The organism is Thermopolyspora sp. NPDC052614, assembly GCF_040678635.1.
GTDB lineage: Bacteria > Actinomycetota > Actinomycetes > Streptosporangiales > Streptosporangiaceae > Thermopolyspora.
Genome location: NZ_JBFATZ010000004.1, coordinates 452,470 through 510,140, shown reverse-complemented (window position 1 = coordinate 510,140; position 57,671 = coordinate 452,470). Strand labels below are relative to the sequence as shown.

The following is a 57,671-nucleotide window of genomic DNA, read 5'->3' as shown; positions in this document are numbered from 1 at the left end:
GCGCCAGGACCGTTTCCTCCGGCTATCGGCCCAGGAAGGTCGTCTTCGCGATCCACCTGACCACCGGCCGGACGCTCACATCCGGGACCCTCTTCCCCTTCTCTCAGGTCGTGCTCGTCAACATGGCCGCCACCCTGAAGTCGCACTATGACGTCGAGGTCGAGGTCATCGGCATTCCTCTGGCACCGGCGCGATAGCCGTACAGGCCGGGTCGTCGGCATCTTCGGTCGCGGCCGAAGAACCGCGATCCGGCTTGGCGTCGTGCCGAGGATCAGGTCGCGCGCGACCGTTATATGGGCGATGCGCTAATCGCTCCTCTCGTGGGCATTTGCTATACCTAGGCGTTACACGTCGATGACCTGGGTTTGGGGTGGGCATGCGCGGTTTACCTACGGTCGTGGCGATCACGGCGGCCATGACCGTACTGACCGGATGCGGTCCGGTAAGCGACCTGGGAGGGCTCGCCGATTCCGGACGGTCCGGGGCCTCCGGGGATTCGTCCAAGGCCACGGGCGTCAACCCCCTCGACAACCCCGACGGCACCAAGCCTGGGCTCGCGCCCATCACCTCGGCGAAGGACAAGGAGGATGCCCGCGCCCTCATCGAGAAGGTGGACACGAAGGGGCGCGGGCCTAAGACCGGGTACGACCGTGAGGAGTTCGGGTACGCCTGGGCGGACAACGCCGACGACATCCCACTGGCGCGCAACGGGTGCGACACGCGCAATGACATCCTGGCGCGGGACGGGAAGGACCTGAAGTACCGGTCCGGCTCGGACTGCGTGCTGGAGTCGATGACGGTGTACGACCCCTACACCGCGACCACCATCAAATGGCGCAAGTCGGACGCCTCTGAGGTGCAGATCGACCATGTGATGCCGTTGTCGTATGACTGGCAGATGGGGGCGTCCCGGTGGTCGAAGGCGAAGCGGGTGCGGATCGCCAACGATCCGCTCAATTTGCTGAGTGTGGACGGGTCCACCAACTCCTCCAAGGGGGATTCCAGCCCCGCTACCTGGCTGCCGCCGTCCCGCAAGATTCGCTGCGCCTATGTGGTGCGTTTCGCTCAGGTCGCGCTGAAGTACGACCTGCCGGTCACCCCTGCCGACAAGACCGCGATGCTGGAGCAGTGTGCCTAGCGCGTCCCGGGGACGACGTGCCGACACCGGCTCCTGAGCCGATCCTCGGCGATTCGGAACGCGGGCGGCGGGCCGACGTTCGCGGACTCTCGGCGAGGCGAGACGTCGTGGAATATGTCCGGCGAATGCCGGGTCGCCGCCTTGGGCCGATGCCGATCTTCTGAAGGAGAAGCGGCCGTGGGGCGCGGATCATCATGGGGCGCTCGTCGCATCGATGGCGCGGCCCGGCTCCTCGCCCGGGGTCCGCTGATCACCGGGCGAGGAGAGCGCTTGGTCAGGCGGTGAGATCCACGCGATCCGTGTTCGGGGCCGCGGTGGACAGGACCAGTTCGCGGGACGGGTACGGGATCTCGATGTTCTCGGCGCGGTAGCGCCGGTGCAGGCGCTTGATGAACTCGTGCACGATGACGAACTGGGCCGCCGGCTGGCTCGCTCGCAGGATCACCGAGAAGTTGATTCTGGAGTCGGCGAAGGTGTTGAAGCGGATCAGCGGTTCGTGGTCGGGCATGGCGCCCTCGACGGTTTGCATGACGTCGCGGGCCACTTCGAGCGTGACGCGTTCGACCTCGTCGAGGTCGCTGTCGTAGCTCACGCCGACCTGGACGGAGACGGACATCTCCTCGGCGGGCTGGTGGTAGTTCGTCATGACCGTGTCGGCGAGGTGCGCGTTGGGCACGATCACGATATTTCCGGACAACTGGCGGACTGTGGTGTTGCGCCAGTTGATGTCGTCGACGTACCCCTCCTCGCCGGTGTCCAGGCGGACGTAGTCGCCGGGCTGGACCTTCTTCGACGCCAGGATCTGGATGCCGGCGAACAGGTTGCGCAGCGTGTCCTGCAGGGCGAGGGCGACGGCGAGGCCACCCACGCCCAGAGCGGTCAGCAGCGGCGCGACCGAGATGCCGATGCTCTGCAGCAGCACCAGGACGCCGACGCCGACGATCGTGCCCCTGGTCAGCAGGACGAAGATGCTCGCCGAGTGCGCCACTCCCGATCGGGAGAGGGTCAGCGAGCGGACCATGTTCGCGGCCAGTCCGGCGATCGTCAGCGAGACCGTGAGAACGATCGCCGCCAGCAGGACCCGCTCGACGAACCCGCGGACCGGCTCCTGCGGTCGCAGCACGCCGACCGCCCACCATGCCCCGGTGATGCCGGCTGCGGGCAGCGCGATCTGCCTGAGCAGGCCCCACCACATGTCGTCCCATCGGCTGGCGGTGTCTCCGGCCCGTTGCGCGAGCCTGCCGAACAGGGTGCGCAGGACGATGCCGATCAGTACGCCGCCCACCAGGCAGGCGCTCGCGATCGCGAAGGACATGACGTCCATCGGTTGGGTCATGAGCGACTCCCGTCGCTCAGCGGCGACCTCTTCTCCGCCAAATCCGGGTCGCCTGGACGCCGAGGCGCCGCGGCGAGACCGCCCGCGGCCGTTGGCTCGACGTGTTGCTCATACGTGTTCACGTGACGATCATTCTACTGATCTCCGTTCACGTGAGGCTGCGGATCCCGGCGAAGCACGGTCGCCGCGCGATGAGGCGTGCCTCACATGCGATGAGGGCCTTTCCCTGCGTTGTCACCGCCGGGAAAGGCTCTCAAGGCTCTCAAGGCCCTCGGTCGCGGGCCGCCGGGCGAGGCTCCGGCGGCGTGTGCGAAACGCCCATCCGGTGCCCCGCCCATCGGCTGCGGAGGCTTGGCCGGCCTCAGTCGTCGTGCTTCTGCTTGAACTTGATGATCCTCCCGTTGCTGACGGCCACGTAGACGTCGTACTCCCATGCGCCCTTGTGCAGTTCGATCTTCCAGGTGTGGTACCCGTGCTCCCACTCGCGCTCGACCTCGGTGACCCGCGCTCCCGGCACCCTCTTCTTGGCGATCGCGATGGCCTGCTTGCGGGTGATCTTCGCCGTCGTGGTGCTGCTCGCGGTGGCCGTGGAGAGGTCCGCGGTCGCGCCCGTCGTGACGGACACCCCCGAGGGCGCGGCGGACGCCGCCGCGATCGCGCTCCCGCCGCCCAGCACCGCGACGACCCCGACACCTGCGATGACCAGCTTCATCGTGTTTCTCATGGCGGCAAGTCAACCGGCGGTCACGATAGGGGCGCGCTGCAGCAACCCTAAGATCGAGTTAATGCGTCGTTCGCGGCGTCAGTCAGTACGGCTCGGCGAACGCGGCCACGGGTCACGAGGTTGGCCCGGTGGACGGGGGAGCGGGCAGGAGGAGCGTGACCTGGGCGCCGCCACCTGGCGGTGCGCCGAGGTGGAGGGTGCCGCCTGCGGATTCGGCGGTGCGGCGGGCGATGTCGAGGCCGAGGCCGGTGGAGCCCGCCCCGCTGTGACCCCTGCGCAGGGGACCGGTCACCGTGCCTGTGGCGCTTTGGGGGAAGCCGGGCCCGGCGTCGGCGATGGTGAGCTCGACGCCCTCACGGGTGGGCGTCAGCCGTACCGCGAAGGGAATGCCCTCGTCGGTGTGGGCGAACACGTTGCCGAGCAGGGCGTCGACGCAGGCCGCGAGGTCCTCGGCGCTCACGGCGACCGGCTGGGGGGAGGGGGCCAGGTCCACGGTGACGGGACGGCCCTGGTCCTCGGCGAGTACCGACCAGAAGGCGACGCGTTCGGCGACGACCGAGGAGGCGTCGCAGGAACCGCGTTCCCGGGTACGGCGGCGGGCGTCGGTGATGACGGCGGTGACGGCGCGCTCCAAGGCGTCGACGCGGGACTCGACGCGGGCCGCCTCCTCGGGGTCGCGCAGCGACTCGGCCTCCAGGCGCAGGGCGGTCAGCGGCGTGCGCAGCCGATGGGAGACGTCGGCGACGGTCTCCCGCTCCTCGGCCAGCAGGTCCCCGATGCGGCCCGCCAGATGGTTGAGCGCCATCGCGACCGAGCGGACCTCCGGCGGCCCTCCCGGAGCGGCCCGCGCCGACAGGTCCCCGGTCGCCAGGCGGTGCGAGACGCGCGCCAGGGCCGTGATGGGCCGGGTCACGGCGCGGGCCAGGCGGTCGGCGACCAGGATGCCGAGGCCGATCAGGGCCAGGCCGAGGACGAGCATGCCGAGCCACGCCTCGGTGACGCCGCGGGAGAGCGCGGCGTCGCTCAGGAACACGCGGACGACGGCCGTGCCCTCGGGCAGCCCCTGGACGGCGACGAGGATCTCCCGGCCGCCCGGGGCCTCGGCGGTGACGCTGCGGCCGAGCGCGGCGAGCCGCACCGCCGCCGAGCGCGGGGCGGAAGAGCCGAGCGTGCGGCCCTGCGGCAGGAAGACCGTGACCGGGTTCCCGGCGGCGGACGCCCGCTGAACGGTCAGCTCCAGGGTCTGCGGGTCCTCGGCGGCCACGGCGACGGCCACCGACTCCGCCGTGCTCGTCGCCTCGCCGGTGGCGGCGCTCTCGGCGGCGGTGCGGACCAGGAGCGCGAGCGGGACCAGCAGGGCGATCAGCACGAGCGAGGTCGTCGCCGCCACCAGCAGCGCGAGCCAGCGCCTCATCGCGGCCCGGCCGCTGGACGGCCGCCCGACGACGTGGCGGCGTCGGGTGTACGGACAGGTGTGTGGTCGGGCGTGCGGTCGGGTGTGTGGGGAGACTCGGGGCAATGAGGCATCGTGCGCAAGCCGCCACCTTTGGGCGGGTGGCTGGTGGATGGGCGGGATTGCGGCGGGGAGGGGGTGGTGGGGTCGGTGGTGGGCAGGTCGCTCAGGGGCGGGTGGGCGGTGGACGGGCGGGATTGCGGCGGATATGCGGTGGAGGAAGCGATCACGGGCCGATGAGGGGCGGACGGGCGGAGCTTCCAGAGAAGGGCGCGGGGTCGGGCGGTCGCCAGAAGGGCGCGGCGTCGGGCGGTCGCCGGTGGGGTTGCCGGGCGGGTCATGATGGGGCGACCAGTTTTACGCCGACGCCGCGGACTGTCTGCAGGTAGCGGGGCTCTTGGGCGGTTTCGCCTAGTTTTCTGCGTAGCCAGGAGAGGTGGACATCGACGGTTTTGTCGGCACCGCCGTACGGGACCTGCCAGACCTCGACGAGGAGTTCGCGTTTGGTGACCACCTCGCCCTGCCGGGCGGCGAGGTAGTGCAGCAGGTCGAACTCGCGGGGGCTCAGGTCCAGCGGGACGCCCGCGAGGGTGGCTTCGCGGGCGCGCGGGTCCAGGCGCAGTTCGCCCACGACGACCGACTCGTCGGTACGGCTTTCGCCCAGGCGGCGCAGCACGGCCCGGATCCGCGCGTCGAGCTGGGCCGAGCTGAACGGTTTGACCAGGTAGTCGTCGGCCCCGGCGTCCAGCAGCCGTACGATGTCGGACTCCTGGTCGCGCGCCGTCGCGACGATCACCGGGACCCGGCTCACGGCGCGGAGCATGCGCAGCACTTCGCCGCCGTCCAGGTCGGGCAGGCCGAGGTCGAGTACGACGAGGTCGGGACGATCGGCGAGGGTCTGGCGGAGGCCGTCCATCCCCGTGCCGGAGGTGGAGACGGCGTGCCCGCGCTCGCGCAGGCCACGGGTGAGCGCGGTGCGGATCGCGGCGTCGTCTTCGATGAGCAGAACACTGGCCACCTTCGACACGGTAATGCCTCTTGAAACTGCGCGAATCGCCCATTAGCGGCGTCTTAACCTCGCCTTAGCGTTGACGCTGCGAAGGTGTTCGGACACGTGGAACGGCGATGCCGTGCGGAGAGGGACATGCGGCGGGTGATGCCGGGTGGAGGAGAGCGGAAGTGCCCATGAGAGCGCGGGCGGCGAGCGCGGGCGCGGCGAGGGTGGAAGCGGGCGTACGGTGAACCGGCGTCTGCTGCTGGTGGGGCTGAGCTGGCTGATCACCGCCGTGATCGCGACCGTCGCGGGGATCGCCGTCATCGGATTCCTGGGCCGGCCCCTCGCGGGCGGTCCCGGCGATGTCCTGTCGGCGAAGGAGGCCGGTGAGGCGCTCGCCCGCGCCACCGCCTCGCCTCGCCCCACGCCGCCGTCATCCTCGCCCTCGCCGCCCGCGGAGGCGACGCCGACCGATGAGCCGACCGACGAGCCGACCGCTCCGCCCGAGGCGACGCGGACGCCCCGGCCGACAAGCTCCCCCATGCGTACGGCGAGGCCGACGAGCAGGCTCATCACCACACGCGGCGGCAGCGTGGTCGCCCGCTGCGACGGCCGCCTGGTGACCTTGCGATCGTGGAGCCCGGCCCAGGGATACGTGATCGACGATGTCGATCCCGGACCGGACGACGACGCGAAGGTGAAGTTCGAGCGGGGCGACGACGAGGAGCGGGGCGACGACGAGGTGGAGATCGAGATCTACTGCTCCGCGTCAGGCCCTGTGGCCAATGTGAAGGAGTCCTAGTGTCCCGAACTTGGAATTCGTCCGATGAGTTCCGTGCGCCTGGAACCGAGCCTCGCTCTCTGACCCGAAACTCGTCCTGCCGGTCCCACAGAGAACTTACCTGGGAACTTAACCGACGGATTTTCGGCGCGGGACACTAGTGCGATGTCCGCAATCGTGCATGGAGGCGGGCACGTCCACCGGTGCCGGTGGACGGTGCCCGAAGAGCTGGACCCGGCGAAGCGACGTGGTCACCGCGCCTGCGCATCGTAAGCCCGGCGGCCCGGGCCGCGCCCTCGCCACCTCGTTCGGCGCCCCCGATGCCGGACGTGGAGTGGACGGTGAGTGTTCAAGGATGTGGCGGTTCGGGCCGGAGCCGGGGCCGGGTCAGCCGTTGACGAAGGCCAGCAAGGCCTCGTTGACCTCGGCGGCGTGGGTCCACAGCATGCCGTGCGGCGCGCCCTCGATCTCCACGTACGTGGCGTGCGGCACGGACGTGCGGAACTGGCGTGCGGTCGAGTCGATCGGCAGGACGCGGTCGGCCGTGCCGTGCAGGATCAGCGTGGGCAGGCCCAGCTCGGCGACCTTGGCGACGTCGGCGCGGAAGTCGGTGAGCCAGGTGGGTACGCAGGCGTAGGCGGCCTGCGGCGACGACTCCATGGCGACGTTCCAGCTTCCGCGCACCGTCGCCTCGCTCAGGCGGGGCGTGCCGAGGAACTCGTCGGTGTTGTAGAAGTCGGCGAGGAAGTCGTCGAACCACGCGTACCGGTCGGCGGTGGCCGCGGCGATGTTGTCGTCGAAGCCCTTTTTGTCCTGGCCGGTGGGGTTGTCGTCGGTCTTGAGCAGGAACGGCTCCAGCGAGGCGAGGAACGCGGCCTTCGCCACCCGGTCCGCGCCGTACCTGGACAGGTAGCGGCCGACCTCGCCGGTGCCCATGGAGAACCCGACGAGCACGACGTTGTTCAGGTCGAGGGTGCGGATCAGCACGTCGAAATCGGCGGCGAAGGTGTCGTAGTCGTAGCCGGTGGTCGGCTTGCTGGAGAGGCCGAAGCTGCGGCGGTCGTAGGTGATGACGCGGTAGCCGGCGGCCAGCAGCGCGGCGGTCTGCTTCTCCCATGAGCGTCCGTCGAGCGGGTAGCCGTGGATGAGCACGACCGGCTGACCGGATCCGTGGTCCTCGTAGTACAGCTCGATCGGCGCGTTCTCCTCACGGCCCACGGTGACGTATGGCATTGCCTGTCTCCTGATTGTTATTACATCGCACACGATTAAACCGAGATCGCTATTCGTTCGACGGGGTGGTCGGCCGCCGAGCCTCGCCCCCCGGGCGAGCGGGCGCGAGGTCGTGGACGTCGCCCCGGCGAAAACGTCCCCTGCCCACTCGGTCGCGCGTTAAGCCTTGACGAAGGCCGGCAGCGCCTCGTTGACCTCGGTGGCTTGGGTCCACGGCAGGCCGTACGGCACCCTCGATTTCACCGAGGAGGGCACGGCCCTGCGCGAACGCGCGAGCGGCATCGCCCCCTGCATCGGCGCGGCCGTGGGCTCGACGAGGCCGACTTCGCCCGCCTGCAGGAGCTGCCGCGCACCGTGACCGATTCCGCGACCGCCTACGCCACCGTCTACGCCGCCGCCTACTCGGCCACGAATACCGACCGCTGAGACGCATCACGCCCGAGCGGGCGGGCTTCCGCGCTCGGGCGTGGGACAGAATCGGGCAGAGCCGGGCGGGCCGGGCGGGCCACAGTGTCACCATGCGGCCCGCCCTGCGCCGGAACCGTCAGGAGGGGCAGGCAGACTCCTCGAAATCGCGGTCCACGTCCGGGGCCGAGTCGGCGACCGAGATCTTGAGCTGCGCCGTCGATGCGACCAGGCTCCCGACGGGGGCCTTGGCCGCCTCGGCGTCCACGACCACGCCGCGTTCCCCCAACAGCTCGTAGGTCTTCGAGTCGAAGATGAGATCGGTGCGGATGCCGAGCTCTCCCGGCCGCCCGGCGGCGATGCCCACCCGCCCGGCGGCGTCCTCGACGTTCTCCATGACGGTGACGCCCGGGATGCCCGCGGCGGCCTTGAACAACGCGGCGCGCTGCGCGGGCGGCATGTAGGTCTCCTCCAGCAGTTCGCCCACGAGCGACCAGGCTTCCTCGTCGGTCCGTCGCTGGTCGCCGGAGCCGTTGTACAGCCAGTCGCGCATCCGCTCCGGATCCGTCGGCAACCGCTTCAGCGCCGTGTAGTGGGTGGGCGTCGGCGTGCCGCAGGACGTCACCGGGAACACTTCCGTCTTGCCCCGGTCGCGGTACGCCTCCTGGGGGATCGGCCAGCCCGGGTAGGGCAGCGGGTCCAGATGCTCTTCCTTCACCACGACGTCCCGGCTGTTGTCCGCCGGCTGCCAGATGGTGCGCTTGCTCCGGTACAGCCAGTGGGTCTCCGGCTGCCGCTTGCCCTCCTGGTCGACGCCGCCCCCGCTCTCGACGCCGTTCATCGACTGCGTCTCGACCACGATGAACTGGTCGTCGCGCGGCCGCAGCTCATCGGTAGCCGCGTTCGCGGCCTTGTCGAGCACCTCTTCCGCCGACACCTTCGACAGCTTCAGGCTCACCACGCCGCGCGGCGAGGTCCCCGTCGGAGCGGCGACGACCCCGGCCGGGTCGTTCCGCTGGATTTGGGTGGTCGCCGCGGCGACGGCCAGCGCCAGGGCCCCCGCCATCGCGCCCGCCACCGCGACCGTGAAGAACCGCCGACGCGGCCGGCTCCCGTTGGCGGCCGCCTCGGACAGGTAGATCGTGCGGGTCAGGCGGCGCCTGGCGTCGGCGCGCGCCGTCGGGTCGTACGGCTCCGCCTCCGGCCGGATGTCGGCCACAAGCTGAATCTCGTCCTGCTTGATCATTTCTGCTCCAGAAAACGACGGATTTTGGCGCGGGTCCGGGACAGCCGGGAACGCACCGTGCCGATGGGGATGTCCAGGGCCGTGGCGGCGTCCTCGTAGGACAACTCCGCCCAGGCCACGAGCAGCAGCAGGTTGCGCTCGCCGGCGGACAGTGCCGCCAGCGCCGCCGCCAGCCGCGGGCGCAATCGCTGTGCCGAGACCCGCTCGGCGCAGCGCTCCTCGAACGTGTCGTCCGGCTCGGGCGCCTGCCTGGCCAGCGCCTGGAGCCGCCGCACCTCGGTACGCCGATGACCCGCGATCAGCTTGGACGCGATGCCGTACAGCCAGGGGCGTGCGTCCGCCTGGGTCAGGTCGTAGCGTTTGCGTTTCTTGAAGGCGATGAGGAACGTCTCGGCGGTGACGTCGTCCGCCGCCGCCACCCCGTCCGGCCCCAGCCGCCGCGCCGCGTACGCGTGGATCTCGTCCGCGTGCCGGTCGAACAGGCCGGCGAAGACGTCGGGGCTGGTCAGCGAGCGCTCGATGAGCTCCGCGTCGCTCTCCCCGCCCGCCGGGCCGAACTCGGCGGCGGAGGAGGATACGGGCGGGGGCCCGAGGCGTTCCGACCGTGCCAGCCTCACCACTGGCGTCGTCCGTCCATAAGGGGGATCCTTTCGTGGGCGCCCTCGCGCCCTCACCCCTTATCCGTCGCTTGCGCCCGTTGAGTTCCATCCTTTTTCGGAGAGGATTTCGGGGCGGAACCAAAGGGCGTCCCCGGACGGGTCGAGCACGGCCGGTCACCCGGCGGTGAGCAGGACCTCCAGCTCTCGTTCGAGCCCGGCGTCGCCGACCGGCCGGACCGACAGCGGCAGGCCGAGGATCCGGGCCGCCCGCTCGGCCTGGGCGCGCAGTTCCCCGGTGGGGGACTGGGCCAGCCAGACCACCCGGCGGTAGTGGGCGAAGTAGGCGTCCCGCAGCTCGGGATACCGGTCGAGGCCGAGTTCCGCGACGACCGAGCGGTCGAAGGTCCTCACCAGGTAGTCGGTGAGCAGGTAGGTGCCCGGCTCCTGTTCGACGAGGTCGTTCGCGAGCCGCCCGGCGAACACCTCGTAGCAGTGCGCCCCGCGCAGCCGGGCCAGGCCGTGCCGTACGCACACCTCGTCGAGCGCGCCGTACGTGCCGCAGTCGGCGTAGGCGACGGCGAGCCGGTCGTGGCGCGGGCGCAGCTCGGCGGCGAGCGCCTCGACGGCGGCGGCGATGCGCTCGGGGCGGTTGTGCAGCAGCGGCGGCAGCGGGTGCACGGTCACCGGCCACGCCCGCCGGTCGGCGATGTCGCGCACGTGCCGGGCGAGCGCCCCGCAGGCGATCACCCCGATCCCGCCCGTCTCACCCGGCGGGGAAGGCGAGCTGGTCCACGAAGCGGTCGTTGAAGTCGGAGCGGTCGGAGAGCTCGACATAGCGCACCTCCTCCAGCAGGGCGAGGGCCCCGGCGCGTTCCTGCACCGACAGCAGCGCCAGCTTGGCCCCCTCGCCCGCGACGTTGCCCGCGCTGACGATGCGCGGCAGCGCGAGCCTGGGCACCAGCCCGATGCGGACGGCCGAGGCCGGGGACAGGTACGAGCCGAACGACCCGGCCAGCAGCACCTGCTGGATGTCCGCCTCGGTGACGCCGTACTCCTCAAGCAGCAGCCGCCACCCGGTGGAGATCGCCCCCTTGGCGAACTGCAGCTCCCGCACGTCGCGCTGCGACAGGTACACGGTCTCGCCGCCCGCCTCGGCCAGCACGAACACCCGCTCGTCGCCGACCGTCGCGAGCCGCTCGGCGAGGGCGGGGGAGACCTTCGCGGCGGCCTCGGGGGACAGCAGCCGCCCGGACGCGTCCAGCAACCCGGTGCGGCACAGCTCCGCGACGGCGTCCACCAGCCCCGACCCGCACAGCCCGACCGGCTCCACGTCCCCGATGACGCCGAGCTCCACCCGGCCTGTGGCCGGATCGAGCCGCACCGTCTCGATCGCCCCCGGCGCGGCCCGCATGCCGCACCGGATCTGGGCCCCCTCGAACGCGGGCCCGGCCGGCGCGGCCGTGGCGAGCAGCCGGTCGGCGTTGCCGAGCACGATCTCGCAGTTGGTGCCGACGTCGATGAACAGCCGCACCCGCCGGTCCCGGTCCATGCCGGTGGCCAGCGCCCCCGCCACGATGTCGCCGCCGACGTACGCGCCGAGGGCGGGCAGCACCACGGCCCGCGCCCTGGGGTGCACGCGCAGCCCGAGGTCGGCCGCGAGCAGCGCCGGGAACGACCGCGCCGCCATGATGAACGGCGCCACCCCCAGCGGCTCGGGGTCGATGCCGAGGGCGATGTGCACCATCGTGGCGTTGCCCGCCAGCGCGATCTCGTACACCTCCTCCGGCGCGACCTCGCCCTGCTTGCACACCTCCTGGGTGAGCTGGTCGAGGGTGTCGCGGGCGGCCTCCCGCAGCCGGTCGAGCGCGGACGGGTCGAGCATGCCCGCGCTGATCCGGGAGATCACGTCCGCCCCGTACGGCTGCTGCAGGTTGAGCATCGAGCGTACGGCGGCGGGCGTGCCGGTGGACAGGTCGAGCAGGGTGGCCACGACCGTGGTGGTGCCGAGGTCGTAGGCGATGCCGTACCGGCGGGCGGTGGTGTCGCCGGGCTCGACGTCGATGAGCGCCTCGTCCACGACCACGGCCGTGACCTTGAAGTCGGCCTCCCGCAGGACGCGGCCCGCCCGCTGGTAGGCGTGCAGGTCGGGGGTGACCTCCAGGTCGTCGAGGGCGGCGAGCAGCCGCTCCACGTCCGGCGTCTGGTCGGCGAGCGACGGCTCGTCCAGCTCGACGTACCGCTTCTGCACGGCGGGCCGCAGGATCACCTGCCGGCCCACGCCGACGGTGGCGGCCTTCGGCCGGGTGGACAGCGGCGGCACCTCGACCGTCAGGTCCCCGGTGGCCTGCGCCAGGCAGGCGAGCCGCCACCCCTGGCGCAGCCGGTCGGGGTCGAAGGCGCGCGGGTCGAGCCGCGACACCGGCACCTCGCCGTCGACGATCCGCACCCGGCACTTGCGGCAGGTGCCGTGCCCGCCGCAGGTGGAGTCGATCGCGATGCCGTTCCAGCTCGCCGCCTCGAACACGCTCACGCCGGGGGGTACGCTGACCCGTTTGCCGGACGGCTCGAAGCTCAGCCGTACCCGGGCGGGGGCCTCCTGACCCGCCTCCGGAACGGGACTTGCCGGCTCAGGCACGGGAGCCTCCCGGCGCGCGGCCGGGCCGGAGCCGCCGGCCGCGCGGGGATGCGGGGGTCGGGCCCGCCGTCATCAGGCCGTCGCCCCGGCCGATCGGGCGCGGTAGGCGGCGATCCAGTTGCCGCCCCACGGGTCGTTGCCGAGCAGCAGGTCGGAGGCGCGTACGGCGGTGACGCACTCGGGGGCGAGCGCGTTCATGATGGCGCTGGTCAGGCCCGAGGCCATCGCCATGGCGAGGAAGGCGGCGTTGAGCGCGGGCCGGTCCGGCAGGCCGAAGGAGACGTTGGACGCGCCCAGGGACATGTTGAGCCCGTACCGCCGCCGGATCTCCCGGATCGTGTCGAGGGTGACGTTCACCGCGTCGGTGTCCGCGCCGACCGTCATCGCGAGCGGGTCGATGACGATGTCCTCGATCGGGATGCCGTACTCCTCGGTCGCCACCTTGACGATCTTGCCGGTGATCTCCAGCCGCTTCTCGGCCGTCTCCGGGATGCCGGTCTCGTCGTTGGCGAGCGCGATCACCGCCGCGCCGTGCCGCTTCACCAGCGGAAGGACCTCGGCGAGTCGGTCGTCCTCGCCGGTCACCGAGTTGACCAGCGCCTTGCCCCGGTAGACGGCGAGACCCGCCTCCAGCGCCTCCACCACCGAGGAGTCGATGCAGATCGGCAGGTCGGTGTGCTCCTGCACGAGCCGGATGACGCGGGCGAGCAGGTCGGCCTCGTCGGTGAGCGGCACGCCCGCGTTCACGTCGAGCACGTCGGCCCCGGCCGCGACCTGGCGTTCCACGTCGACGACGACCTGGGACAGGTCCCCGGCCCGCAGCGCCTCGGCGAACTTCTTGCGGCCGGTGGGGTTGATGCGCTCGCCGATCACGCAGAACGGGCGGTCGTGGCCGATGACCACTTCCTTGGAGTGCGATCTGAGAATGGTGTGCATCGACCGTCCTTACGAGACGAGTTCGGGTGACGAGGGCTTCACGGACGGCCGTTCAGGAGACGAGGGCACGGCGCTGTTCGAGCAGTTCCTTGGCGCGGCGCACCGCCGTGGAGGCGTCGGCCGCGTAGCCGTCGGCACCGACGGCGTCGGCGTACTCCTGAGTGACCGGCGCGCCGCCGACCATGACGAGCACCTGGTCGCGCAGCCCGGCCTTGACCAGCGCGTTGATGTTCGCCTTGAACATCGGCATCGTCGTCGTAAGAAAAGCGGAAAATCCGACGATGTCGGGCTTGTGCTCCTGGACGGCGGCGACGAACTTCTCCGGCGCCACCTGTACGCCGAGGTCGATCACGGTGAACCCCGCGCCCTCCAGCATGATGTTCACCAGGTTCTTGCCGATGTCGTGCACGTCGCCCTTGACCGTGCCCATGACGAACGTGCCGACCGACGCCGCGCCCGTCTGCGCCAGCAGCGGCCGCAGCACCTCCATCGCGCCCGCCATCGCGCGGCCCGCGATCAGCATCTCCGGCACGAAGAAGTCGCCCCGCTCGAACCGCGCGCCCACCTCCTCCAGCGAGGGGATCAGCGCGTCGAACAGCATCGTCTCGGGGGCCATGCCCAGGTCCAGGCCCTTGTGCGTCAGGTCGAGCACGGCCGGCGCGTTGCCCACCAGCGTCTCGTCGTACAGTCCGCGAAGAATGTCTTGCTCGTTCATTACCCGTCTCCAGGCTCGGCGGTGATGGGCGGGATCACTGGGAGGTACCCAGCGAAGCGGAGAATGCGTCGGCCTCCGAGACCAGCAGTTCGCCGATCTCGGCGATCTGGGCCTGGCCGAGCCGGATCGACGGTCCCGAGACCGAGAGGGCGGCGATCACCTGGCCGCCGCGGCCGCGCACCGGGGCCGCGACCGCGATCAGGCCGGGCTCCAGCTCCTCGACGGCGACGCCGTACCCGGTCTTCCTGATCTCGGCGAACTGCGCGGCGAGCCGGGCGCGGTCGGTGATGGTGTGCGCGGTGCGGCGCTCCAGCGGGCCGCGGGGCAGGTCGGTCGCGCCGAAGGCGACGAAGACCTTGCCGAGCGCGGAGCAGTGCAGCGGGACGCGCAGGCCCACCCAGTTCATCGCGCCGAGCAGGTAGCGGCTGTCCACCTGCGCCACCTGCTCGACCTCGCCGCGGGAGCCGCCCGACAGCACCGCGAGGTTGATGGTCTCGCCGGTCTTCTCGCCCAGCCGCTCCAGCACCGGCTGCGCCGCGGTGATCAGGTCGGCGGTGCCCGCGCGCCCGGCGTACCGGGTGAGCACCGGGCCGGGCAGGAAGGCGCCGGAGCCGTCGCGGCGCAGCAGGCCGTGCCGTTCCAGCGCCGACAGCAGGCGGGAGGCCGTGCTCTTGGGCAGGCCGGACTCGGCGAGCAGACGGCTGAACGTCTGCGGCGTGTCGGCCTCGACCACGCGCACCAGCAGGCTCGCGGCCCGGTCGATCGCCTGGGTCCCCGTCGAAGCCTTCCCGGCGTGGGCGGCCTTGGCGGCGGGGCGCCACGTCAGTTCCACATCATGGGACCCTGGTTCCATGCTTCGAGCGTAAGATCGGGCGTACATCCAGGTCAAGGGAGTGCGCGTGTTCGTCAACAAGATGCCCCGTTACGAGATCCTCTCCGCCGACGCCATGGCGACCCTGGACCGCGGCTGGCGGCGCATCGTCTCGGAGATCGGCGTGGAGTTCGCCTCCCCGCGCGCCGTGGACCTGTTCCGCGCCGCGGGCATGAAGGTCGAGGAGAGCAACGTCTTCTTCGACCCCGACTTCATCCTGGAACAGGTCGCCAAGGCCCCCCGCGAGTTCGACGTGCAGGCCCGCAACCCCGCCAACACCGTGCACATCGGCGGCGACCACATGGTCTTCGGCGCGGTGTACGGCTCGCCGTTCGTGCGCGAGGGCGAGGTGCGGCGCGACGCCACGCTCGACGACTACCACCGCTTCTGCAAGCTGTCGCAGGTCTTCCCCGAGATGGACTCGGCCGGCGGCGTGGTCTGCGAGCCCAACGACGCGCCGCTCGACTCCCGCCACCTGGACATGACGTACGCCCTGCAGACCCTCACCGACAAGATCTACATGGGCAACGTGGTGTCCGGCCCGAACGCCGCCGACACGATCGCGATGACCTCGATCCTGTTCGGCGGCCGGGAGAACATCGAGCGCACCCCCGCCACCATCTCCCTGATCAACTGCAACTCGCCGCTGCGCTGGGACGACCGCATGCTCGACGCGCAGTTCGAGTACTCGGCCGCCAACCAGGCGGTCGTGCTCACCCCGTTCCTGCTGATGGGCGCCATGTCCCCGGTGTCGATCCCGGCCACGCTCGCCCAGCAGATGGCCGAGGCGCTCACCGGCATCGCCCTGTCCCAGCTCATCCGCCCCGGCTGCCCGGTCATCTTCGGCTCGTTCCTGTCCAACATCGACATGCAGTCCGGCTCGCCGTGCTTCGGCACCCCCGAGTCCGCGATCGGCCTGCTGTGCACCGGGCAGATCGCCCGCCACTTCGGCCTGCCGTGGCGCTCCGGCGGCGGCCTCACCTCCTCCCAGGTGCCCGACGCCCAGGCCGGGTACGAGGCGCTGATGACCATGCTGCCGACGTTCCTCGCCGGGGCGAACTGGGTCATGCACGCCGCCGGCTGGCTGGAGGGCGGCCTGGTCAGCGGCTTCGAGAAGTTCATCGTGGACATCGAGATCCTGCGCATGCTGCAGGAGGAGTTCACCCCGCTGGAGATCGACGAGGAGTCCCTCGCCTTCGACGCCCACGTCGAGGTCGGCCACGGCGGCCACTTCCTCGGCGCGGCCCACACCATGGAACGCTTCCGCACCTGCTTCTACCGCCCGCTGCTGTCGTCGTCGGACAACTACGAGCGGTGGATGCGCCGCGGCGCCAAGGACACCGCCGCCCGCGCCGGTGAGATCTACCAGGCCAAGCTCGCCGAGTACGAGCAGCCGCCCCTCGACGACGCCATCCGGGAGGAGCTGGAGGAGTACGTGACCCGCCGCCGCGCCGAGCTGGGCGACTAGCCGTACAACGGTCCGCTCACAGGCCCCGCGCCCCGCACCGGGATCGTGTACGGTCAACGCGCACGAAAACCGTCAAGAGGGAGCAAAGGCCGAGATGAGCGCCAAGAAGTCACCCACGGCATCCAGTGGCGGCGCGGGTAAGTGGGTAAGGCGAGGACTGCTGCTCGCCGTCGTCGCGGTGGTGTTGCTGATCTTCGGCGCCTCGGGCTGCTCCAGGGTCAGCACCGCCCCCGACGAGATCATGCTGCACTACGCGGGCGGCGTCTTCGAGGCCAACAAGTTCGAGCGGTGCATCAACCCCTCCAGCGGCGCGACCCTGCTCGGCCCCGGCGACACCTACTTCAGCTACCCCTTCGGCCAGCGCACCTTCGACTTCACCGGCTCCGAGGACGCCGAGTCCAAGCCGATCTCGGTGGTGAGCAAGGACAACGTGCAGATGACCGTGGCCGGGTCGGCCACCCTGACGCTCAACACCGACTGCAAGGTGCTGCGCCAGTTTCACGAGCGCATCGGCCTGAAGTACGCCGCGTACCAGGATGAGGGCGCCACCTCCAGCGGCTGGCGCCGCATGCTGAACTTCTACCTCAAGCAGCCGCTCGACCGCGCCCTCGACGCGGCCAGCCAGGAGTTCGAGTGGCGCCAGCTCTTCAACGACCCGGACATCAAGCAGCAGTGGGAGGCCCGCGTCGGGCAGCTCGCCCGGCAGTTCATCAAGGAGACCGCCGGCGCCGAGTACTTCTGCCAGCCCAACTACGCCGGGACCGGCGACTGCGGCGACATCGTCCTGACCATCCAGAAGCCCGAGCCCCCGGAGAGCCTCGTCGAGGCCCTCGCCGCCGAGCAGGCCGCCAAGCAGCAGAACCTCGCCCAGCAGCAGATCAACACCAAGGTCAAGACCGAGCTGGAGTCGATCCGCGACCTCGTCAAGGTCCTCGGCCCGCAGGGCGCCGTGCTGTGGAAGGCCATTCAGGACGGCAAGGTCCAGGTCGTCCCCGTACCGCAGGGCAGCAACATCAACATCACCCCGCAGGGGCGCTGAGCATCAGCGGGCGGGCCGGTTCTCCCGGCCCGCCAGCCAGGCGGCCGCGCAGGTGGCCAGGACGATGACCAAAAACGGCAGATGATCTTTGACGTGGCGCATGCGGGCTACCTTCCGGCTTCGGCCCGGCTGAGCCGGGCCCGTTGCGGCTCGACGGTGTACCGGGGGTCGCGGGAGGAGGCCACCCCGGCGTGCCCGCCGGGGCGAACAGCCACCCCTTCCCATCGGCCTGCATGACGAACGGGTCGATGCCGGACAGCCCCGCGGGGCCGGTCGCGCCCTCGGGCGGGCGGTAGTCCGGCGGCTTGGCCGCCTCGAAGTCGGGCACGTCGTACCCGGTCCAGCGGCCCGCGTCCGCGTCCCACCACACGAGCTTCTTGCGCTCGCTCCACGGCCGCCCGTCCGGCCGGGCCGAGGCCCTGTTGTACAGCAGCCGCCGGTTGCCCGGCCAGGACCACGCCCACTCCGCCGCGATCCAGTTCTGCTCCTCGGCCGGTTTGCGGCGGGCGGCCTGGTTGACGCCGTCGGCGTACACGCCGCAGTAGATCCAGCACCCGCAGGCGGTGGAGCCGTCGCCCTTGAGCTCGTCGGGGGAGGAGAGCGGGCGGCCCTCGGCGTCCCAGCCGTTGATCTCGGCGAGAACGGCCTCCGCGACCGGCTCGCCCTGCGCGCCCTCGATGGGATAGTCCCAGGTGAGCTCCAGGATCGGGGCGTCCATCGGGTCCGTGGATCCGGCCGGTTTCTCCCGGATGATCCGCCCCAGGTGGTACATGAACCACAGCTCGCTGCGCGCGTCCCCGGCCGGTTCCACCGCCTGGTGGTGCCACTGCAGCATGCGGTTGGTGTTGGTGAAGCTGCCGCTCTTCTCGGTGTGCGCGGCGGCGGGCAGGAAGAACACCTCGGTGGCGATGTCCTCGGTACGCAGCTCCCCGGTGGCGATCTCCGGCCCGTCCTTCCTACCAGGTGGCGCTCTCGATCAAGAGGAAGTCGGCGAGCGACTCGTGCTGGTGGGCGTGCGGCATCGGGATGTAGCCGGGCAACAGGTTGAACAGCGTCGGGATGTCGCTGGAGCCCTGGATGTTGGCGTGCCCGCGCAGCGCCTGAGCACGTGGTTGATGAGCCCGCCGAGAAAGGCCACGTCGGTGCCGACGCGGATCGGCACGTGCAGGTCGGCGAGCGCGCTCGTGCGGGTGAACCGGGGATCGACGTGGATGACGACCGCGCCGCGCGCCTTCGCCTCCATCACCCACTGGAACCCCACCGGATGCGCCTCCGCGAAGTTGGAGCCCTCGATGATGATGCAGTCGGAGTGCTGCAGATCCTGCAGAAACGTGGTGGCCCCACCCCGCCCGAACGAGGTCCCAAGCCCCACGACCGTGGAACTGTGACAAACCCGCGCCTGATTCTCGATCTGCACCACGCCCAGCGCGGTCAGCAGCTTCTTGATCAGGTAGTTCTCCTCGTTGTCGAGCGTCGCCCCGCCCAGACTGGCGATCCCCATCGTCCGCGCCGTACGCCTGCCGTCGCACTCCTGCTCCCAGGTGGCGCGACGAGTGGCGATGATCCGATCGGCGATCATGTCCATCGCGGTGCCGAGGTCGATCCTCCGCCAGTCACGGCCGTACGGAGGTCGGTACAGCGCCTGATGACGACGGCTTGAACCGGTGGTGAGCTGAAGCGTGGCGGCACCCTTCGGGCACAGCCGCCCCCGGCTGACCGGAGAGTCGGGGTCGCCCTCGACGTGCACCACCTTCTCGTCGCGTACATAGACGTTCTGCGCACAGCCGACCGCGCAGTAGGGGCACACCGACTTCACCACCCGATCGGCGGAGGCGGTCCGGGCCCGCAGAGAGCCGGTGCGGGACGACTTCACCGCGGCGCCCGGGCCGAACCGATCCGGCCCGGTGAACTGCCGCAGAACCGGCCAGGAGGCGAGCCGCACGAACACGTTCATGACCGCCTCTTCCCCCCGCCCGCACCGCGAGATCGGTCCGGGCCCGCCTTCGCACCCACGCGTGCACGTCCCCGCGCACGACGGGGCTCACCTCACGCGGATTCACCAGCCGTTGCGAACGCGAGGGCAGCAGACCGGGACGCTCACGCTGGGCACGGGTCACGGTGCCGCCACCATCGGCCGGGATACCGGTCGCGATCAGATACGCCTGCCCCGCCGGGATGCCGAGGGCCGCCGCGACCTCCCGATAGGCGTCCCGGCGGACATCCTGTCGGGCGTCCCCATAGGCCGGGTCGCGCGACAGCAGCCGCAACACCTGCTCCTTGCTCGGCATCTTCCCTCCCCGTTCGGATGGTGTCCGGTTCTCTCCCCTCTGTCCGATCAGCCGAAAACCGCCACCGCCTCGGGAAGGGCGAAGACCCGGTAAAGCGGCGTCGGCGGACCTCTATGCCTCTCACTTAAAGTGACTATAATCATCCGTACAGTTATCGGTCTGTTGGGGGGCTGGGCGATGGCGACCTCTGTGCACGGCTGGGCCGCTGCGATGACGTCTGCGTATGCTGGCGACATGAGCGCGCGAACCGCAGAACCTCCGGCCGACGGGTTGCCGGAGAAGGATCTGCGCGCGATCAGGGATGCGCTGGTCGTCCCCCAGGACGTGTACGGGTTCGACGCGGGACTCGCTCAGGCGCTCGCGGAGGTGCGTGAGAGTCTCGACGTGACCAAACTCGACAAGTTCGTCCACACGTGGTGGCTGATCGCGTGCGACAACATCAGAGATCCCGAAGGCCGCGTGGAGATGTACGAGCGTGCCGATCGTGTCCAGCGGCTCGCGGCTCGCGGCGAACCCGTGCCTCACGGTGACAAGACCTGGAAGCAACTCTTCGCCGACCGTGGCATCGAGGTCGACCTGTAGGTGTACGCGATCTGCGAGCCGGATCCCATTGCTCAGGAACAGATCGCGGCTCTTCCCGCCGACGCCGTCCGAAGTCTGGCCGAGGTGGTGAAGGCCCTGTCGCTGTCTCCCTGGTCGGGGACTCCGGTGAAACGAGAGAACCCTGACTGCAACATGTTGACGTGGGCATTCGCCGGCAAGGGCCTGGTGACGTACCTGGTGCTGGAGCCGCAGCGAGAGGTGTACATTGTCCGCGTCCAGTGGATCTAGCGGCGCGAGGCCGATCCTCCTGCAACATTCCGTCCGCGCGGTAGACGCATTCCGTCTCACCATGGTCGTACGGATCAGGGCAGCCAGGACTCGTCGTCGGTCGCACCGGCCAGGGCCCGGCGTAGCAGGTCGCGGAGGGTCTCGATCTCGTGCGGGGCGAGGCCGGAGAGGAAGTCGGGCTCGGACTCCAGGAGGGTCGCCTGGGCGTAGAGGATGGCGCGTTCGGTGCGCGGGGTGAGTTCGAGGCGGCGGGTGCGGCCGGTCATGCCGGGGAGGCGGCGCAGGTGGCCGGTTCGTTCGAGTTCGGCGGTCATCTCGTGGAGGGACTGGCGGGTGACGCCGAGTTGGCGGGCGAGTTCGGACATGGTGAGGGCCGGTTCCAGGCGCAGTTGCATCAGGAGGCCGAACTGGCGCACGGTCAGGTCGTGGGGGCGGAGTTCCTCTTCGGCGTGTCTGGCCGCCAGCGTCGCGGCGTACGCCAGTAGGTAGGCGATCGGTGGTTTGAGCGGGGGGCGCACGCCGTCACGATAGTCAGGGTTCCTGACATTTAGCGTGTTTTTCTGCCTAAGCTTTTCGAGCTTCGAGCCGGGACATCTCCCCGGCGACTCCCAATCAGCGATCGGCGCGACTGTGAGGCGCTGATTTGGTGTGCCCGAATTATCCATATATGTCCAGTATTTGAAGCAAGGAGAGGCGATGATTCACGCTCGCGGGCTGGCCCGGAGCTTCCGGGTCAAGAAGGGCGAGACCGTCGAGGCCGTGCGCGACCTCGACATCGACGTCGAGAAGGGCGAGCTGGTCGCCTTTCTCGGGCCGAACGGCGCGGGGAAGTCCACCAGCCTGCGCATGCTCACCACGCTGCTGCCGCCGACCGCCGGGACGGCGACCGTCGCCGGATGCGACATCCGTACCGATCCGTTCGGCGCGCGGCGGCGCATCGGCTACATCGGCCAGGGGCACGGCTCGGGGGACAACTTCCGCGTCCGCGACGAACTCCTCGACCAGGGACGCTGCTACGGCATGAGCCGGGCCGACGCGCGGCGGCGCGCCGACGAGTTGCTGGCGGGGCTGGACCTGGAGTCCCTCGGCGGCCGTGCGGCGAGCACCCTGTCGGGCGGCCAGCGCAGGCGGCTCGACATCGCCCTGGGCCTGATGCACCGGCCCGAGCTGCTGTTCCTCGACGAGCCCTCCACCGGGCTCGACCCGCAGAACCGCGCCAACCTGTGGGAACACATCCTGCGGCTGCGCGAGGAACACGGCACCACGATCTTCCTCACCACCCACTATCTGGACGAGGCCGACTCCATGGCCGAGCGCGTGATGATCATCGATCACGGCCGGGTCATCGCCGACGACACCCCCGAGCGGCTCAAGGCCGATCTCGCCGGTGACCTGATCACCGTGACCGTCGGCAGCGGGGAGGCGGCGCGGGCCGCCGAGATCGCCGCACGCCTCCCCACCGCGCACGAGATCACCTCGGGTCGCGGCACGCCGCCAGACGGCCGGGCGAACGGAGCGCCGGGCGGTGTGGGGGGCGGCGGTCCGGTGGAGGTGAGGGACGGCGGGACGGACACGGTCACGTTTCGCGTGCAGCACGGCCCCGCCGTACTGCCCGAACTCGTGCGTGCCCTGGACGCCGCCGCGCTGTGGACCCTCACCGCCGAGGTTCGGCGGCCGACCCTCGACGACGTGTTCCTCGCCCTCACCGGCCGCAGCCTGCGCGAGAGCGACCAGTCCCAGGAAGGAGCCTGATCATGACCACCGTGAGCATCACCGCCCCCCGCCGGATCGGCGGCGTCGGAGGCGTCGTCCGCGACGCCGCCACGGTGTTCGTCCGGGAGATCCGCCCCGAACTCCGCGCCCCGATGGGCCTGATCTTCGGCATGCTGCAGCCGCTGGTCTTCCTCGCCCTGTTCGGCCCGCTCCTGTACGGCATGCCGGGGGTCGGCGACGGCCCGCCCTGGCAGTGGTTCGTGCCCGGCAACCTCGTCATGATCGGCATATTCGGCGCAGGCTCGGCCGGCTACTACGTCCTGGTGGAGTCCGGCGGCGGCTCCCTGGAGCGCATGCTGGTCACCCCGCTCAACCGGGCCGCGATGATGATCGGCCGCACGCTTAAGGAGGCGGTGACGCTGCTGGTCCAGGCCATCCTGATCATCCTGGCGGTGCTGCCGTTCGGATTCCGGCTGTACCCGGCCGGGGTGCTCGCCGGCCTGGCCCTGCTGGTGGTGACCGGCGTCGGAATCGGCTCGCTGTCGTTCGCGCTCGCGCTGGCCGCCAAGCGCGCCCCGTCGCTGTTCTGGGCGGTGCAGCAGACGGTGACGTTTCCGCTGCTCCTGCTGTCGGGCGTGCTGCTGCCGATGGAGAACGCCCCGTCGTGGCTCGCCGCGGCGTCGACGGCCAACCCGCTGACGTACATCGTGAGCGCCGAGCGAGCCCTGTTCAAGGGCGACCTGACCGATGCCGCGGTCGTGCCCGGCGCGATCGCCGGCCTGGTCATCGCGGCCGTCGGCCTGGCGATCGGTATCCGGGGCATGCGCCGCGCCGCCCTGTAGGCCGCACGTGCGTGACGCCCGGCCGCGTCATGACGCCGGTGGCAGGGAGGACAACGAGCGCTTGACCGGCCGGGGCGTGGCCTCCGCCCCCGTGCTCCGCTGACGCCGCGTAATACGGCGTCAGCGGCCCCGGACGGTCAGCGACGACAACAGTTCGTCCGTGGCCTTGGCCACCGCGTCCACGGCCCGCTCGAACGCCTCGGCGTTGTGCGCGGCCGGAGCCCGGAAGCCCGAGATCTTGCGGACGTACTGCAACGCGGCGGCCCGCACGTCCTCGTCGGTGACGTGCTCTTCGAACGGCGGACGGAGGGTCTTGATGCTCCTGCACATGCCCCCATTCAACCGGCCGCCACCGACGATCCGAACACCTCGGATCCGAAGTCGTCGGCGATCTTGCGCATGCCGCGGGCGAGCTCGGCCAGGTCCACCGCCCCGATGCGATCGGACGGCCCGGACACCGACATGCTCGCGACCACCCGGTCCCCGTCGTGCACCGGCACCGCCAGGCAGTGCACGCCCGTCTCCTCCTCGCCGAGGTCGAGCGCGTACCCCTGCTCGCGCACCGCCTCCAGCTCGGCGAGCATCCCCTCCACCGAGGTGATCGTCTGGTCGGTGCGGCGCGGCATCCCGGTCCGTTCCAGGATCGCCGCCGCGTCCGCCCGGTCGGCGAGCAGCACCTTGCCCACCGCCGTGCTGTGCGCCGGCACCCGCCGCCCCACCTCGGCGAACATGCGCAGCCGCCGCGGCGAGGGCACCTGGGCCACGTACACCACGAAGTCGCCCTCCAGCACCGCCAGGTTCGCCGTCTCGCCCGACAGTTCCACCATGCGCGCCAGGTACGGCCGCGCCCACACCCCGACCATGCCCTCGGCCGCGCCGCCGAGCCGTACCAGCGCCCCGCCGAGGGCGTAGCGCCGGTCCGATTCCTGCCGCACGTAGCCGCGCGCGAGCAGGGTGCGCAGCAACCGGTGGATCGTCCCGTACGGCAGGCCGGTCGTGGCCGCGATCTCCGACAGACCGGCCTCGCCGCCGTGCCCGGCCAGCGCCTCGAGCACGTCGAGGGCGCGGTCCACCGACTGGACGCCGCTCACCGCGCCGCCGTCAGGGCCGAGACCGGGAGGCCGCGCAGCGAGGCGTCGAGCACCTGCGCGGTGTGCGCGACCGGGATCGGCCGCGCGCCGCCGCGCCGCAGGGCGGCGGCGATCTGCATCGTGCAGCCGGGGTTCGCCGACACCAGCAGGTCCGCGCCGGTCGCGGCGACCTGCGCGGCCTTGCGGTCGCCGAGCTGCCGCGCCGCCTCCGGCTGGAACAGGTTGTAGGTGCCGGCCGACCCGCAGCAGATGTCGGACTGGGCGATCTCCACCAGGCGCACCCCCGGGATGCCGTTCAGCAGCGCCCGCGGCTGCGCCCGCACGCCCTGCGCGTGCGCCAGGTGGCAGGCGTCGTGGTAGGCGACCGTGACGTCGAGGGGGTGCCGCTCGGCCGCCGGGCCCAGCTCGGCCAGGTATTCGGCCAGGTCGGTGAACCGCAGCCCCTTCGCCCGCACCTGCCACGCCGGGTCGTCGGCGAGCAGCTCGGCGTACTCCTTGGTCGTGGAGCCGCACCCGGCCGCGTTCACCACGACGGTGTCCACCCCGGCCCGTTCGAACGTCTCGATCGTGCGCCGGGCGAACCGCGCCGCCTCCTCCGGCCGCCCCGAGTGCACCGACAGCGCCCCGCAGCAGCCCTGCCCCGGCGGGATCACCACGTCGCAGCCCTCCAGCGCGAGCACCCGGGCCGTCGCCGCGTTCACCTGCGGGAAGAACTCGCCCTGTACGCACCCGGTGAGCAGGCCGACCCGCGCCCGGCGTGGCCCGCGGGCGTCGACGAGGCGCGGCAGCCGTACGCGGGGGGTGATCGGCGGGGCGAGGTCGGCCATCGCCCCCAGCCGCGCGTCGATCCGCCCGAGCAGGGGCGCGAGGCGGCGCCGCAGGCCCTCGGTGAGCCGCAGCGGCAGCCGCAGCGCCCGCAGCCGGCGCGGATAGGGGAACAGGCGGAACACCAGCTCACGGAAGGCCCGGTCGGACGGCGGGCGCCGGTGCTCCCGCTCCACCTCGGCCCGCGCCTGCTCGATCAGCCGGTCGTAGCGCACCCCCGACGGGCACGCCGTCACGCACGCCATGCAGCCCAGGCAGGCGTCGAAGTGCCCGGCCATCTCGGGGGTGACCGGGGTGCCTTCGACGTGCTGCCCCATGAGGTGGATGCGCCCGCGCGGCGAGTCCATCTCCTCGCCCCACAACTGGTACGTCGGGCACGTGGGCAGGCAGAAGCCGCAGTGCACGCAGGTGTCGATCAGTTCGGGATCGATGCCCGGGGGTCCCTGCCCGATGTGTTCGGCCGTCATCAGATCCCTCCAACAAACCTGCCGGGCGCCATCACACGCTCGGGGTCGAACCGTTCCTTGACCCGCCGCATCAGCCCGAGCGCCCCGACGCGCCCCCACCGGTCGACCCGGCGGGCGATCTCCTCCGGCGCGGTCACCACGAACACCCGGCCGCCCACGGCCTCGACGCCGTCGCGCATGTCCGTGACGAAGCGCTCGGCGCGCTCGGGCGCGACGTCCGCGGGCAGCGCCACGTGCAGCACCGCCGTCGCCGCCGAGCCGCGCGCCCGGATGTCGGCCGTCGCGGCGGAGCCGATCTCGGCCATCGCGGTGCCGATCTCGCCGGGCGGCACCCGGACCTCCAGCAGGATCTCCTCACCCGGCGGCCGTCCCCACCAGGGCGGCGGCCCGGTGCTCACGCCCGCCTGCGCGCCGTGGGCGCTCAGCAGCTCCTGTACGGCTCGCGCCCGGTCCTCGGCCGCCGACCCCTCGACGAGCACGGCCACCGTGAACGGCCCGAACAGCACCTCCGGCCAGTCGATCTCGATCGCCGACGGCTCGGCCGCCGAGGTCGCGACCGGCCCGATGACCTGGAGCGGATCCACGGGGAAGTCGTTGACGAAGCGCCGCTCGCCGTGCTCGTCCACGTACTCGCGGGAGATCGGGTAGGTCGCGGTCACCCAGCGGCGGTCGGCGGGCAGCGGGTGCAGGCGGAACGTCGCCTCGGCGATCACGCCGAGCGTGCCGTACGAGCCGGTGAACAGCTTGCCGAGGTCGTAGCCGGCCACGTTCTTGACCACCTTGCCGCCGGATTTGGCGACGGTGCCGTCGGCGAGCACGATGGTCGCGCCGATGAGCAGGTCGCGGGCGGTGCCGTAGCGCAGCCGGCGCGGCCCGGCGATCGCGGTGGCGAGCGTGCCGCCGACGGTGGCGTCCGGGTCGGGCACGTCGAGGGCGAGTTCCTGGCCGCCGCGCGCCAGCGTCTGGGCGAGCGTGCCCATGGTCACGCCCGCCTGCACGCGTACCACCAGGTCGCCGGAGGCGTGTTCGAGCACCTCGTTGAGGCAGCAGGTGTCGATCAGCAGGTCGCAGCGCTCGGGCGGGCGGCCCCAGTGCAGCTTGGTGCCGCCGCCGACCGGCACCACGGCGAGCCCGTGCGCGCTCGCGACGCGCAGCACGGCGGCGATCTCCTCGGTGCTCTCCGGCAGCGCCACCCAGCGCGGCTTGACGCCCGCCACGTCGTCGTCGGGGCCCGCGTCCCGCAGGGTCACGCCGGTCGCGGCGAGCGCCTCGGCGGCGGTGGACTCCCGGGTGGGGTCGGCGGCGGTCATCAGAACAGCTCCGCCTGGCCGGAGGCGACGAGCGGGTGCACGCCCTTGCGCACCCCCGGCGCCTCGCCGCACAGCCGTGGGGTGGGGAAGACCTTGCCCGGATTGGAGAGATTGTCGGGGTCGAACGCGCACCGCACCAGTTGCATGGTGTCGAGGTCCTCGTCGCTGAACATTCTCGTCATATATCGGGATTTATCCACGCCGACGCCGTGCTCACCGGTGATCGAGCCGCCGTGCTCGATGCACAGGTCGAGGATCCGCCCGCTGACGAGCTCGGCCCGCTCCCCGGCGCCCTCCTCCTCGTCGTCGAACAGCACCAGCGGATGCAGGTTGCCGTCCCCGGCGTGAAACACGTTCGCCACGCGGATGCCGTACTCGCGCGACAGCTCGTCGATGCCCGCGAGCACCCGGGGCAGCGCGGTGCGCGGCACCACCCCATCCTGCACCAGGTACGCCGGGCTGATCCGGCCCACGGCGGCGAACGCGGACTTGCGGCCCTTCCAGATCGCGGCGCGCTCGGCCGCGTCCTGCGCCACGCGCAGCTCGAACGCGCCGCTGTCCAGGCACAGCCGCTCCACCTGGTAATACTGGCGCTCCACCTCCGCCAGCGGGCCGTCGAGCTCCACCACGAGCACCGCGCCCGCGCCCTCCGGATAGCCGCAGGCGACCGCCGCCTCGGCGGCCTCGATGGACAGCGCGTCCATCATCTCGATCGCGGCCGGGACGACCCCCGCGCCGATGATCGCCGACACCGCCCGGCCGCCCGACTCGATGTCCTCGAAGGCGGCAAGCAGCGTGGTGACGGCCTCGGGGGTGCAGGTCAGGCGGACGGTGATCTTGGTGGCGATGCCGAGCGTGCCCTCCGAGCCGACGAACGCGCCCAGCAGGTCGTACCCGGGATCCATGCGGCTGAGCTCGACGATGTCGCCGTCCGGGGTGACGATCTCGCACGCCTCGATGTGGTTGACGGTGAAGCCGTACTTCAGGCAGTGCGCGCCGCCGGAGTTCTCGGCGACGTTGCCGCCGATCGAGCAGATCTGCTGGCTGGAGGGGTCGGGGGCGTAGTAGAAGCCCTCGTCGCGCACGGCCTCGGTGATCGCCAGGTTGGTCACGCCGGGCTCGACGATCGCGCGGCGGCTCGGCAGGTCGATCGACAGGATCCGGCGCATGCGGGAGGTGACGATGAGCACGCCGTCGGTGCGGGGGAGCGCGCCGCCGGACAGGCCGGTGCCCGAGCCGCGGGCCACGAACGGCACGGCGTGCTCGTTGCACGCCCGCACGATCGCGGCGATCTGCTCGGCGGTCTCGGGCAGTACGACGACGCCGGGGGTGGCGCGGTGGTAGGTGAGGCCGTCGCACTCGTAGGTGCGCAGCCGTACCGGGTCGGTGATCACCGCCTCGCCGCCGAGGATCTCCCGGCAGCGGGACGCGACCCGGGCCAGCGCCTCGCCACCCGGTTCCGGATCGTAGGTCTCGCTCACGGCGGCCTCCTCCTCGCAGGATTCGCCATCAGCGAGACCTTACGTCGTACAAACGCACATGTCATGGCATGCGGGCGTAGGCGGGGAGGGTGAGGAACTCGGCGAAGTCGTCGTCCAGCGCGACCTCCTTGAACAGCTCGGCGGCCTTGCCGTACAGGTCGGCGTCGTAACCGGGCTCGGCGGCGATGCCGGCGAGCTCCTCCTCGATGATCCGCTCCACCAGCTCCTTGGTGACGGTCTCGCCGGTGTCGGCGAGCGCGATGTCGTTGTGGATCCACTGCCACACCTGCGAGCGGCTGATCTCGGCGGTCGCGGCGTCCTCCATCAGGTTGTGGATCGCCACCGCGCCGTTGCCGCCGATCCACGCCGCCAGGTACCGCAGCGCGACGTCCACGTTGTTGCGCAGCCCCGCCTCGGTGATCTCGCCGGGCGTCTCGGAGACGGCGAGCAGGTCGGCGGCCGACACCGAGACGTCCTCGCGCAGCCGGTCGAGCTGGTTGGGACGGTCCCCGAGCACGCCGTCGAAGACCTCCTTGCAGATCGGCACCAGGTCCGGGTGGGCGACCCAGGAGCCGTCGAAGCCGTCGCCGGACTCGCGGGTCTTGTCCGCGCGCACCTTCTCCAGCGCGACCTTGTTCACCTCCGGGTCGCGCCGCGAGGGGATGAACGCGGCCATGCCGCCGATCGCGTGCGCGCCGCGCTTGTGGCAGGTACGCACCAGCAGCTCGGTGTAGGCGCGCATGAACGGCGCGGTCATCGTCACCGCGTTGCGCTCGGGCAGCAGGAACTCCCGGCCCCGGGTGCGGAATTTCTTGATCACGCTGAACAGGTAGTCCCAGCGTCCGGCGTTGAGGCCCGCCGAGTGCTCGCGCAGCTCGTACAGGATCTCCTCCATCTCGAACGCCGCCGGATACGTCTCGATCAGCACGGTCGCCCGGATCGTGCCCCGGTCCAGCCCGAGCAGCTCCTGGGCGCGCACGAAGACGTCGTTCCAGAGCCGGGCCTCCAGGTGGCTCTCCAGCTTCGGCAGGTAGAAGTACGGCCCCTTGCCCTTGTCGAGCTGCCGCTTGGCGCAGTGGAACAGGTACAGGCCGAAGTCGACCAGCGAGCCCGACGCCGCCGCGCCGTCCACGGTGATGTGCTTCTCCTCCAGGTGCCAGCCGCGCGGGCGCACCACGATCGTGGCGAGCTCGTCGTCGCGGCGCAGCGCGTACGACTTGCCGCCGGTCTCGAAGTCGATCGTGCGGTCCAGCGCGTCGCGCAGGTTGAGCTGCCCGCCGATCACGTTCTCCCACAGCGGCGAGTTGGCGTCCTCGAAGTCGGCGAGCCACACCTTCGCGCCGGAGTTGAGCGCGTTGATCGTCATCTTCCGGTCGGTCGGGCCGGTGATCTCCACGCGGCGGTCGACCAGCCCGGGGGCGGGCTCGGCCACCCGCCAGGAGTCGTCCTCGCGGATGTGCTTGGTCTCGGCCAGGAAGTCGAGGCTCGCCCCGGCCGACAGCTCCTGCTGCCGGGCCTGCCGGGCGTCGAGGAGCTCCAGGCGACGCGCGTTGAACTCGCGCTGCAGCGCGGCCACGTAGGCCACCGCCTCCGGCGTGAGGATCTCATCGAATCGGGTAAGCAGCGGGCCGGTGATTTCAACGCCGTCCATGGGGCTTCCTTTCCAGGATGCGGAAAAGTGATTCTGGAATATGGAAATCACGCTACTTCATGCCATATTCCAGGGTCAACGAGGGCGGGCGCGGGCAGGGACGGCCTCGGAAGCCCGGCCCGCCCGCCGTCGCCGATCACACCCGCGAGGCGGCCGCTCCCGCTTGACCGGCCGCTACGGCGGGGCGGAGCAGCGTGCGGTGGCGGTGGATCCTCCGGGTGACGACCAGCACGCCGGCGATGATCAGTGCCCGGGCGGCGAGGGAGAGCGGGCCGGCCTCAGGACCGTAGGCGCCGCCGGTCAGCAGGTCCGGGCCGTGGTCACGCAAGGTCAGCAGGCCGCCGATCACATCATGCTCGGCCAGGAAGGGCACGCCCAGGCGATGCTCGCCGCTGACCGGGTACCCGAGCAGTGTTCCCTGAACGAAGTTCCACGCGAAGTGCATGGCGATCGGCATCCACAACCGCCCGGTCCGCAGCAGTGCGAGCCCGTACATCAGCCCGCCCACGGCGCTGCTGACCGCCCCCAGGACGCTGCCGTCCCCGTCGGCCAGGTGCACGGCTCCGAACAGCGCCGAACTGACGGCCAGCGCGACCCAGGGCCTGCCGGTGATGACGAGGAGCGCGATCAGCAGGCCCATGCGGCTGACGATCTCCTCCAGGGCCGCCCAGCTCAGGAACGCGGTGAAGCCGTGCCACAGCACCTCGCCGCGTACGCCGACGGAGACGACCTCGGTGCCGCCCGTGGCGACGAGCGTGGCGAACAGCAGGGACATCGCGACGGCGACGATCGACAATCCCGCACCGACCTCGAGCCCGAGCCCCGGTCGGCGGACGCCGAACCCGAGCGTGGTACGCCCGCGAAGACGGGCGACGACGGAAACGACCAGCGCGATCAGAAAGACGGCCCAGATGGCCGCGCCGATGAGGTCCATACGCGGGAGGCTATGAATCGGGCGTTCGGCCCGGAATCCGGCGGCCAACCGTATTCACGGTAGGGCAGGCCATACCGTTACGCGGGTCCCGTGCGACCGGCGTCAGGCGCGAGGTAGGGGCAACCTCAGGGCGGTTTCCGGGCGTTCCCTGATGGGTTCGCGGCCCGTCGGGCGGCAGGCTTGGCGTATGAAGACGTTAACGGGAGGGCGGACGGCCGGTACGGCGCGGAGGGCGGTGGCCGCCGCGGGGGCGATCACCGCTTCGGTGATCGTGCTGGGCGCCTGCGGGGTCGGCAACGTGATCGGCCCGGAGCACGAGGACAAGGTCGGCTACAACGTGACGGACGCGGTGACGAAAGTGCGGGTCGAGAGCGGGTCCGGCGGCATCACCGTCGTCGAGTCCGCCAGGTCCGGCATCGCCGTCACCGAGACGCTGCAATGGCGGGGCAACGAGGACAGCAGGCCGAAGACCAGCCATGAGGTGAACGGTGGCCTGCTCACGCTCACCTACGACTGCCCCGGCCTCGTGGGCAACTGCAGCGTGGAGTACCGGGTTGAGATCCCGCGCGGGCTCAGCGTCAAGGCGGACACCGGTTCCGGGGAGGTCGTGCTGCGCGGGCTCTCCGGGCAGGTCGAGGCGACCACGGGCTCGGGGGGCATCAACGGCGCCGACCTGACCGGCAAGCGGGTGGTCGGGGAGACCGGATCCGGCGACGTCGAGCTGCGCTTCGGCGCGACGCCCGACGACGTCAGGGTCGAGACCGGCTCGGGCAACGGCGTGGTGCGGGTGCCCGCGGGGTCCTACAACGTGATCACCGAAACCGGCTCGGGAGAGCAGCAGGTGGAGGTGGGCCGGGATTCCGCCGCCCCCAGGAAGATCGACGTCAGCACCGGCTCGGGCGATGTCAAGGTGCTGCCGAACTCTCCGGCGTAGGAACGTGCCCGCCCGGGCGTTTCGCCCCCAGGCGAAGCCCCAGCCGAAGCCCCCAGCCGAAGCCCCCAGACGAAGCCCCAGACGAAGCCCCAGACGAAGCATGGATAACCAGGTGATTCGGGGGGCGTGGGCGTGGCACGATCGGGGAAGACACCCGTTCATCGGGGTGTTGTACGAGAATGCATACGAAACGAGTGGGGCGCGCGACGACGCCGTCCCCGTGAGCGCTTAGGAGCGCGACTATAACCGCTGAGAACACCTACACCGACAGCCGGTTCGACGGCCGCCGCGCCCGCTTCACCAAGGACGGGCGCGACCGGGACGAGGCGCTTCGCCCGGCCTCGTCGGGCGACCTCGACGCCGACGACCGCTACGAGGCCGACCGTTACGAGGACCGTTACGAGGACGACCGTTACGAGGCCGACGTTCCCGAGACCGGCGAGCTCGACCTCGCCGACCGGCAGGCGCTGCGCCGGGTGGCCGGGTTCTCGACCGAGCTGGAGGACGTCACCGAGGTCGAGTACCGGCGGCTCCGGCTGGAGCGCGTGGTGCTCGTCGGCGTGTGGACCTCGGGCACCGCGACCGACGCCGAGAACTCGCTGCAGGAGCTCAAGCAGCTCGCCGAGACGGCGGGTTCGGTGGTGCTGGAGGGCCTGATCCAGCGTCGCCAGCGGCCCGACCCCGCCACCTACATCGGCTCGGGCAAGGCCGTCGAGCTGCGCGACATCGTGGCCGCCACCGGCGCGGACACGGTGATCTGCGACGGCGAGCTGACCCCCGGCCAGCTCCGCCAGCTTGAGGACGTCGTGAAGGTCAAGGTCATCGACCGTACCGCGCTGATCCTCGACATCTTCGCCCAGCACGCCAAGAGCCGCGAGGGCAAGGCGCAGGTCGAGCTGGCCCAGTTGCAGTACCTGCTGCCGCGTCTGCGCGGCTGGGGCGGCAACCTGTCCCGCCAGGTCGGCGGACGCGCCGCGGGCGGCGTCGGCATCGGCGGACGCGGCCCCGGTGAGACCAAGATCGAGCTGGACCGCCGCCGGATCCGCGAGCGCATGGCGAAGCTGCGCCGCCAGATCTCCGGCATGTCCGCGTCACGGGAGACCAAGCGGGCGAGCCGGCAGCGCCGCGAGGTGCCCGCCGTGGCGATCGCCGGCTACACCAACGCCGGCAAGTCCTCCCTGCTCAACCGCCTCACCGGGGCGGGCGTGCTGGTGGAGGACGCGCTGTTCGCCACGCTCGACCCGACCGTGCGCCGGGCGCGCACGCCGGACGGCCGGCTGTTCACCCTCGCCGACACCGTCGGGTTCGTACGGCACCTGCCGCACCAGCTGGTCGAGGCGTTCCGCTCCACGCTGGAGGAGGTCTCCGACGCGGACCTGATCCTGCACGTGGTCGACGGCTCGCACCCCGACCCGGAGTCGCAGCTTTCGGCCGTCCGCGAGGTGCTCGCCGAGCTGGACGCCCTCGACATCCCGGAGATCGTGGTCATCAACAAGGCCGACGCCGCCAACCCGGAGACGCTCAACCGGCTGACCCGGCGCGAGCGGCACAGCGTGGTCGTGTCCGCGAAGACCGGTGAGGGCGTCAAGGAGCTGCTCGCCGCCATCGAGCGCGATCTGCCGCGGATGGACCACGAGGTCCGGCTGCTGGTGCCGTACGAGCGGGGGGACCTGATCGCGCGGGTGCACGACGAGGGCGAGGTCCTCGGCGTGGATCACACCGCCGAGGGCACCCTGCTGCACGCCCGCGTACTGCCGGGTCTGTTCGCCGAGCTGGAAAAGTGCGCCGTTCGGGAGAAGGTCGGCGCGACGCCCGAGACGCTCGCATAGCGTGAGCATGTAGCACTATGGTTACACCGTTTCGGTCACGCTGCGTGATCGAAACGGTGTGACTCGTGGCGTCAGGAAACCTCGCAGTTCCGACGAAAAACGACAGTGGTCCCCGTGGCCGGAGATTGCTACGATTACGGGAACCTAACGAGAGATCCTGGCGCGGGTTCATCATGATGACGGCTGTGAGTGCTGTTGCGGGCGGGGGGCGTGCGTCGAGGTCGAGTCTGGCCTGTCTGAGCAGACTCGGATGTGACGGGGGAGATGTCCGGGAGCACCGGATGCGCGAGAGACGTTTCGGCGTTCTTCTCAATAACCCTGTACAGCGAGCCAATCTGTGAAATAACGTAACTGAACTGAAATCGCCGAATCATGATCTCGGCGATACGGTCTTCGCACAACGATGCGATGAGAGCAGGAGACCCCCCGATGACGTCCGGACACAAGGCGGACCTGGCGGGCCTGGAGCCCGGCATGGGCTGGGCCGTCCGACCGTGCCCGGATACGCCGGCGGTGATGCGATGACCGTTCGCCTGCTGACCAACATCGGCCGGTTGTGGACCGGCAACGATGTCTGCAGCAACGCCGCCATCCTCGTGCACAACGATCGCATCGCCTGGGTGGGGCGGGCGGCCGACCTTCCGCAGAGCGTTCCCGGCGTCGTGGACGACATCGTCGACGTCGACCACGTGGAGAACCTCGGCGGCGCGCTCGTCACCCCCGGCCTGATCGACGCCCACACCCACCCGGTCTACGCGGGCAACCGCTGGGCCGAGCTCGCCATGCGCTCCGGCGGCTCCTCGCCGAGCGCGATCAACGCCGCGGGCGGCGGCATCGGCTCCACCGTCACCGTGACCCGCGGAACCGACCCGTGGACGCTGTGCAACGGCGTCCGCGAGCGCCTGCGCGACTGGCTGCTGTCCGGCACCACGACCGTCGAGGCGAAGACCGGCTTCCACCTCACCCGCGACGGCGAGCTCGCCGACGTGCGGCTCCTGCGCGAGCTGGAGAAGGAGCCGATGATGCCGAGGGTGCACGTCACCTTCCTCGCGGCGCACGTCGTCCCGCCGGAGTACTTCGGCCGCCAGCGCGACTACGTCGAGGCCGTGGGCGCCTGGTGCGCCGACGCGGCGGCGGCCGGCGCCGACAGCGTGGACGTCTACTGCGACGACGGCCACTTCTCCACCGAGGAGGCCCGCTGGGTGCTGGCCTCCGGCCGAAACGTCGGCCTCCAGCCCCGCATCCACGCCGGCGTCCACAGCCGCCGCGGCGCCGTCCAACTCGCCGCCGAGATGGGCTGCGCCTCCGCCGACCTCCTCCACCACTGCTCCGACGAGGACATCGCCGCCCTGTCCCGCTACGGCGTCCCCGCCGTCGTCTGCCCCGGCAGCGCCCTCCAGCAGGGCCAGCCCCCGGTACGCCGCATGCTCGCCCAGGGCGTCACCATCGCCCTCGGCAGCGACCACAACCCCGGCCACTGCGGCATCACCTCGATGTCCCTGGTCATCAGCCTCGCCGTAGCCGCCTTCGGCATCAGCGTCGGCGACGCCCTCCGCGCAGCCACCCTCGGCGGCGCCCACGTCCTCGGCGCTCCCGACCGCGGCGTCCTCGCCCCCGGCCGTCTCGCCGACATCGTCCAGTGGGATGCCGACCACGAGGGCGCGTTCGCCTGGGCCTTCGGCCTCAAGCCCCGCCGCGTCTGGCGCGGCGGCACCCCGGTCCAGTAGGACCGCGCCTTCGACCGCGGTGGCGCGTCGCCGCCGATACTCGGTCTCGCCTCGTGAAAATTTCACCTCGTGTCCCGGACGGTCGTGATCGTCCTGTCGCGCCGCAGGAGCGGCTCGATCCGTTTCACGGGTACGTCATGGTGCCCAGACGCTGTTGGAGGGCGGGTCGGGGACCGTGACGGGCGGCGGTCGGGGCGCTTTCCGTGCTGGCGTGCTCGGGCACCCAGCGCGCGCCGGATCGGACGATTGTGCGACGAATTAGTGGTCTTCGGGCCGTCCACAACCGGTTGTGGCGGACTACTCTCTGGGCATGCCGCCTTCGGTCGCCATCGTCACCGACTCCACCGCCTGCCTTGATCCGGAAGAGACCGACCGGTATGGCATCGTCGTGATCCCGCTCCAAGTGCTGGCCGGTGGCCGCACCATGGACGATGTCGTACTCCGCGAGGGTGACCTGGCGGCGCGCCTGCGCGAGTGGTCTCCGATCACCACCTCGCGGCCGTCGCCCGAGGCGTTCCGACGGGCGTACGAGGAGGCGGCCGGGCGTGGCGCCTCCGGGGTGCTCTCCATCCACCTGTCCGCCGAATTGTCGGGCACCGTGGACTCCGCCCGCCTCGCCGCCGCCGACCCGCCCATCCCCGTCGAGGTCCTCGACAGCCGTTCGCTCGGCATGGGTCTGGGCTTCCCGGTCCTCGCCGCAGCCGCTGCCGCCGCCCACGGAGCCCCGCTCACCGAGACCGCCGAAGCCGCCCGCCGCTGCATGGGTTCCGTGCACTGCTACTTCTACCTCGACACCCTGGAGTACCTGCGACGCGGCGGCCGCATCGGCGCCGCCGCCAGCCTTGTGGGTTCCGCCCTGGCCATCAAACCCCTCCTGCACATCAGCAACGGTGCCATCGCCCCATTGGAGAAGGTCCGCACCGCCACCCGCGCCCTGGCCCGTCTGGAGGACCTCGCCGTTCAGGCCGCCGCGGAGGACCCTGTGGACGTCGCCATCCAGCACCTGGCCGCCCTGCCCCGAGCCGAGGATCTGGCCGAACGCCTGACCAAGCGCATCCCCCGCCTCAACCGACTCCGCCTCACCGAGACGGACCTGGTGATCGCCGCCCACACCGGCCCCGGCATGCTGGGCGTCACCATCGCGCCGCCTCACCCTTCGGCGGACTGAACGGCGATCATCCCGGCGGCCTGGCGTACGAGGCCCCTCCGCTCGGACCGCCGTCGCAGATGCAAAGTTGCCGTGAGGGCGTTTCCGGACGATGTGGAGCGGAACAACCGCTCCGTCAGTTTCTCCTCCACAGGGAACAAAACGCGCTTGCGCGACTTGTGCGTGAACTACGTCGGCAGTGGTCCGAACTTTGTGTTCGAGTCATATGGGATCACAACCCTCGTGAACGGGCAGGGCGGATGCACAGTGCGTGACCCCCACCGAAGCCCCGGAGATCTCGCCCCGGAGATCGCGGCCCGGAGATCGCGGCCCGGACCCGACGCGGACAGACGGTCGGCGCGATATCCCCAGAACGCCATTCTGCTGCCGTGACCCGCGCCTCGCCCGTCTACCGTCACCCAAATGCGAAAGACATCTCCGCCTCATGCGACCGCCGTCGCCGAAGCCCGCCTCCGGGCCCTGCTCACCCCTTCCGCGCCGGTTCAGCCGTCGCCTCAGGAGGAACCGTTCCCTGTCGCGTGGGAGTTCGGGCCGCGCGCCGGGCTCGTTGATGCGGTGACGCCCGCCGTCTTCACGACACCCACGCCACTCACGCTGCCCACGGCATCCAGGACACCCGGGACACCCGCGGCACCGTTGCATGACGATCGCCGAGATGACGACCTGGCCGGAAGCGACATCGACGCTCATGTGGAGTCTTGGGCCGCAGAGGCGGAATCCTTGGCGGCCGGGCCACCGCCGCCGTCCCCGAGCGGCGTCGTGGAGCGGGCGCGGAAATCGCTCGAAGACCGCGCGGCATCCTTCGATCCGGGACGCCCGGGGCTGCGAGTCCTTCTCCTGCTCGGTGCCCTGGCGACGATCGTGGCGGCCGTCTACGCATGGCGGTCACGCCCGGAGGCGGAACCGCTTCCTCCGCCGGCGCCGGTGGGAGCCGTGAGCGCCGTGGCGACCTCGCCGTCCCCGAGCCCGTCCGGCGTCACCGTGTACGTCACCGGCAAGGTACGCGAGCCCGGCGTCCTCGTGCTGCCAGGAGGCTCCCGGGTCACCGACGCCATAGAGAAGGCCGGTGGCCTGCGGCCCGGCGCCAAGGCGGGCGCTCTCAACCTGGCCCGCCGCCTCGTCGACGGCGAACACATCATCGTGGGCGCCCCCGTGAACAACGCCTCATCCGGACAGGCTCCGTCGAGCGTCGCCTCCGGCAGCGCGGCCGCGTACGACGCCGCGCCTGGAGGCGTGCCGGGCGACCCCCTCGACCTCAACCTGGCGACCGCCGAGCAACTCGACCAGCGGCTTCCGGGGGTGGGCGAAATCCTGGCGCGGCGCATCACCGAGTATCGGGACGCCCACGGCGGTTTCCGCAGCGTCGAGCAACTCCGCGACGTGACCGGCATCGGCGATCGGCGCTTCGCGGAGCTGAGGGACAAGGTCCGCGTATGAGGACCATGGTCGATCAGACGCCACGCCGGACCCACTCCCTGATCCTCGTCGCTCCGGCGCTGGCGGCATGGGCGACGGCGTTCACCCTGCTCGGCCATCCGGCGCCGATCGCCTGGACCGTCGCGGCCCTGGCCACGTCGAGCGCCATCGTCCTGGCCCTCGCGCCGACCCGCGAATCCGTCGCTGCCCGTGCCGCGCGTCTGATCAGGTCTTCCCGAAAGGGGCGTGACCGCCCGGCCGACCGGACCAGGCGAGGGGAGACGAGTGGGTGGCGGCGGGCAGGGATCGGAGTGCTGGGCTCTGTCGCCGCCGTGGGGGCGGGCATCGGGTGGTGGACGCACCTCGTCAGCTCAGGACCGGTGGCGGAGCTCGCGCGGGAACGGGCGGTGGCGATGGCCGAGGTGGTGCTGAGCGGGGACCCACGGGTGATCTCCGCGCGTAAGGGGGTGGTGCGGCGGGAGAGCGTGGTCGTCGAGGGACGGGCGGAGGTGATCGACGTGGAGGGGCGGCGGACCTCGGTGTGGGCGCCCGTGGTGCTGCTGGCGAGCGGACGGGAGTGGACGGGATTGCTGCCGAGCCAGCGGGTGCGGGTGCGCGGACGGCTCAGCCCGGCGGATCCGGCGGAGTTGCGAGTGGCGGTCATGCTGGTACGCGGCCCCCCACAGGTGCTGAGCGGGCCGTCGCTCGTGCAGCGGGTGGCGGGGCGGTTGCGCCAAGGGCTGCGCGACGCGGCGGATGCGTTGCCGCAGGACCAGCGGGGGCTGCTGCCCGCGTTGGTGGTGGGTGACCTGTCCCGGATGGACGAGCGGGTCAGAGGCGATCTGAACGCCGCCGGGCTGGGCCATCTGACGGCGGTGTCCGGGACCAACCTCATGATCGTGGGCGGTGCTGCGCTCGTGCTCGCCCGCGCGGTGGGAGCGCCGCTGGCCGCGCGCGCCGTCGTCGTCGCGGGGGCGATGGTGGCCTTCGCCATCGTGGCACGACCGTCGCCCAGCGTGCTGCGGGCGCTGTTCATGGGCGTCGTCGGCGCGATCGCCCTCGGCACCGGCCGGGCCCGCGACGGCGTCGCCGCCCTGTCGGCCACCGTGCTCGTGCTGATCCTCTTCGACCCGGAGCTGTCCCGCTCGTACGGCTTCGCCCTGTCCGTCGCCGCCACCGCTGGCATCCTTGTGCTCGCTCCGCGCTGGCGCGACCGACTGGCGGCCAGGCTGCCGCCCCGCGTGCCACGCTGGGTGGCCGAGGCCGTGGCCGTGCCCGCGGCGGCCCAGGCGGGGGTCACGCCCGTGCTGGTGCTGATCTCCGGCCAGATCGAGGCCGTTGCCGTACCGGCGAACCTGATCGCCGGCCCGGCCGTGGCGCCGGCCACCGTGCTCGGCTTCGTCACGGCACTGGTCGCCCCGGTGAGCATGGACGCCGCCCAGTGGATCGCCCGCCCGGCCGGGCTCGCCGTCGGCTGGATCATCCTGGTCGCGGAACGAGCGGCGGCCCTTCCGCTGGCGGTGCTGCCCTGGCCGGGCGGCCCGCTCGGACTGCTGCTCCTCGGCCTCTCCGCGACCGTCGGCCACCTGCTGCTGCGCCGCGTCGGCACCCGCCGCGTCGTGCTCGCGCTGGCGGCGGGCGTCACCATCGCGTTCGTGGCCGTGACCCCGGTCGTCGCCCCCTGGCCGCCGCCGGGCTGGCTGCTGGTCGCCTGCGACGTCGGACAGGGCGACGCACTGGTCGTGTCCGCCGGAGACGACCGCGCCGTGGTAGTGGACACCGGCCCCGACCCGACCCTCATCGACGCCTGCCTCCGCGACCTGGGCGTTCGCCGCGTCCCACTGCTGATCCTCACCCACCCGCACCTGGACCACGTCGGCGGCCTGGAAGGCGTGTTCCGCCACCGTACGGTCGGCGCGGCCCTCGTCAGCCCCGGTCGTCGGCCCGCCCCGGAGACCGCCCGCCTCTCGCTGGAACTCCGCCGCAGAAGAACCCCCGAATGGGTGGCCCCGCCCGGCACCCGCTGGCGCTTCGGCCCCGCCGAACTCACCGTCCTCGCCCCGGACCCCCGCCCCGGCGCGCCCCCCATCCCGGACGGCGCCGGTGAGGGCTCCGCCGTCAACAACGCGAGCGTGGTGATCCACCTACGCTGGCCGTCCGGCTCCGCCCTGCTCAGCGGCGACATCGAATCCGAGGCCCAGACGGCCCTGCTCCGCCAAGGCGTCCCGCCGGTCGACATCCTCAAGGTCCCCCACCACGGCTCCGCCAGAGGCGACCCCACCTTCCTCGCCGCCGCCCGCCCCAGCGCGGCACTCATCAGCGTCGGCGCCGACAACGACTACGGCCACCCCGCCCCCCAAACCCTCGCCCGCCTCGCCGCCCTGTCCGTCCGCGTCTACCGCACCGACCGCCAAGGCGACCTCGCCGTGGTCACCGAAGGAGGCCGTCTCGCCGTATCCCCTCGTGGCAACACCCGCTCCGGGCTCTCCCGCGACCGGCCCGCGCCCTGACCCCGTGGAGGCGAAGGGCGTGTCCAGCCAACCGAACAGTCCCCCACCCCGCAATGAGGTTCGGGGCCAGGGCCGGACTGTAACTCTGTCGACTGCCCCCGAATTCCGGCCGATAATCTTTCCGCCGCAGCAAGGGGACCAAGACGGGAAGGGCCCGCCAAGACTCGTCCCGCGCCTAACGTCGATGACCTTGCCCCGCAGGACGCGAGGTCGCCCGGAAGCTTGCCGCCGAAGGCCGTCCCCTCACTCGGGACAACCTGCTGAACGAGGTTCGTAAGATCAGCCAGCGGGTTTCCACTAACCGCGCTACGGCTCTGCTGAGGAAGCCTCGCCAACCACGCCGGTCCTGATAGCCGGGCGCATTCCCCTCCGTGGCTCGCCTGGTCTCCTACACATCGACTGAGCGAGCGGACCATACGAGAACAGTTCGACGTCTTGGAGGCCGCCGAAATCACCTTCGCCGGTTCTCCGACGTGCTTCGCAAGTTGGCTGCCGACGTAGCCGAGGGCACTGCCTGTCCCGACTGCGGGCGCGACCCGTCCCATGCCTCCTGCTCTGCCCACACGAACCGCGACCGATGAGCGAGCCGCGCCCACCCGAGGTGGAGATCGTCCGTACGGGCACCACGGACGCCAAGACGCTGAGGCGGACATGGAGGCGGTCAAAACTGACCGTTCCGCTGACCTTTTGGCTCAAGGCTGCGCACGGCTCTAGCCGGCCCTCCGGCAGCGCATCGACCAAGCGTGACCGCCGCCGGTAGGGCAGGCCCACGTCGCAAGCCCGATCTACTCAAGAAGCTATCCGACCATAAAGGTCATGATGTTTAATAGGTTTTATTCTGCCGAAACCTGTATAGCGTGGCCTGAAAAAATATGGACATTTGAGGGCTTTAAGGATCGACTGGAACGTGTGAAACTCGCAGGGACCGGTTACCTCAGACACACGAGTAACCAGTTCAGCGAAGACTCCACATCGAACAGGTGCCCATGGCTGCAGCGATCCCCCCTAAGCCGCTGCTCGATAAGGCCACTGCGGCAGTGGCGCGCTTCGGTAAGGCCGCCGCTGCCAAGTTGAACGGTGGCGGTCAGCCTGAAGATCAGCTTCGTGCGCCGTTGGAGCAGTTGTTCCATGACATGTCCGAAGCCTTGGGTGTCTCCCTGGTGATGATCGGCGAGACCTCTCTGGCCTCGCTCGGCGTGCGCCCGGACTATGCCGTGGACGTGGCTGGTGCGCGGGTGGGTTACGTCGAACTGAAGGCCCCGGGTCGGGGTGTACCGACCGTCTGGACCCCCAACAAGCACGAGAAAACGCAGTGGGAGAAGCTGCGGTTGCTGCCGAACGTGCTCTACACCGATGGTGCTCTGTGGGCGCTGTTCCGAAATGGGGAGCTGGTCGGGCAGATTGCCCGGCTCAACGGCGACGTATACAAGGCCGGTAACAAGCTCGCCCCCCTTGACGGCGAGTTCGCCCGCATCGTCACCGAATTCCTGCTCTGGAAACCGGACCCGCCGCGCAACGTCCGCCAGCTCGTTCGAGCGGTAGCCGGTCTATGCAAGCTGCTGCGCACTGAGGTCAACGAAGCCATCGACCGCGAACGCCGTGGCGAGGAGGAACAGAAGGTCTTCACCGAGCTGAGCCGGGACTGGCGTAGGCTCCTGTTCCCTGGCCTGACGCATGAAGAGTTCGCCGACGCATACGCCCAGACGATCACCTTCGCTCTGTTGCTCGCCCGAGTTGACGGCATCGTATTCGAGGGCCGGACCCTGGGGCAGATCGCCGCCCAGCTCGGCAAGAACCACTCGCTGATGGGTAAGGCGCTCGCAGTACTGACGCATGACGCCGTGGAGGGCCGCAGCGTCGTCGTGGAGACGCTCAAGCGTGTCATTGGCGCTGTGGACTGGGACCGGATCAGCGGCGGCTTGGCGGACTCCTACCTGCACCTGTACGAGCACTTCCTTGAGGTTTACGACTCTGATCTTCGCAGGCAGAGCGGGTCGTACTACACGCCCAACCAGGTGGTTTCGTTCATGGTCCGGTTCGTTGACGACATCTTGCATGACAAATTCGGGCGGGAGGGGGGCTTTGCCGCCGGGGACGTCGTGGTCGTGGACCCCGCCATGGGCACCGGAACCTACTTGCTCAACATCGTCGAGACGGTGGCTCGGACGGTGGAGGAAGAGGAGGGCAAGGGTGCGATTCCTGGCCGCCTGAAGAACCTGTTCGGCCGTCTGGTCGGGATGGAGCGGCAGGCCGGGCCGTATGCGGTAGCCGAGCTACGGCTGAACCAGGCACTCAAATCCGAGTACGGCGCCGAAATTTCCGAGAAGGATCAGAAGCTATACGTCGCCGACACTCTTGACAGCCCGTTTGAGAACACGCAGCTCGATCTCGGCTCGATGTACGAACCGATCGTCCGCTCTCGGCGGGAGGCAAATCGGGTCAAGCGAGAGACGCCGGTTCAGGTGGTGATCGGTAATCCCCCTTACCGAGAGCGGGCCAAAGGTCTGGGTGGCTGGATTGAACAAGGCGCGAAAAACTCTGGGCACGGTATCCCACTACACGCCTTCAAAGCCCCGGGGCTCGGCAAGTACGAGTACGTGCTGTCGAATCTCTACGTGTACTTCTGGCGGTGGGCGACATGGAAAGTCTTCGACGCCCACCCCGAGCATCCTGCTGGCATCGTCGCGTTCATCACCACGTCGGGCTACACAACCGGCCCCGGTTTCGCTGGCATGCGGGAGTACCTGCGCCGGACGGCCGATGAGGGCTGGATCATCGATCTCTCGCCCGAAGGGCATCAACCCGACGTGCCGACGAGGGTCTTCGCCGGCGTTCAGCAACCACTATGTATCGGAGTCTTCGTCCGGTATGGCACCGGTAACCGCGAGACAGCAGCGCGGATTCACCATGTCAGCCTGTCCGGACATAGATCGGAGAAGTTCGCCCATCTGACGGGCCTGACCCTCGATAGCCCGGAGTGGACCGACTGCGCGACCGGTTGGCAGGACCGACTTCAGCCCGCAGGCGCAGACGACTGGGTGAGCTATCCCGCGCTCGGGGATCTGATGCCCTGGCAGGCTCCCGGCGTCAAGCCCAACCGGACCTGGGTGTATGGCCCCAACCCTGACATTTTACGGGCACGTTGGAATCGGCTTGTGGCAGCACTCGACGATCGTAAATCGACCCTATTCAGGGAGTCTCGGGACGCCAATCTCACGAAAATTCGTCAACCACTCCACGGCCAACCGGCCCGGAACTATCCCTTCAAAGAGGAACGTGGAAGCTGTCCGTCACCTATTCGTGTGGCGTACCGCTCGTTCGATCGCCAATGGTTGATACCTGACTCGCGTCTTCACCATGCGCCGAGCCCAGACCTCTGGCGAGTGTTTAGTGATTCACAAGTCTTTGTTACTGAGCAGCATGCTCACCCGCTCGAAATGGGCCCCGGCTTGGCCTTCACTGCGCATGTTCCTGATATGGATCACACCAACGGACGGGGTGGGCGAGTGCTGCCGCTCTACCGGGACCGCGCTGCCGGATCTGCCAACCTCGCCCCAGGCCTTGCCCGTCTGCTGTCGCAGCGCCTCGGCCTGTCCGTGACGGCTCCCGACGTGCTGGCCTACATCGCGGCGGTGACTGCGCATAGCGGCTATACAGCCCGCTTCGCGGAAAACCTGCGAACCCCAGGCGTACGCGTGCCACTCACCGCCGACCCGGAACTGTGGGCACAAGCCGTACAACTCGGCAAACGGGTCATCTGGCTGCATACCTACGGCGAACGCTTCGCAGATCCCGCTGAAGGCCGTCCTGCCGGTCCGCCCAAGCCGGCTCCTAGTCAGCGCGCCAAGGTCCAGGTGGCGATTCCGGGGACCGCCGAGGAGATGCCTGATGACATCTCCTATGACGCCGAGACAGCCACTCTCCATGTCGGCCTCGGCCAAATCTCGCCCGTGCGCCCCGAGGTGTGGGCATACGAAGTTTCCGGAATGAAGATCGTCAAGAAGTGGTTCGGCTACCGGAAGAAGAACCCGACAGGTCGCAAGTCCTCACCCCTCGACGACATCCACACAGAGGAGTGGCCCGCGGAGTTCACCACCGAACTCCTCCAACTCCTCCACGTGCTCACACTCTGCGTGGAGCTGGAACCTGACCAGGCCGACCTACTGGAGCGGATCTGCAACGGCCAACTCGTCACCGTAGCCGACCTGGAGGAGTCAAACGTCTTCCCGGTTCCTGCTGGCGCGCGGAAGGCCCCTCCCGCCGAATCCTCGGAGGCCCCTACCCTGCTGTGACCGTGGGGCCTCACAGGCGGGATCCCGTCGGCCTCGCTCAGGCCGCTGCACTGGACCATCACCAGAAGATCTCAAGGTCCCCCACCTTCAACAGCGCCGACGGCGAATGGGGCAACGTCTACGTTCTCCCCGAGGGCACGACCGTCAAGCCGGGCGGAGCCGTCGTGGTCACCTCGGACGTCGGCGTCGACAAGACCGACCCGGACGAGCCGCAGGGCTACCACATGGACTTCCGCTGCGGCTACAACGGCTACTGGCTGAACGACAGCGGTGACATCGTCTACCTGGATAAGGCGGAAGGCAGGAACGTCGACTCCTACGCCTACGACTTCAATAGCGGCTACTACGTCTAATCAGGCACCACCCGTAAAAACGCCCCCGTCTTCCCATTGCGTCCCATTGCGGGAGGGCGGGGGCGTTTTCGTCGTTCTCATATCGCGCCCGCGCGAAAGCGTGGCGTGATTAGGCCCTGCGCGCCTAGCCTGAAAGAGTTCCAGGGCTTCCAGGAGAAACGGCAGGGCCATGTACGACGGTAGCACTTTGGAAGAACCGGGCGCACGGCTGAGGGATCTGCGACGGCGACGCGGGCTCACGCAGGAGGCGCTCGCCGAGGCCGCCGGCCTCAGCGTCCAATGCATCAAGAAGATCGAGGGCGGCGGAAGCGCTCGCATGGAGACCTACCGCCAGATAGCCAAGGTCCTCGGCGTCACCACCGTGTGGTTCGTGGCCCCCGGTCCGCCCCCGCCCGTCGCCGAGTCCGGGACCACCACGCTGCTCGCCGACATGCGCGCGGCGATCACACCTGCCATCGGCATTCACGGGACGCCCCTGTACGGCACGGCCGACGGGGACGAGGTGAACCTGCCTCGCTTGCGGGACGCCGTCGACGCCGTCGCGCTCGCCTACCACGCCGACCGGTACGACGGCATTGCCCCGCTTCTCCCCTCGTTGATCCGCAGTGCGCAGTTCCATGTGAGCCGCCTCGACGACGGTAACGACGGAAGCGAGGCACTACGCCTGCGCGCCGACGCATTCAGCGTGGCCGGGCGCTGGCTCATCCAAGTCGGCGCTCACGATCTCGCCCTGACCGCCCTTCAGCAGTCGCTGAGAGACGCGCTGCGAATCGATAACGTGCCACTGGCGGCGGCGGCGATCGCCCTGCAGGGGTGGGCGATGATCCGGCAGGGCCGGTTCGGCGAGGTCGAGCAGTTGTGTGTGAACGCCGCGCAGGAGATCGAGCCGCGGATGTCGCAGGCGAGCGCGGAGGAACTCGCCGCGTGGGGGTGGCTGCTCATACGCGCGGCCGGGGCGGCGGCACGGAACAACCGCACACCGGACGCGGAGGAGTACCTGTCGCTGGCCCAGACGGCCGCCGCCCGCCTCGGCGTCGAGCACATGAACCTCTCCGGCTACCGGGCGTTCGGCCCTGTCTCCGTAGGCCTGATGCGTGTGGAGGTCGCGATGGTCTCCGGCGAGCCGGGGCAGGCGCTCGCCGCAATGGATGACATCGACCCGGCCGCCGGCCGTCCGCACTCCTCCACCTGGAACAGGGGGCAGATCGAGCGGGCCCGCGCCCTGGTCGACGTGGGCGACGCCGACCAGGCCACCGAGGTCCTGCAGGGGCTCAAGGCGAAAAGCCCCGAGTGGCTGCGCTACCAGCAGCGTGCACGGGATGTCGCCGAGCGCATCCTGCAGGCGCGCACCCGCGTGCCGAGCGCGCAGCAGCGCGAGATCGCCGACTTCCTGGGGGTCGGGTAGAGGGCCTACGGAACGTAGACGTTCGCGGCGGGGCGTGGCGATGAAGCCACGCCCCGTTGCTGTTACGGGTCGCGCTCGCTGCCTACCGTCTCGTGTCGGAGGTGGGAGATGCATCCTGGTCCATCAGCCGAGCGGCGCGGGCCGTGGCCGAGCCCTGCCGAGGTGCTGCAGGCCGCCTACGCCGACTGGCTGATCGTCCGCGATGTGACGCCCGAGGGCCGCCACGGCGACTGGATCGCCCGCCACCGCGACGACGAGGAACGGACCGTCCGGGCGGCGGACATCGACACCCTGGGGCGGCTGCTGAAGGACGCCGAGGCGACATGAAAAACCGGAACCCGCCGAGCCTTGCACCGACTCGACGGGCCCCTTGATCAGGAAGGTAGGTCCTGACCCATGCAGCAGATTACCGGCCCGATCCTTTCCCCCGGAACCGGGAGAAAGTGACCGTGGGCATCCTCAAGAAGATCCTCGGCGGCGGGGAGAAGGACGCGGACACGGGGTGGACGGGCAAGTCCCGCTCGCCACTGCGCAAGGCGCGCATCGAGCGCGAGAACGACTACGAGCGGCAGATCATTTGCAACAACGGCGCGTGCCCCGCGGTGAGCTTCTTCGTGAAGAAGACGCAGACCAGCGGGCGATGCGAGCGGTGCGGAACGAGGTGGCGGGTGTGACCGCCGGGGGGAGGCACCGCCTCGGCGCGCCGCGCCAGACGGTACGGCGGCGCCTTTGGGATCGGCACCGCAGGGCGGAGGCGGACGCGCTGAACGACCAGGAACCCGCGTGGACGGTCCTGTACGGCCCCTGGTCGCGTGCCTTCTGGGCGTTCGCGGCCCTGCCCGTGCCGCGCCCCCTGGTCGTCGATGCCCACACGGCCGAGGAACTGTGGGAACAGATGAGGGCCGCGGAGATGTCCCTCGCCTTGGCCGGAGACCGGTCGTGAGCGGGCAGGACGGGCCCGCGGGCGGCCAGGAGACCGGCGAGGGCGCGGCTGCGCTGGAGGCGCTGCTGTCGTGGCTGGAGGCGCATTACCCGTCCTTTCTGGATCCGTGCGGGAGGCAGGCGTGATCGGCGGACCCCAGTTCCTCTCGCACATGGCCTACATCGCCTCGCCCGACCGCTTCCGGGACGACGACCCACCGCCCGTAAACGACGACCAGGCCGTGGACGACGACCCGCCCGCCGTGGACGGGCCCTGCCGCGAGCGGACACGGGAAGGAGGGCAGACGCCGTGAGCAGCGACGACGACGAGGGCATCGAACTGGTGCGGAGGGCCTACCCCGGCTGGAAGATCTGGAAGTCCAGGTCGGCGGCCGGGGAGGTCCCCCATTACTACGCGACCCGTCGCGGTGAGACCCGCGACGGCAAGACGCCGGCCGAGCTGTGGGACAAGCTGACGCCCGGAAAGGACGACTGAGCTGGGCGCGGCGGCATGCGAACCCCGGTGACTCTGTGGAGCGAGGGATGCAACCCCGGGGTGAACCGTGCCGTCGCGCCCGACCATCCGTGGCCCCGCCACCCCCACGGCGGGCGGCCACACCCAGGCCCGGCATCCACCGCCACAACCCTGTCCACGGTGGATGCCGGGCCTTTCCCGTGCCGGTACGTAGGCTTGATGCATCCGACCTACGTCTGAGTCCGGGCGATGACCGCTTCGAGGTCGGCCAGGTTGGCTCCTTTGAGCACAACACCCGCGCTTCCCGTTTACCGAGGTCGGCCGTCGCCTACTCCTCGCGCTAAAACCGGGGCCTTTCCTCAAACTCAGAACGGCCCGACGCGGGTCGGGCCGTTCTGAGTGTCCAGTGCCTATGCGGCACTGATGTGTTATGTGTTCTCCGCGTCCTCCACGTGCTGAAGGGGGCGCGGGGCTTGTCGTGTCGTGGACCGGTGGCCCGGTCAGACGGCGGTCTTCACGTAGTGGCGGAACTCGGTGTCGAGGTCGGCGGCGTAGACCGACTTGCGGCAGCGCGCGCAACGGTAGAGCACGGGGCCGTCGTCGAGGGTGGTCCCGCAGCGCGGACAGTCGTGGTGTCGCATCACGGTGTTCATCGCGTTTTTCGCTTTCTTTCTTCGGTGTGTCTCAAGAATGGCCCGCGACGCCTGCAGGCGAGTTGAGGAGGACTTGCACTCCTCTAGTGACCGGCTGTGCGGTGGCGGCCCGTGCCGGTCGGTTGGCGCGGGGGCGGTGCGGGTCGTGGCATGCTGCTGGCATGGCGACGACTCCCGCACCCGTGACCTTGGTGGTCGGCGATGAGGAACTGCTGGTGGACCGGGCGGTGGCGGCGGTCGTGAACGCCGTGCGGTCGGCGGAGCCCGATGCCGAGACGCACGAGCTGGTCGGTGGCAAGGTCGAGCCGGGGGAGATGACGCAGCTGTCGTCGCCGTCGCTGTTCGGCGGTCGGTCGGTCATCGTGGTGCGGTCGGCGCACGATCTGGCGAAGGACGTGATCGCGGAGATCGTCAAGTACGCGGCGCATCCGGACGACGACACCGTGCTGGTGCTCGCGCATCCGGGCGGGGCCAAGGGCAAGGCGCTGGTGGACGGGCTCAAGAAGGCCGGGGCGGCGGTCGTCACGATCTCGAAGGTGACCAAGCCCGCCGAGCGGCTGGAGTTCATCAGGTCGGAGATCAAGCGGGCGGGCCGTACTATCGCGCCCGACGCCGCGCAGGCGCTGCTGGACGCGGTGGGGAACGACCTGCGCGAGCTGGCGTCGGCGTGCAGTCAACTGGCGTTCGACACCCCGGCCGAGCAGAAGACGATCGACGCGGCGGCCGTCGCCCGCTACCACCGGGGGCAGGCGGCGGTGAGCGGCTTCTCGGTCGCCGAGAGCGCGGCCGAGGGCAGGACGGCCGAGGCCCTGGAACAGCTCCGCTGGTCCCTCGCGACCGGCACGGCCCCGGTCCTGATCGTCAGCGCCCTCGCCAAGGAGCTGCGCACCCTGGCCAAGGTCGCGGGCGCCCGTAACCTGCGCGGTGCCAAACTCGCCCAGACCCTCGGAATGCCGCCCTGGCTCGCCGACCGCTACCAGGCCCGCCTGCGCGCCTGGGGACCGGAGGGCCTCAGCGCCGCCATCCAGGCCGTCGCCGTGGCCGACGAACAGGTCAAGGGCGGCGGCACCGATCCCGCCTACGCACTCGAACGCGCCGTTCAGACCATCTGCGCCAGCCGCAACGGCCGCTAGCCGCGTTCAGGCAGCCGGTGCCGTAGCCCCCCATGACGCGGTCGGTGTCGGGGGTCGCGGGCTCAGCCCTGGGCCGCCGGTACCTGCTGGGCGGTGCGGATGGCGCCGTCGTGGAGTTCGAGTACGCGGTCGGTGCCGGGGGTCGCGGCCTTAGCCCTGGATCGCCGGTACCTGCTGGGCGGTGCGGATGGCGCCGTCGTGGAGTTCGAGTACGCGGTCGGTGCCGGGGGTCGCGGGCTCAGCCTTGGACCGCCGGAATTTGCTGGGCGGTGCGGAAGGCGCCGTCGTGGAGTTCGAGGACGCGGTCGGCGAGGGTGATGAGGGCGGGGTCGTGGGTGGTGACCAGGGCGGTGACGCCCTCGGTGTGGACGAGGGTGCGGATGAGCTCCATGATCTGGCGGCCGGTCTGCGAGTCGAGTTGGCCGGTGGGCTCGTCGGCGATGAGCAGGCGGGGGCGGTTCGCCAGGGCGCGGGCGATGGCGACGCGCTGGCGCTGGCCGCCGGAGAGCTCGTACGGGCGCTGGTTGGCGTGGGCGGACAGGCCGACGAGGGTGAGGAGCTCCTCGACGCGTTTGTCGCGTTCGGCGGAGGGGGTGTTGGTCAGGCGCATGGGCACGCCGACGTTCTCGGCCGCCGACAGGACGGGGATGAGGCCGAACGACTGGAAGACGAAGCCCACCACCTCCCGCCGCAGGTGCAGCAGCTCGCTCTCCGGCAGGCCGGTGATTCGGCGCCCGGCGACCGTCACCTCTCCGGCGTCGGGGCGGTCGAGGCCCCCGATCTGGTTGAGCAGGGTCGTCTTGCCCGAGCCCGAGCGGCCGGTGATCGCCACCAGCTCGCCGGGGTGGGCCTCGAAGGAGACGTCACGGAGCGCGACGACCTCTCGCGCCCCCTGCCGGTACACCTTGCGCAGGTGCTCGGCGATGACCAGCGGATCACTCATCACGGCCTTCCTGAGGTCGGTCGGGCCACACCCCGATGTGGTCGTGCTCCAGTTCCAGACGTACGCGGCGTCGCAGGTCGAGGGCGTTCATGAAGTCGCGGGGGAGTTGCAGCCGCCCGGCCCGGTCGAGCACCGCGTACTCCTCGGCGATGATCCGGCCGTCGGACGCCTCCCGGCGCAGCGTCTCGCTGCTCGTACGGCCGTCGCGGATGCCGACGGTGCGGTCCACCTGCCCGGACACCGCCGGGTCGTGGGTGACGATCACCGCGGTGACGCCGAGCTCCCGGTTGACGCCGCGCAGCGCCTCGAAGACCTGCTCGGAGCCCTCGCTGTCGAGCTCGCCGGTGGGCTCGTCGGCGAGGATCACCTCGGGCCGGTTGGCGAGCGCGACCGCGATGGCCACGCGCTGCTGCTCGCCGCCGGACATCTCGGCCGGGCGGCGGTCGGCGCAGTCGCCCACGTCGAGCAGGTCCAGCAGCTCGTCCGCGCGGGCCGCGCGGGCGCGCCTGCCGCCGATCCGGGCCGCGGCCCGGCCGCCCGCCACCCGCATCGGCAGCAGCACGTTCTCCTTCGCCGTCAGGTACGGCAGCAGGTTGCGGCCGGTCTGCTGCCAGACGAACCCGACGACCTCGCGCCGGTAGCGCAGCCGGTCCCGGTGGGTCATCGACAGCAGGTCGGTGCCCGCCACCCGGGCCACGCCCGCCGTCGGCACGTCCAGGCCCGACAGCACGTTCAGCAGGGTCGACTTGCCCGAGCCGGAGGCGCCCACGAGGGCGATCAGTTCGCCCTTGCCGACCAGCAGGTCCAGCCCCTGCAGGGCGACCACCTCGACGCCCTCGGTCTTGTAGATGCGCACCAAGTTGTCGCACACGATGTGCGCTTCGGGGTGGGCGTGATCGGGGTAGGCATGCTCGGGGTGGGCGTGCTCGCCCGACCCGGGTTGGGACGGCGGCGCGGGAGCCGACGGATTGGACGGAGTCACGTGGCGTCTCCTGCTCGAAGGACGGATCCGGGGGACCGGCGGCGGCCGGCGGCGGCGTGCGCGAACCCGCCGAGCACCGCCAACGCCGCCAGACCGGCGGTCAGCAGGACCGGCACGGTCAGGGCGAGCGGACGGTCGTGTACGCCCGGCGACCCGGCGTACACCGAGAAGTCGATGCCCGGGCCGAGCGCGGCGGGCAGGGCCAGCCCGAGCAGCAGCCCGGCGACGGCCGCGCACACCACGACGGGGGCGACCTCCAGCACGGTCACGTTCCGCGCCTGGCCCTCCGACAGCCCGAGCGCGCGAAGGTAGGACAGGCTCACGGCCCGGCCGTCCGCCCCCGCGACCAGCGCGATGACCACCGACAGGACGGCGTACGCGGCCAATGCCACGGTCACCACCCGCAGCACGGTCCGGATCGCGGCGGTGAGCGGCGCGTTGGCGAGCCGGTCCGCCTCGGCGCGCACGGTGACGACCGAGACGCCGGTCCCTCCGGCCGCCTCGCGCAGCAGATCCGGATCGGGATCGTCGCCTCCCACCAGGAGCACGTTCGCCAGGTCGCCCAGCCCGGCCCGGGGCAGCTCCTGGTACGGCACGACGACGAGGCCGCCCCGGTCGGGTGCCAGTCCGGGCAGCCCGCCGTCGATGACGCCCTTGGGCACCACCCGTATCCGCTTATGCCAGCCGAGCTCGAAGCTGGAGAACATGGTGAGGTCGGCCGTCACGAGCGCCGGCACGGCCGGAGCGCTCGCGTCGCCCACGGTGCCGGTCGGCGTGTCGGCCGATGTGACGGGCGGCGGGGACGGCACGGTGAGCGGGCCGTCGGCGAGCAGCGTCCGGTACGCGGCGAGGTCCACGCCCACCACGCTGACGCTCTGCCCGCGCACGCCGAGGGACGCCTCGCCGGTGAGGGCGGGCAGGACGGCGCTCACCCCTGGCACGCTCCGGATCCGCTCGACGGCGGGGCCGGGCGGGCCCGCCGGGCGTTCGATCCGGGCGGTCGCGCCGACCGTCCGCCAGGCGGCGAGGTTCTGGGCCGAGTCCAGCGCGTCGGCGACCACGACCCCGTACACCGACACGGCGAGGGCGGGAAGCAGGATCAGCACCGGCAGGGCCCCCGCGGCCCCGGTCCGCGCCGCCAGCGTCAGCCCCAGGAAGGGCACGGCGGAACGGCGGCGGGCGGCGAGCCGCGCCAGCAGCCGCAGCGGATACGGGTACAGGCGGAGGGTGACCAGCGCGGCGGCCAGGGCGAGCGCGGCGGGCACCACCAGCAGGAACGGGTCGGCGCCCGCCGGGCTCGCCGGGGCCCCCGCGGTCCCGGCGGTCCCGGCGGCCGTCAGCCCGCGGGTGCGCAGCAGGTAGGCGCCGACGAGGGCGAGCACGACGACCAGCGCCTCGGCGACGAGGCGGCGCGGAGACGGACGGCGGGCGGCGACGTCCTCCCGCCGCTCCCGCGACGTCACCCGGTGGTCCGCCGCCGCGAACACGGCGGCGAGCGCGACGGCCGCCAGGGCGATCAGCGGCGGTCCCGCGTGCACCGCCGCCGTCGCCGTGCCCGGCACAAGGAACGCCAGGCCGTACCCGGCCAGCGCGGCGGGGACGCACACCGCCGCGACCGTTCCCGCGGCGACCCCGGCGACGCCCGCGAGCGAGCCGCCCCGGGCACGCGCCAGGGCCAGCGACGGGCGCATGCGACCGACGAGCAACCGCACCGCGAGCGCGACGACGCCGAACGCGACCACGGCGAGGCCGCCGATGACCAGCCACATCAGGGCGTCGGCCGTGCGTCGGCGGTCGAGGAACCGGGTCAGCGCGCTGCCCAGGCCCGTCTCCAGCTCGAACCGCGCCCTGCCGTCCGGGCGGGCGGTCCGTTCCCCCAGCAGATCGTGGAAGCGGTCGAGCGCGTCGACGAGGGCGGGAGCCGTACGGGCGGTGATCGCGCGGCCGTCGACGGGCAGGACCCACTGGTAGCGCAGGTCGCCGTTGTATCCCCGGAGCCGCTGCAGGCCGGAGCCGTCGATGAGGCCGGTGAGGTGCTGCTCGTCCTCGTCGGCCTGGGACTTGCGGATGGACACGCGCAGCAGGCTCCGGTTGCGCCGCCAGAACGCGTCGGCCGGGTTCACCGGCTCGAACAGGCCGGTGACGTGGGCGAGCACCGGTTCGGCGCCGCCGAGCAGCAGCAGCGAGCCCACGGACAGACTCATCGCCTCGGCCCCGGCCCGGGACAGGGCGACGTCGAAGACCGGCACGGCGCCCAGACTGGGATAGCCGGGTACGTCCTTCATCGTTTTCGGCGGCCCCGGCGGCGAACCGGCGACGTAACGCACCCGCTGATCCGCCCCCGCCGACCAGCCCAGGGTGAGGAACTGCAGCGCGTAATCCTGTTCGGCGATCCGGTCGGCCAGCGGCATCGCGTTGGTCACGGCGCCGTAGAACGCCCCCGCCTTGGCCGCCTTCGCGCCGTCCAGGACCACGCCACGCAATGCGGCGGGGAGCGCCCCGCGCCACAGCGTGTCCTTCTCGGCGAGTTCGCCGGTGCTCGTCAGCAGGTCACCGGCCCACTCCGGCCGCAACGAGACGACCAGGTCGGTCGTCTCCGGCGGCTCTTCGCTCAGCGCCTGCCGTACGGCCCGGTCATAGGACCCGTCGAGAACCTGCGGCAGCCCCGCCACCAGCAGCGAGGCGCTCAGCGTCAGCAGCGCGAGCAGGGCGGCCACCCCCCGGTGAACGCCGAGTATCCGCAGCGGGCTCATCGTTGCCTCACCCCGATCGGGTGGGTGCGGCGGCCGTGGTTCGCGCCGCTGCGGCGTGTGCCGGGCGGAGGGGACTGGGTGGGGGTGCCTCGGCGCAGTCGCGCCCGGAGTGTGCCGGGGACGGGCGTGGCCGCGTGTCGGCGGGCGGTGAGGCGCGGGAGTCTCATCGTTCCTCCGACGGGGGTGGGGTGGTGCGGTGCACCGAGCGGGCCAGGATGGCGACGATCGCGGACAGGGCGGCGGCCACGGCGACGGGGAGGGCGAGCGTGGCCGCCCACGGGATGGTCAGCAGCACGTCGGGGGTGACCGCGGCGGCCTGGCCGGTCAGCACGATGTGCGGGACGACCAGGGCGGCGACGCCGAGAGCGAGCAGGGTGCCGACGATCGGCGCCAGGACCGCCAGGAAGGCCTGCTCGACGGCGAGCAGGGCGAAGGTCTGGCGGAGGCTCGCCCCGAGGGCGCGCAGGACGGCGAACTCGGCGGCCCGTTCGCGGGCGGCGACGGCGGCGTTGACGACGAAGGCGAGTACGGCGAACAGCAGGGCGGCGGCGAAGCCGAGGATCAGGGCACCCTGCAGCCCGGCCGCGAGGGGGTCGCCGAGGAGGCGGCGCTGGAGGGCGGCGCGGTCCACGGCGCTCTGGCCCCATTCGGGGTGCCGGACCACGATGGCGGCGGCCTCGCCGGTCTCGTCGCGCAGGGAGAGCCACCATTCGGTGACGGTGCTCGGCGGGACCGCGTCGGCCAGGTCGCGGGCGAGCAGCGACCGCAGGTCGGCCAGGACCGCCGGACCGGTCTGGGCGGTCGCCGAGGAGGGCGACGCGGCGCCCGCGGCGACCGGGCCGCTCGTGGGATCGACGGCGGGCATCGCCGTGACGATTCCCGCCACCCTGACCGGCACGGGCCGGCCGTCGAGCAGCAGGCTGGTCGTGCCGCCGGGGGAGAGGCGCTTGCGCGCGGCGACGTCGGCGGTGATCACGACGGGCAGCGGTCCCGCAGGACGATCTCCGGCCGGCATGACCGCGACGCTCTCGTCGGCCCTTCGCGCGCTGGACTCGGGGGGAGCGGGGGCGGGCACGTGCAGCGTCAGCACCCCGTCATCGGTCGCCGCCCGCGCCGAGCCGATCGCACCCCCGCCGTGCACCGAAGCGGTCCACGAGCCGCCCGTCGGCACGCTCGCCGCCTCGCCCGCGTCGGTACGGATCTCCGCCAGGGTGAGCGTGAGCGCGCTGCCGGTCGCCGGGGCGGGCACGTCGAGACGCAGGCCGCGGATCGCGAGGGGATAGGCGAGCCGCCCCGACCTTCCCGCGAGCGCCGCCAAGTCGACGGTGATCCGGCGGGCGCGCCCGTCGGGCGTGAGCGCGCCGAGCGCGATCTCGTGCCGGACCCCGAGCGCGTCCTCGGCGACGAGTCGCGGGGCCAGCCCGGCATAGGCGTCGGCGTGATCCGGGGAGTCGAGGGAGAGCCGCACGAGGACCGTGATCGTCTTCGGCGTGCCCGGCAGCACGAGCGGGGCACCTTCCGGACGTCCGGCGGACAGTACGGACGCCACGGCGGTCGCGGCCCCCCGCGCCTCATCGGCCGACGCTTGGTCGTCGGCGTTTCGCGGTGGCTGGGGATGCTGCAGCAGGTCGGCCCGGAGCAGCATCAGGCGGCCGAGTCGGGTGCTGTCGGCGGCGAGCAGGGTGACCTCGTCGCCGTTCAGGGAGGCGGGGCTCCGTACGACGGGGGAGACGCCGGTCACGCCGGGCAGCGCGGCGAAGACGGATCCCCGGCCCAGCGGCCCCAGCTCGGGCACGTCGGCCGAGCCGGAGATCCGCAGATCGGCCCCGGCCTGGTGGCGTGCCTGGTCCTGCTGGGAGGTCCGCCAGGTGGCCGCCGTGGCCATCGACAGGACGCCGATCGCCACCGCCATCGTCAGCAGCAGCGCCGGTCCGGCGTACTTGAGCGGGCGGCGGCTCACCTGCCAGGAGCCGAGCGCGGCGGCCAGGCCCCGGCGGGGCGTGGCGACCCGCGCGGCGAGCCCGGACACGCCCGGCACCAGGCGCAGGCCGAGCATGCCGCCGCACAGCAGGGCGAGCGCGGGGCCGGTCACAATCAGCGGGTCCACGCCGAGGCCGCCGCCGGTCGTGCCGGTCACCGGGCCGCCGTACCGGCGAAGCTGCCACAGGGCGAGCGCGGCGAGCACGAGCAGCGCCGCGTCCACGCCCGCGCGCTGGATCAGGCCGCGACGGGCGCCGCGTCCGCGTGCGCCCTGCTCCTCCACATAGGTCCGCCGGATCCCCTGTACGGCGGGCAGGGCGAGCAACGCCGCGCAGCCGATCGCCACCAGGATCGACACGGCGAACGCCGACGCTCCGATCTCGGGCACGAGCCGCGGACCGTCCCGCCGGATCCACGGGATGGACTCGACCAGCCCGAGCAGCGGCGGGGCGAGAAACGGCGCCGCGACCGCGCTCGGCAGCGCCACCAGCAGGGCCTCGGCCCCGGCGAGCAGCGCCAGCCGGGGCGCCCCCGCGCCGCGCGAGCGCAGCAGCGCCACCTCCATACGCCGGTGGTCGGCGAGCAGGCGGGCGGTGAGCATGAGCGCGTACGCGGCGAGCAGCACCAACTGCAGCACCGGCACGAGCATCGTGGAGCGGGCGACCAGCGCGGCCTGGTCGAGCCGGGTGAGCATCTCCGGCAGCCTCGTGTAGGCGGTGCAGGCCGGGCAGTCCGCCTTCACCCGCGCCGACAGCCCGGCGGCCGAGGCGGCGACCGACCGCAGCCGGTCCGGCGCCATGCCGCCGAGGTCGGGCACCGACCACCAGGAGGCGGTGACGCCGTGGGCGAACCGCCCGGCGAACGTCGCCTCGGGCACGACGAGCGGCCCATAGGTGGTGTAGTCGCCGCGCTCGACCCCGCGCCGCAGCAGCTCGTCACCGGCCCAGCGGGGCGCGTACGGGTCGGTGAGGAGGAAGATCCCGGTCACCCGCACCCGTACGGCCACGCCGTCCAACCGCCCGACGACGCGGAATTCGGACCCGGGCGACAGCTTCAGCGCCTCGGCGACCGGCCGCGCCACCGCGACCTCGACGATGCCCTCGTCGTCGCCCCCATCGTCACCACCGTCGCCCCCAACGTCGCCGACCGCCGCGTCCGGGCGGTCGCCTTCGCGTCCGTCGGTGGTTTTGC

Annotated in this window: 50 protein-coding genes and 2 pseudogenes (1 of these 52 running past the window's edge); 26 read left to right on the top strand and 26 right to left on the bottom strand. The window is 71.2% G+C overall.

What is annotated here, in order from left to right; all coding sequences use genetic code 11:
• Nucleotides 1–197 carry the 3' portion of a DUF6119 family protein gene (locus AB0K60_RS11930; protein WP_364051929.1) on the top strand. The gene continues 1,450 nt to the left of window position 1, outside the view, so the window shows 197 of its 1,647 coding nt (coding positions 1,451–1,647); the start codon falls outside the window, past its left edge; its stop codon occupies nucleotides 195–197.
• 179 nt (nucleotides 198–376) lie between these two features.
• The gene (locus AB0K60_RS11925; RefSeq protein ID WP_364051926.1) at nucleotides 377–1,138 is read left to right on the top strand and encodes an HNH endonuclease family protein; all 762 of its coding nucleotides are present in this window, start codon (nucleotides 377–379) and stop codon (nucleotides 1,136–1,138) included.
• A 274-nt stretch (nucleotides 1,139–1,412) separates the two neighbouring features.
• Here AB0K60_RS11925 and AB0K60_RS11920 read toward each other — a convergent pair whose 3' ends face one another.
• The 4 genes from AB0K60_RS11920 to AB0K60_RS11905 form a co-directional block, all read right to left on the bottom strand.
• Complete coding sequence (locus tag AB0K60_RS11920; RefSeq protein ID WP_364051923.1) at nucleotides 1,413–2,474, bottom strand: mechanosensitive ion channel family protein; 1,062 nt, start codon at nucleotides 2,472–2,474, stop codon at nucleotides 1,413–1,415.
• A 361-nt stretch (nucleotides 2,475–2,835) separates the two neighbouring features.
• Complete coding sequence (locus tag AB0K60_RS11915) at nucleotides 2,836–3,198, bottom strand: PepSY domain-containing protein (protein WP_364051920.1); 363 nt, start codon at nucleotides 3,196–3,198, stop codon at nucleotides 2,836–2,838.
• Nucleotides 3,199–3,310: 112 nt separating this feature from the next.
• Nucleotides 3,311–4,612 carry a HAMP domain-containing sensor histidine kinase gene (locus AB0K60_RS11910; RefSeq protein WP_364051917.1) on the bottom strand — a complete coding sequence of 434 codons (1,302 nt, stop codon included), beginning with the start codon at nucleotides 4,610–4,612 and terminating at the stop codon, nucleotides 3,311–3,313.
• Nucleotides 4,613–4,988: 376 nt separating this feature from the next.
• On the bottom strand, nucleotides 4,989–5,669 hold the full coding sequence (locus tag AB0K60_RS11905; RefSeq protein ID WP_364051914.1) for a response regulator transcription factor: 681 nt from the start codon (nucleotides 5,667–5,669) through the stop codon (nucleotides 4,989–4,991).
• Nucleotides 5,670–5,814: 145 nt separating this feature from the next.
• Here AB0K60_RS11905 and AB0K60_RS11900 point away from each other — a divergent pair, with 145 nt between their 5' ends.
• The gene (locus tag AB0K60_RS11900) at nucleotides 5,815–6,447 is read left to right on the top strand and encodes a hypothetical protein (protein ID WP_364051911.1); all 633 of its coding nucleotides are present in this window, start codon (nucleotides 5,815–5,817) and stop codon (nucleotides 6,445–6,447) included.
• A gap of 366 nt (nucleotides 6,448–6,813) precedes the next feature.
• Here AB0K60_RS11900 and AB0K60_RS11895 read toward each other — a convergent pair whose 3' ends face one another.
• A complete protein-coding gene (locus AB0K60_RS11895; protein ID WP_364051908.1) occupies nucleotides 6,814–7,659 on the bottom strand; it encodes an alpha/beta hydrolase in 846 nt (281 codons plus the stop codon).
• 204 nt (nucleotides 7,660–7,863) lie between these two features.
• On the opposite strand from AB0K60_RS11895, the gene AB0K60_RS11890 reads away from it, so the two are divergent.
• The gene (locus tag AB0K60_RS11890) at nucleotides 7,864–8,085 is read left to right on the top strand and encodes a hypothetical protein (RefSeq protein WP_364051905.1); all 222 of its coding nucleotides are present in this window, start codon (nucleotides 7,864–7,866) and stop codon (nucleotides 8,083–8,085) included.
• A 118-nt stretch (nucleotides 8,086–8,203) separates the two neighbouring features.
• Here AB0K60_RS11890 and AB0K60_RS11885 read toward each other — a convergent pair whose 3' ends face one another.
• The 7 genes from AB0K60_RS11885 to AB0K60_RS11855 form a co-directional block, all read right to left on the bottom strand.
• Complete coding sequence (locus AB0K60_RS11885; protein ID WP_364051902.1) at nucleotides 8,204–9,310, bottom strand: CU044_5270 family protein; 1,107 nt, start codon at nucleotides 9,308–9,310, stop codon at nucleotides 8,204–8,206.
• Nucleotides 9,307–9,927 carry an RNA polymerase sigma factor gene (locus AB0K60_RS11880; protein ID WP_364051899.1) on the bottom strand — a complete coding sequence of 207 codons (621 nt, stop codon included), beginning with the start codon at nucleotides 9,925–9,927 and terminating at the stop codon, nucleotides 9,307–9,309. Before AB0K60_RS11880 ends, AB0K60_RS11885 begins: the two co-directional genes overlap by 4 nt.
• A gap of 156 nt (nucleotides 9,928–10,083) precedes the next feature.
• Complete coding sequence (locus AB0K60_RS11875) at nucleotides 10,084–10,656, bottom strand: DUF1638 domain-containing protein (protein WP_364051896.1); 573 nt, start codon at nucleotides 10,654–10,656, stop codon at nucleotides 10,084–10,086.
• 16 nt (nucleotides 10,657–10,672) lie between these two features.
• Nucleotides 10,673–12,544: an ASKHA domain-containing protein gene (locus AB0K60_RS11870; RefSeq protein WP_364051893.1), complete on the bottom strand. Its 1,872-nt coding sequence runs from the start codon at nucleotides 12,542–12,544 to the stop codon at nucleotides 10,673–10,675.
• A 72-nt stretch (nucleotides 12,545–12,616) separates the two neighbouring features.
• Complete coding sequence (locus AB0K60_RS11865) at nucleotides 12,617–13,480, bottom strand: dihydropteroate synthase (protein WP_364051890.1); 864 nt, start codon at nucleotides 13,478–13,480, stop codon at nucleotides 12,617–12,619.
• Nucleotides 13,481–13,532: 52 nt separating this feature from the next.
• A complete protein-coding gene (locus tag AB0K60_RS11860) occupies nucleotides 13,533–14,195 on the bottom strand; it encodes a corrinoid protein (protein ID WP_364051887.1) in 663 nt (220 codons plus the stop codon).
• Nucleotides 14,196–14,229: 34 nt separating this feature from the next.
• Nucleotides 14,230–15,048, bottom strand: coding sequence for an IclR family transcriptional regulator (locus tag AB0K60_RS11855; protein WP_364051884.1), 819 nt, complete (start codon nucleotides 15,046–15,048; stop codon nucleotides 14,230–14,232).
• A 46-nt stretch (nucleotides 15,049–15,094) separates the two neighbouring features.
• On the opposite strand from AB0K60_RS11855, the gene AB0K60_RS11850 reads away from it, so the two are divergent.
• Both AB0K60_RS11850 and AB0K60_RS11845 read left to right on the top strand, forming a co-directional pair.
• Nucleotides 15,095–16,534, top strand: coding sequence for a trimethylamine methyltransferase family protein (locus AB0K60_RS11850; RefSeq protein ID WP_364051881.1), 1,440 nt, complete (start codon nucleotides 15,095–15,097; stop codon nucleotides 16,532–16,534).
• 94 nt (nucleotides 16,535–16,628) lie between these two features.
• On the top strand, nucleotides 16,629–17,573 hold the full coding sequence (locus tag AB0K60_RS11845) for an SPFH domain-containing protein (RefSeq protein ID WP_364051878.1): 945 nt from the start codon (nucleotides 16,629–16,631) through the stop codon (nucleotides 17,571–17,573).
• A 193-nt stretch (nucleotides 17,574–17,766) separates the two neighbouring features.
• Here AB0K60_RS11845 and AB0K60_RS11840 read toward each other — a convergent pair.
• Nucleotides 17,767–19,527, bottom strand: a pseudogene (locus tag AB0K60_RS11840) (molybdopterin-dependent oxidoreductase); the annotation flags it as partial.
• 568 nt (nucleotides 19,528–20,095) lie between these two features.
• Between AB0K60_RS11840 and AB0K60_RS11835 the strand changes: the two are divergent.
• The gene (locus AB0K60_RS11835) at nucleotides 20,096–20,443 is read left to right on the top strand and encodes a DUF6247 family protein (protein WP_364051876.1); all 348 of its coding nucleotides are present in this window, start codon (nucleotides 20,096–20,098) and stop codon (nucleotides 20,441–20,443) included.
• Complete coding sequence (locus tag AB0K60_RS11830; RefSeq protein ID WP_364051873.1) at nucleotides 20,444–20,692, top strand: hypothetical protein; 249 nt, start codon at nucleotides 20,444–20,446, stop codon at nucleotides 20,690–20,692.
• Nucleotides 20,693–20,766: 74 nt separating this feature from the next.
• Here the strand turns inward: AB0K60_RS11830 and AB0K60_RS11825 are convergent, their stop codons facing one another.
• Nucleotides 20,767–21,210, bottom strand: a complete 444-nt coding sequence (locus AB0K60_RS11825) for a MarR family transcriptional regulator (RefSeq protein WP_364051870.1) — start codon at nucleotides 21,208–21,210, stop codon at nucleotides 20,767–20,769.
• Between the two features lie 178 nt (nucleotides 21,211–21,388).
• Between AB0K60_RS11825 and AB0K60_RS11820 the strand changes: the two genes are divergently transcribed.
• Nucleotides 21,389–22,444, top strand: a complete 1,056-nt coding sequence (locus AB0K60_RS11820; protein ID WP_364051867.1) for an ATP-binding cassette domain-containing protein — start codon at nucleotides 21,389–21,391, stop codon at nucleotides 22,442–22,444.
• Between the two features lie 2 nt (nucleotides 22,445–22,446).
• On the top strand, nucleotides 22,447–23,247 hold the full coding sequence (locus AB0K60_RS11815) for an ABC transporter permease (protein WP_364051864.1): 801 nt from the start codon (nucleotides 22,447–22,449) through the stop codon (nucleotides 23,245–23,247).
• Between the two features lie 120 nt (nucleotides 23,248–23,367).
• Here the strand turns inward: AB0K60_RS11815 and AB0K60_RS11810 are convergent, their stop codons facing one another.
• From AB0K60_RS11810 to AB0K60_RS11780, 7 genes are all read right to left on the bottom strand, one after another.
• On the bottom strand, nucleotides 23,368–23,577 hold the full coding sequence (locus AB0K60_RS11810) for a DUF2277 domain-containing protein (RefSeq protein ID WP_364051861.1): 210 nt from the start codon (nucleotides 23,575–23,577) through the stop codon (nucleotides 23,368–23,370).
• 8 nt (nucleotides 23,578–23,585) lie between these two features.
• Nucleotides 23,586–24,338 carry an IclR family transcriptional regulator gene (locus AB0K60_RS11805; RefSeq protein ID WP_364051858.1) on the bottom strand — a complete coding sequence of 251 codons (753 nt, stop codon included), beginning with the start codon at nucleotides 24,336–24,338 and terminating at the stop codon, nucleotides 23,586–23,588.
• The gene (locus AB0K60_RS11800; RefSeq protein ID WP_364051855.1) at nucleotides 24,335–25,630 is read right to left on the bottom strand and encodes a heterodisulfide reductase-related iron-sulfur binding cluster; all 1,296 of its coding nucleotides are present in this window, start codon (nucleotides 25,628–25,630) and stop codon (nucleotides 24,335–24,337) included. Before AB0K60_RS11800 ends, AB0K60_RS11805 begins: the two co-directional genes overlap by 4 nt.
• The gene (locus tag AB0K60_RS11795) at nucleotides 25,630–26,940 is read right to left on the bottom strand and encodes an FAD-binding oxidoreductase (protein ID WP_364051852.1); all 1,311 of its coding nucleotides are present in this window, start codon (nucleotides 26,938–26,940) and stop codon (nucleotides 25,630–25,632) included. The genes AB0K60_RS11800 and AB0K60_RS11795 overlap by 1 nt, the downstream gene beginning before the upstream one ends.
• A complete protein-coding gene (locus AB0K60_RS11790) occupies nucleotides 26,940–28,382 on the bottom strand; it encodes an FAD-linked oxidase C-terminal domain-containing protein (RefSeq protein ID WP_364052108.1) in 1,443 nt (480 codons plus the stop codon). Before AB0K60_RS11790 ends, AB0K60_RS11795 begins: the two co-directional genes overlap by 1 nt.
• Nucleotides 28,383–28,482: 100 nt before the next feature.
• Entirely contained in the window at nucleotides 28,483–30,072 is a 1,590-nt protein-coding gene (aceB, locus tag AB0K60_RS11785) for a malate synthase A (RefSeq protein WP_364051849.1), read from the bottom strand.
• A gap of 136 nt (nucleotides 30,073–30,208) precedes the next feature.
• Nucleotides 30,209–31,006 (bottom strand): CPBP family intramembrane glutamic endopeptidase, encoded by a 798-nt coding sequence (locus AB0K60_RS11780; RefSeq protein ID WP_364051846.1) that lies wholly within the window; start codon nucleotides 31,004–31,006, stop codon nucleotides 30,209–30,211.
• 187 nt (nucleotides 31,007–31,193) lie between these two features.
• Here AB0K60_RS11780 and AB0K60_RS11775 point away from each other — a divergent pair, with 187 nt between their 5' ends.
• From AB0K60_RS11775 to AB0K60_RS11705, 15 genes and pseudogenes are all read left to right on the top strand, one after another.
• Nucleotides 31,194–31,940 carry a DUF4097 family beta strand repeat-containing protein gene (locus tag AB0K60_RS11775; protein WP_364051843.1) on the top strand — a complete coding sequence of 249 codons (747 nt, stop codon included), beginning with the start codon at nucleotides 31,194–31,196 and terminating at the stop codon, nucleotides 31,938–31,940.
• A gap of 425 nt (nucleotides 31,941–32,365) precedes the next feature.
• Nucleotides 32,366–33,769: pseudogene (hflX, locus tag AB0K60_RS11770) on the top strand (GTPase HflX); the annotation flags it as partial.
• 521 nt (nucleotides 33,770–34,290) lie between these two features.
• Nucleotides 34,291–35,496, top strand: a complete 1,206-nt coding sequence (locus AB0K60_RS11765; RefSeq protein WP_364051840.1) for an amidohydrolase family protein — start codon at nucleotides 34,291–34,293, stop codon at nucleotides 35,494–35,496.
• 310 nt (nucleotides 35,497–35,806) lie between these two features.
• Nucleotides 35,807–36,664, top strand: a complete 858-nt coding sequence (locus AB0K60_RS11760) for a DegV family protein (protein ID WP_364051837.1) — start codon at nucleotides 35,807–35,809, stop codon at nucleotides 36,662–36,664.
• A 933-nt stretch (nucleotides 36,665–37,597) separates the two neighbouring features.
• The gene (locus AB0K60_RS11755) at nucleotides 37,598–38,101 is read left to right on the top strand and encodes a ComEA family DNA-binding protein (RefSeq protein ID WP_364051834.1); all 504 of its coding nucleotides are present in this window, start codon (nucleotides 37,598–37,600) and stop codon (nucleotides 38,099–38,101) included.
• Nucleotides 38,098–40,590, top strand: a complete 2,493-nt coding sequence (locus AB0K60_RS11750; protein ID WP_364051831.1) for a ComEC/Rec2 family competence protein — start codon at nucleotides 38,098–38,100, stop codon at nucleotides 40,588–40,590. The genes AB0K60_RS11755 and AB0K60_RS11750 overlap by 4 nt, the downstream gene beginning before the upstream one ends.
• Before the next feature lie 986 nt (nucleotides 40,591–41,576).
• Nucleotides 41,577–44,882 (top strand): type ISP restriction/modification enzyme, encoded by a 3,306-nt coding sequence (locus AB0K60_RS11745; RefSeq protein ID WP_364051828.1) that lies wholly within the window; start codon nucleotides 41,577–41,579, stop codon nucleotides 44,880–44,882.
• 2 nt (nucleotides 44,883–44,884) lie between these two features.
• Nucleotides 44,885–45,235: a hypothetical protein gene (locus AB0K60_RS11740; protein WP_364051825.1), complete on the top strand. Its 351-nt coding sequence runs from the start codon at nucleotides 44,885–44,887 to the stop codon at nucleotides 45,233–45,235.
• A gap of 169 nt (nucleotides 45,236–45,404) precedes the next feature.
• On the top strand, nucleotides 45,405–46,640 hold the full coding sequence (locus AB0K60_RS11735; RefSeq protein ID WP_364051822.1) for a helix-turn-helix domain-containing protein: 1,236 nt from the start codon (nucleotides 45,405–45,407) through the stop codon (nucleotides 46,638–46,640).
• A gap of 108 nt (nucleotides 46,641–46,748) precedes the next feature.
• Nucleotides 46,749–46,967: a hypothetical protein gene (locus AB0K60_RS11730; protein ID WP_364051819.1), complete on the top strand. Its 219-nt coding sequence runs from the start codon at nucleotides 46,749–46,751 to the stop codon at nucleotides 46,965–46,967.
• Nucleotides 46,968–47,083: 116 nt separating this feature from the next.
• Entirely contained in the window at nucleotides 47,084–47,314 is a 231-nt protein-coding gene (locus AB0K60_RS11725; RefSeq protein WP_364051816.1) for a hypothetical protein, read from the top strand.
• Nucleotides 47,311–47,583: a hypothetical protein gene (locus tag AB0K60_RS11720; protein ID WP_364051813.1), complete on the top strand. Its 273-nt coding sequence runs from the start codon at nucleotides 47,311–47,313 to the stop codon at nucleotides 47,581–47,583. Before AB0K60_RS11725 ends, AB0K60_RS11720 begins: the two co-directional genes overlap by 4 nt.
• A complete protein-coding gene (locus AB0K60_RS11715) occupies nucleotides 47,580–47,708 on the top strand; it encodes a hypothetical protein (RefSeq protein ID WP_364051810.1) in 129 nt (42 codons plus the stop codon). Before AB0K60_RS11720 ends, AB0K60_RS11715 begins: the two co-directional genes overlap by 4 nt.
• A complete protein-coding gene (locus AB0K60_RS11710; protein ID WP_364047587.1) occupies nucleotides 47,705–47,875 on the top strand; it encodes a hypothetical protein in 171 nt (56 codons plus the stop codon). The genes AB0K60_RS11715 and AB0K60_RS11710 overlap by 4 nt, the downstream gene beginning before the upstream one ends.
• Nucleotides 47,872–48,057 carry a hypothetical protein gene (locus AB0K60_RS11705; RefSeq protein WP_364051807.1) on the top strand — a complete coding sequence of 62 codons (186 nt, stop codon included), beginning with the start codon at nucleotides 47,872–47,874 and terminating at the stop codon, nucleotides 48,055–48,057. Before AB0K60_RS11710 ends, AB0K60_RS11705 begins: the two co-directional genes overlap by 4 nt.
• A gap of 479 nt (nucleotides 48,058–48,536) precedes the next feature.
• Here AB0K60_RS11705 and AB0K60_RS11700 read toward each other — a convergent pair whose 3' ends face one another.
• Nucleotides 48,537–48,680 (bottom strand): hypothetical protein, encoded by a 144-nt coding sequence (locus tag AB0K60_RS11700; RefSeq protein ID WP_364052114.1) that lies wholly within the window; start codon nucleotides 48,678–48,680, stop codon nucleotides 48,537–48,539.
• 170 nt (nucleotides 48,681–48,850) lie between these two features.
• On the opposite strand from AB0K60_RS11700, the gene holA reads away from it, so the two are divergent.
• The gene (holA, locus tag AB0K60_RS11695; protein WP_364051804.1) at nucleotides 48,851–49,822 is read left to right on the top strand and encodes a DNA polymerase III subunit delta; all 972 of its coding nucleotides are present in this window, start codon (nucleotides 48,851–48,853) and stop codon (nucleotides 49,820–49,822) included.
• A 238-nt stretch (nucleotides 49,823–50,060) separates the two neighbouring features.
• Here the strand turns inward: holA and AB0K60_RS11690 are convergent, their stop codons facing one another.
• From AB0K60_RS11690 to AB0K60_RS11675, 4 genes are all read right to left on the bottom strand, one after another.
• On the bottom strand, nucleotides 50,061–50,765 hold the full coding sequence (locus AB0K60_RS11690) for an ABC transporter ATP-binding protein (protein ID WP_364051801.1): 705 nt from the start codon (nucleotides 50,763–50,765) through the stop codon (nucleotides 50,061–50,063).
• Entirely contained in the window at nucleotides 50,758–51,747 is a 990-nt protein-coding gene (locus tag AB0K60_RS11685; protein ID WP_364051798.1) for an ABC transporter ATP-binding protein, read from the bottom strand. Before AB0K60_RS11685 ends, AB0K60_RS11690 begins: the two co-directional genes overlap by 8 nt.
• Complete coding sequence (locus AB0K60_RS11680) at nucleotides 51,744–54,500, bottom strand: FtsX-like permease family protein (RefSeq protein ID WP_364051795.1); 2,757 nt, start codon at nucleotides 54,498–54,500, stop codon at nucleotides 51,744–51,746. The genes AB0K60_RS11685 and AB0K60_RS11680 overlap by 4 nt, the downstream gene beginning before the upstream one ends.
• 163 nt (nucleotides 54,501–54,663) lie before the next feature.
• On the bottom strand, nucleotides 54,664–57,671 hold a 3,008-nt coding region (locus tag AB0K60_RS11675), incomplete at its 5' end, for an ABC transporter permease (RefSeq protein WP_364051792.1).

Coding starts and splice junctions, on each gene's coding strand:
- AB0K60_RS11885 (WP_364051902.1), bottom strand. CDS start 9,310: ATGATCAAGCAGGACGAGATTCAGCTTGTGGCCGACATCCGGCCGGAG.
- AB0K60_RS11910 (WP_364051917.1), bottom strand. CDS start 4,612: ATGAGGCGCTGGCTCGCGCTGCTGGTGGCGGCGACGACCTCGCTCGTG.
- AB0K60_RS11865 (WP_364051890.1), bottom strand. CDS start 13,480: ATGCACACCATTCTCAGATCGCACTCCAAGGAAGTGGTCATCGGCCAC.
- AB0K60_RS11800 (WP_364051855.1), bottom strand. CDS start 25,630: ATGACGGCCGAACACATCGGGCAGGGACCCCCGGGCATCGATCCCGAA.
- AB0K60_RS11690 (WP_364051801.1), bottom strand. CDS start 50,765: ATGAGTGATCCGCTGGTCATCGCCGAGCACCTGCGCAAGGTGTACCGG.
- aceB (WP_364051849.1), bottom strand. CDS start 30,072: ATGGACGGCGTTGAAATCACCGGCCCGCTGCTTACCCGATTCGATGAG.
- AB0K60_RS11915 (WP_364051920.1), bottom strand. CDS start 3,198: ATGAGAAACACGATGAAGCTGGTCATCGCAGGTGTCGGGGTCGTCGCG.
- holA (WP_364051804.1), top strand. CDS start 48,851: ATGGCGACGACTCCCGCACCCGTGACCTTGGTGGTCGGCGATGAGGAA.
- AB0K60_RS11810 (WP_364051861.1), bottom strand. CDS start 23,577: ATGTGCAGGAGCATCAAGACCCTCCGTCCGCCGTTCGAAGAGCACGTC.
- AB0K60_RS11855 (WP_364051884.1), bottom strand. CDS start 15,048: ATGGAACCAGGGTCCCATGATGTGGAACTGACGTGGCGCCCCGCCGCC.
- AB0K60_RS11750 (WP_364051831.1), top strand. CDS start 38,098: ATGAGGACCATGGTCGATCAGACGCCACGCCGGACCCACTCCCTGATC.
- AB0K60_RS11860 (WP_364051887.1), bottom strand. CDS start 14,195: ATGAACGAGCAAGACATTCTTCGCGGACTGTACGACGAGACGCTGGTG.
- AB0K60_RS11760 (WP_364051837.1), top strand. CDS start 35,807: ATGCCGCCTTCGGTCGCCATCGTCACCGACTCCACCGCCTGCCTTGAT.
- AB0K60_RS11815 (WP_364051864.1), top strand. CDS start 22,447: ATGACCACCGTGAGCATCACCGCCCCCCGCCGGATCGGCGGCGTCGGA.
- AB0K60_RS11775 (WP_364051843.1), top strand. CDS start 31,194: ATGAAGACGTTAACGGGAGGGCGGACGGCCGGTACGGCGCGGAGGGCG.
- AB0K60_RS11735 (WP_364051822.1), top strand. CDS start 45,405: ATGTACGACGGTAGCACTTTGGAAGAACCGGGCGCACGGCTGAGGGAT.
- AB0K60_RS11835 (WP_364051876.1), top strand. CDS start 20,096: ATGAGCGCGCGAACCGCAGAACCTCCGGCCGACGGGTTGCCGGAGAAG.
- AB0K60_RS11780 (WP_364051846.1), bottom strand. CDS start 31,006: ATGGACCTCATCGGCGCGGCCATCTGGGCCGTCTTTCTGATCGCGCTG.
- AB0K60_RS11745 (WP_364051828.1), top strand. CDS start 41,577: ATGGCTGCAGCGATCCCCCCTAAGCCGCTGCTCGATAAGGCCACTGCG.
- AB0K60_RS11730 (WP_364051819.1), top strand. CDS start 46,749: ATGCATCCTGGTCCATCAGCCGAGCGGCGCGGGCCGTGGCCGAGCCCT.
- AB0K60_RS11765 (WP_364051840.1), top strand. CDS start 34,291: ATGACCGTTCGCCTGCTGACCAACATCGGCCGGTTGTGGACCGGCAAC.
- AB0K60_RS11925 (WP_364051926.1), top strand. CDS start 377: ATGCGCGGTTTACCTACGGTCGTGGCGATCACGGCGGCCATGACCGTA.
- AB0K60_RS11920 (WP_364051923.1), bottom strand. CDS start 2,474: ATGACCCAACCGATGGACGTCATGTCCTTCGCGATCGCGAGCGCCTGC.
- AB0K60_RS11845 (WP_364051878.1), top strand. CDS start 16,629: ATGAGCGCCAAGAAGTCACCCACGGCATCCAGTGGCGGCGCGGGTAAG.
- AB0K60_RS11895 (WP_364051908.1), bottom strand. CDS start 7,659: ATGCCATACGTCACCGTGGGCCGTGAGGAGAACGCGCCGATCGAGCTG.
- AB0K60_RS11795 (WP_364051852.1), bottom strand. CDS start 26,940: ATGACCGCCGCCGACCCCACCCGGGAGTCCACCGCCGCCGAGGCGCTC.
- AB0K60_RS11680 (WP_364051795.1), bottom strand. CDS start 54,500: ATGAGCCCGCTGCGGATACTCGGCGTTCACCGGGGGGTGGCCGCCCTG.
- AB0K60_RS11820 (WP_364051867.1), top strand. CDS start 21,389: ATGATTCACGCTCGCGGGCTGGCCCGGAGCTTCCGGGTCAAGAAGGGC.